Source organism: Mycobacterium sp. MOTT36Y, from assembly GCF_000262165.1.
Lineage (GTDB): Bacteria > Actinomycetota > Actinomycetes > Mycobacteriales > Mycobacteriaceae > Mycobacterium > Mycobacterium intracellulare.
In genome coordinates, this window is sequence record NC_017904.1 from 905,343 (window position 1) to 963,013 (window position 57,671).

Annotated in this window: 48 protein-coding genes and 3 pseudogenes (2 of these 51 cut by a window edge); 29 read left to right on the top strand and 22 right to left on the bottom strand. The window is 67.3% G+C overall.

What is annotated here, in order from left to right:
• The 3 genes from pstS to pstA form a co-directional block, all read left to right on the top strand.
• Window positions 1-1,045, top strand: partial view of a phosphate ABC transporter substrate-binding protein PstS gene (gene pstS, locus W7S_RS04560; protein WP_008253946.1) — the 3' portion only. The gene continues 68 nt to the left of window position 1, outside the view; the window shows 1,045 of its 1,113 coding nt (coding positions 69-1,113); the start codon falls outside the window, past its left edge; its stop codon occupies window positions 1,043-1,045.
• A 6-nt stretch (window positions 1,046-1,051) separates the two neighbouring features.
• A complete protein-coding gene (pstC, locus tag W7S_RS04565; RefSeq protein WP_014379265.1) occupies window positions 1,052-2,050 on the top strand; it encodes a phosphate ABC transporter permease subunit PstC in 999 nt (332 codons plus the stop codon).
• Window positions 2,051-2,150: 100 nt separating this feature from the next.
• A complete protein-coding gene (gene pstA, locus W7S_RS04570; RefSeq protein WP_008253952.1) occupies window positions 2,151-3,053 on the top strand; it encodes a phosphate ABC transporter permease PstA in 903 nt (300 codons plus the stop codon).
• Window positions 3,054-3,068: 15 nt separating this feature from the next.
• Here pstA and W7S_RS04575 read toward each other — a convergent pair whose 3' ends face one another.
• Complete coding sequence (locus W7S_RS04575) at window positions 3,069-3,998, bottom strand: Ku protein (RefSeq protein WP_008253954.1); 930 nt, start codon at window positions 3,996-3,998, stop codon at window positions 3,069-3,071.
• Between the two features lie 143 nt (window positions 3,999-4,141).
• Between W7S_RS04575 and W7S_RS04580 the strand changes: the two genes are divergently transcribed.
• Window positions 4,142-5,335 (top strand): IS30 family transposase, encoded by a 1,194-nt coding sequence (locus W7S_RS04580; protein ID WP_369751691.1) that lies wholly within the window; start codon window positions 4,142-4,144, stop codon window positions 5,333-5,335.
• 86 nt (window positions 5,336-5,421) lie between these two features.
• Here the strand turns inward: W7S_RS04580 and W7S_RS04585 are convergent.
• The 3 genes and pseudogenes from W7S_RS04585 to W7S_RS04595 form a co-directional block, all read right to left on the bottom strand.
• Window positions 5,422-5,826: pseudogene (locus tag W7S_RS04585) on the bottom strand (PfkB family carbohydrate kinase); the annotation flags it as partial.
• Between the two features lie 15 nt (window positions 5,827-5,841).
• Window positions 5,842-7,074 carry a DDE-type integrase/transposase/recombinase gene (locus W7S_RS04590; protein ID WP_036429032.1) on the bottom strand — a complete coding sequence of 411 codons (1,233 nt, stop codon included), beginning with the start codon at window positions 7,072-7,074 and terminating at the stop codon, window positions 5,842-5,844.
• A gap of 108 nt (window positions 7,075-7,182) precedes the next feature.
• Window positions 7,183-7,711: pseudogene (locus W7S_RS04595) on the bottom strand (PfkB family carbohydrate kinase); the annotation flags it as partial.
• Between the two features lie 11 nt (window positions 7,712-7,722).
• Here W7S_RS04595 and W7S_RS04600 point away from each other — a divergent pair.
• Together W7S_RS04600 and W7S_RS04605 are read left to right on the top strand one after the other, a co-directional pair.
• A complete protein-coding gene (locus tag W7S_RS04600) occupies window positions 7,723-9,990 on the top strand; it encodes an ATP-dependent DNA ligase (RefSeq protein ID WP_008253977.1) in 2,268 nt (755 codons plus the stop codon).
• Entirely contained in the window at window positions 9,987-11,939 is a 1,953-nt protein-coding gene (locus W7S_RS04605) for a fumarylacetoacetate hydrolase family protein (protein ID WP_008253979.1), read from the top strand. Before W7S_RS04600 ends, W7S_RS04605 begins: the two co-directional genes overlap by 4 nt.
• A gap of 4 nt (window positions 11,940-11,943) precedes the next feature.
• On the opposite strand, the gene W7S_RS04610 is transcribed toward W7S_RS04605, so the two are convergent.
• A complete protein-coding gene (locus W7S_RS04610) occupies window positions 11,944-12,861 on the bottom strand; it encodes a class I SAM-dependent methyltransferase (RefSeq protein WP_008253980.1) in 918 nt (305 codons plus the stop codon).
• A gap of 62 nt (window positions 12,862-12,923) precedes the next feature.
• Between W7S_RS04610 and W7S_RS04615 the strand changes: the two genes are divergently transcribed.
• Window positions 12,924-13,730: an enoyl-CoA hydratase/isomerase family protein gene (locus tag W7S_RS04615; protein WP_036396658.1), complete on the top strand. Its 807-nt coding sequence runs from the start codon at window positions 12,924-12,926 to the stop codon at window positions 13,728-13,730.
• Between the two features lie 3 nt (window positions 13,731-13,733).
• On the opposite strand, the gene W7S_RS04620 is transcribed toward W7S_RS04615, so the two are convergent.
• The 4 genes from W7S_RS04620 to W7S_RS04635 all read right to left on the bottom strand — a co-directional run bounded on the left by W7S_RS04620 (window position 13,734) and on the right by W7S_RS04635 (window position 17,982).
• A complete protein-coding gene (locus W7S_RS04620; RefSeq protein ID WP_008253985.1) occupies window positions 13,734-14,600 on the bottom strand; it encodes an LLM class flavin-dependent oxidoreductase in 867 nt (288 codons plus the stop codon).
• Between the two features lie 99 nt (window positions 14,601-14,699).
• Window positions 14,700-15,464: an STAS domain-containing protein gene (locus tag W7S_RS04625; RefSeq protein WP_008253988.1), complete on the bottom strand. Its 765-nt coding sequence runs from the start codon at window positions 15,462-15,464 to the stop codon at window positions 14,700-14,702.
• Window positions 15,465-15,844: 380 nt separating this feature from the next.
• The gene (locus W7S_RS04630) at window positions 15,845-16,822 is read right to left on the bottom strand and encodes a DUF4873 domain-containing protein (protein ID WP_232525873.1); all 978 of its coding nucleotides are present in this window, start codon (window positions 16,820-16,822) and stop codon (window positions 15,845-15,847) included.
• Window positions 16,823-17,076: 254 nt separating this feature from the next.
• Window positions 17,077-17,982 (bottom strand): diiron oxygenase, encoded by a 906-nt coding sequence (locus tag W7S_RS04635; protein WP_008253992.1) that lies wholly within the window; start codon window positions 17,980-17,982, stop codon window positions 17,077-17,079.
• 126 nt (window positions 17,983-18,108) lie between these two features.
• Between W7S_RS04635 and cobF the strand changes: the two genes are divergently transcribed.
• The 4 genes and pseudogenes from cobF (at window position 18,109) to W7S_RS04650 (ending at window position 20,511) form a co-directional block, all read left to right on the top strand.
• Window positions 18,109-18,852, top strand: a complete 744-nt coding sequence (gene cobF / locus W7S_RS04640) for a precorrin-6A synthase (deacetylating) (RefSeq protein WP_008253994.1) — start codon at window positions 18,109-18,111, stop codon at window positions 18,850-18,852.
• 4 nt (window positions 18,853-18,856) lie between these two features.
• A pseudogene (locus W7S_RS27675) lies at window positions 18,857-19,099 on the top strand (DNA-formamidopyrimidine glycosylase family protein); the annotation flags it as partial.
• A 153-nt stretch (window positions 19,100-19,252) separates the two neighbouring features.
• Window positions 19,253-19,720, top strand: a complete 468-nt coding sequence (locus tag W7S_RS27400; RefSeq protein ID WP_232065649.1) for a zinc finger domain-containing protein — start codon at window positions 19,253-19,255, stop codon at window positions 19,718-19,720.
• 41 nt (window positions 19,721-19,761) lie between these two features.
• Window positions 19,762-20,511 (top strand): SDR family oxidoreductase, encoded by a 750-nt coding sequence (locus tag W7S_RS04650; RefSeq protein ID WP_008253997.1) that lies wholly within the window; start codon window positions 19,762-19,764, stop codon window positions 20,509-20,511.
• 7 nt (window positions 20,512-20,518) lie between these two features.
• On the opposite strand, the gene pgi is transcribed toward W7S_RS04650, so the two are convergent.
• Entirely contained in the window at window positions 20,519-22,183 is a 1,665-nt protein-coding gene (gene pgi, locus W7S_RS04655) for a glucose-6-phosphate isomerase (protein WP_008253999.1), read from the bottom strand.
• Between the two features lie 166 nt (window positions 22,184-22,349).
• Window positions 22,350-22,670, bottom strand: a complete 321-nt coding sequence (locus W7S_RS04660; protein ID WP_080587981.1) for a chorismate mutase — start codon at window positions 22,668-22,670, stop codon at window positions 22,350-22,352.
• A 391-nt stretch (window positions 22,671-23,061) separates the two neighbouring features.
• On the opposite strand from W7S_RS04660, the gene pcrA reads away from it, so the two are divergent.
• Window positions 23,062-25,404, top strand: a complete 2,343-nt coding sequence (gene pcrA / locus W7S_RS04665) for a DNA helicase PcrA (protein ID WP_008254003.1) — start codon at window positions 23,062-23,064, stop codon at window positions 25,402-25,404.
• An 84-nt stretch (window positions 25,405-25,488) separates the two neighbouring features.
• Here the strand turns inward: pcrA and W7S_RS27265 are convergent, their stop codons facing one another.
• Together W7S_RS27265 and W7S_RS04675 are read right to left on the bottom strand one after the other, a co-directional pair.
• Window positions 25,489-26,076 carry a hypothetical protein gene (locus W7S_RS27265; RefSeq protein ID WP_170320551.1) on the bottom strand — a complete coding sequence of 196 codons (588 nt, stop codon included), beginning with the start codon at window positions 26,074-26,076 and terminating at the stop codon, window positions 25,489-25,491.
• 1 nt (window position 26,077) lies between these two features.
• Window positions 26,078-27,130 (bottom strand): M23 family metallopeptidase, encoded by a 1,053-nt coding sequence (locus tag W7S_RS04675; RefSeq protein WP_014711034.1) that lies wholly within the window; start codon window positions 27,128-27,130, stop codon window positions 26,078-26,080.
• 329 nt (window positions 27,131-27,459) lie between these two features.
• Here W7S_RS04675 and sucC point away from each other — a divergent pair, with 329 nt between their 5' ends.
• From sucC to W7S_RS04690, 3 genes are all read left to right on the top strand, one after another.
• A complete protein-coding gene (gene sucC / locus W7S_RS04680) occupies window positions 27,460-28,623 on the top strand; it encodes an ADP-forming succinate--CoA ligase subunit beta (protein ID WP_008254009.1) in 1,164 nt (387 codons plus the stop codon).
• Window positions 28,624-28,635: 12 nt separating this feature from the next.
• On the top strand, window positions 28,636-29,538 hold the full coding sequence (gene sucD / locus W7S_RS04685) for a succinate--CoA ligase subunit alpha (RefSeq protein WP_008254012.1): 903 nt from the start codon (window positions 28,636-28,638) through the stop codon (window positions 29,536-29,538).
• Between the two features lie 75 nt (window positions 29,539-29,613).
• The gene (locus W7S_RS04690) at window positions 29,614-31,140 is read left to right on the top strand and encodes an acetyl-CoA acetyltransferase (protein WP_008254015.1); all 1,527 of its coding nucleotides are present in this window, start codon (window positions 29,614-29,616) and stop codon (window positions 31,138-31,140) included.
• A gap of 6 nt (window positions 31,141-31,146) precedes the next feature.
• Here the strand turns inward: W7S_RS04690 and W7S_RS04695 are convergent, their stop codons facing one another.
• On the bottom strand, window positions 31,147-31,995 hold the full coding sequence (locus W7S_RS04695; RefSeq protein ID WP_008254017.1) for an LLM class F420-dependent oxidoreductase: 849 nt from the start codon (window positions 31,993-31,995) through the stop codon (window positions 31,147-31,149).
• 242 nt (window positions 31,996-32,237) lie between these two features.
• Here W7S_RS04695 and W7S_RS04700 point away from each other — a divergent pair, with 242 nt between their 5' ends.
• The 8 genes from W7S_RS04700 (at window position 32,238) to W7S_RS04735 (ending at window position 42,184) form a co-directional block, all read left to right on the top strand.
• Window positions 32,238-33,134, top strand: a complete 897-nt coding sequence (locus W7S_RS04700; protein ID WP_008254020.1) for a DUF5336 domain-containing protein — start codon at window positions 32,238-32,240, stop codon at window positions 33,132-33,134.
• A 38-nt stretch (window positions 33,135-33,172) separates the two neighbouring features.
• The gene (locus W7S_RS04705; protein ID WP_232518746.1) at window positions 33,173-34,624 is read left to right on the top strand and encodes a DUF6350 family protein; all 1,452 of its coding nucleotides are present in this window, start codon (window positions 33,173-33,175) and stop codon (window positions 34,622-34,624) included.
• 289 nt (window positions 34,625-34,913) lie between these two features.
• The gene (gene purN, locus W7S_RS04710) at window positions 34,914-35,543 is read left to right on the top strand and encodes a phosphoribosylglycinamide formyltransferase (RefSeq protein ID WP_008254024.1); all 630 of its coding nucleotides are present in this window, start codon (window positions 34,914-34,916) and stop codon (window positions 35,541-35,543) included.
• Between the two features lie 13 nt (window positions 35,544-35,556).
• A complete protein-coding gene (gene purH / locus W7S_RS04715; protein WP_008254027.1) occupies window positions 35,557-37,140 on the top strand; it encodes a bifunctional phosphoribosylaminoimidazolecarboxamide formyltransferase/IMP cyclohydrolase in 1,584 nt (527 codons plus the stop codon).
• A 105-nt stretch (window positions 37,141-37,245) separates the two neighbouring features.
• A complete protein-coding gene (locus W7S_RS27270) occupies window positions 37,246-37,809 on the top strand; it encodes an LGFP repeat-containing protein (protein ID WP_026071410.1) in 564 nt (187 codons plus the stop codon).
• Between the two features lie 133 nt (window positions 37,810-37,942).
• A complete protein-coding gene (locus tag W7S_RS04725; RefSeq protein ID WP_008254031.1) occupies window positions 37,943-39,337 on the top strand; it encodes an ATP-binding protein in 1,395 nt (464 codons plus the stop codon).
• A complete protein-coding gene (locus W7S_RS04730) occupies window positions 39,330-41,315 on the top strand; it encodes a VWA domain-containing protein (protein ID WP_026071411.1) in 1,986 nt (661 codons plus the stop codon). The genes W7S_RS04725 and W7S_RS04730 overlap by 8 nt, the downstream gene beginning before the upstream one ends.
• 20 nt (window positions 41,316-41,335) lie before the next feature.
• Window positions 41,336-42,184, top strand: a complete 849-nt coding sequence (locus W7S_RS04735) for an aldo/keto reductase (protein ID WP_008254041.1) — start codon at window positions 41,336-41,338, stop codon at window positions 42,182-42,184.
• Window positions 42,185-42,205: 21 nt separating this feature from the next.
• Here W7S_RS04735 and W7S_RS04740 read toward each other — a convergent pair whose 3' ends face one another.
• The 7 genes from W7S_RS04740 to W7S_RS04770 all read right to left on the bottom strand — a co-directional run bounded on the left by W7S_RS04740 (window position 42,206) and on the right by W7S_RS04770 (window position 51,383).
• On the bottom strand, window positions 42,206-42,811 hold the full coding sequence (locus W7S_RS04740) for a DUF1707 domain-containing protein (protein WP_008254042.1): 606 nt from the start codon (window positions 42,809-42,811) through the stop codon (window positions 42,206-42,208).
• Window positions 42,812-42,943: 132 nt separating this feature from the next.
• Complete coding sequence (locus W7S_RS04745) at window positions 42,944-43,747, bottom strand: enoyl-CoA hydratase family protein (RefSeq protein WP_008254044.1); 804 nt, start codon at window positions 43,745-43,747, stop codon at window positions 42,944-42,946.
• Window positions 43,748-44,914 (bottom strand): acyl-CoA dehydrogenase family protein, encoded by a 1,167-nt coding sequence (locus W7S_RS04750; protein ID WP_008254047.1) that lies wholly within the window; start codon window positions 44,912-44,914, stop codon window positions 43,748-43,750. It abuts the gene before it with no gap.
• Entirely contained in the window at window positions 44,911-46,899 is a 1,989-nt protein-coding gene (locus tag W7S_RS04755) for a biotin carboxylase N-terminal domain-containing protein (protein ID WP_014711035.1), read from the bottom strand. The genes W7S_RS04750 and W7S_RS04755 overlap by 4 nt, the downstream gene beginning before the upstream one ends.
• A gap of 5 nt (window positions 46,900-46,904) precedes the next feature.
• The gene (locus W7S_RS04760; protein WP_014711036.1) at window positions 46,905-48,500 is read right to left on the bottom strand and encodes an acyl-CoA carboxylase subunit beta; all 1,596 of its coding nucleotides are present in this window, start codon (window positions 48,498-48,500) and stop codon (window positions 46,905-46,907) included.
• Between the two features lie 28 nt (window positions 48,501-48,528).
• The gene (locus W7S_RS04765) at window positions 48,529-49,677 is read right to left on the bottom strand and encodes an acyl-CoA dehydrogenase family protein (RefSeq protein WP_008254058.1); all 1,149 of its coding nucleotides are present in this window, start codon (window positions 49,675-49,677) and stop codon (window positions 48,529-48,531) included.
• On the bottom strand, window positions 49,674-51,383 hold the full coding sequence (locus W7S_RS04770; RefSeq protein ID WP_008254060.1) for an acyclic terpene utilization AtuA family protein: 1,710 nt from the start codon (window positions 51,381-51,383) through the stop codon (window positions 49,674-49,676). Before W7S_RS04770 ends, W7S_RS04765 begins: the two co-directional genes overlap by 4 nt.
• 271 nt (window positions 51,384-51,654) lie before the next feature.
• On the opposite strand from W7S_RS04770, the gene rpmF reads away from it, so the two are divergent.
• From rpmF to W7S_RS04800, 6 genes are all read left to right on the top strand, one after another.
• Window positions 51,655-51,828, top strand: a complete 174-nt coding sequence (gene rpmF / locus W7S_RS04775; RefSeq protein WP_008254062.1) for a 50S ribosomal protein L32 — start codon at window positions 51,655-51,657, stop codon at window positions 51,826-51,828.
• A gap of 137 nt (window positions 51,829-51,965) precedes the next feature.
• On the top strand, window positions 51,966-52,652 hold the full coding sequence (gene mprA, locus W7S_RS04780; protein ID WP_008254065.1) for a two-component system response regulator MprA: 687 nt from the start codon (window positions 51,966-51,968) through the stop codon (window positions 52,650-52,652).
• A 16-nt stretch (window positions 52,653-52,668) separates the two neighbouring features.
• Window positions 52,669-54,231, top strand: a complete 1,563-nt coding sequence (locus tag W7S_RS04785; RefSeq protein ID WP_008254067.1) for a HAMP domain-containing sensor histidine kinase — start codon at window positions 52,669-52,671, stop codon at window positions 54,229-54,231.
• Between the two features lie 72 nt (window positions 54,232-54,303).
• Window positions 54,304-55,758, top strand: coding sequence for a S1C family serine protease (locus W7S_RS04790; protein WP_008254070.1), 1,455 nt, complete (start codon window positions 54,304-54,306; stop codon window positions 55,756-55,758).
• Between the two features lie 59 nt (window positions 55,759-55,817).
• A complete protein-coding gene (locus W7S_RS04795; RefSeq protein ID WP_008254072.1) occupies window positions 55,818-56,315 on the top strand; it encodes a molybdenum cofactor biosynthesis protein B in 498 nt (165 codons plus the stop codon).
• Window positions 56,316-56,619: 304 nt separating this feature from the next.
• Window positions 56,620-57,039 (top strand): MscL family protein, encoded by a 420-nt coding sequence (locus W7S_RS04800; protein WP_008254074.1) that lies wholly within the window; start codon window positions 56,620-56,622, stop codon window positions 57,037-57,039.
• A 36-nt stretch (window positions 57,040-57,075) separates the two neighbouring features.
• Here W7S_RS04800 and W7S_RS04805 read toward each other — a convergent pair whose 3' ends face one another.
• Window positions 57,076-57,671, bottom strand: the 3' portion of a protein-coding gene (locus tag W7S_RS04805) for an SAF domain-containing protein (protein ID WP_008254088.1). 85 nt of this gene lie beyond the right edge of the window; 596 of the gene's 681 nt are visible here — the last part of the coding sequence; its start codon lies off the right edge, out of view — the gene reads right to left on this strand; the stop codon is at window positions 57,076-57,078.

The window sequence follows — 57,671 nt, forward strand, 5'->3', positions numbered from 1 at the left end:
CGGCAGCGACAACAACGGGTCCGGCGCCAGTGCGCCGACCGGCTCGTCGTCGGGCAAGGTGAATTGTGGCGGGAAGAAGGCCCTCAAGGCCAGCGGGTCGACGGCCCAGGCCAACGCGATGACCCGCTTTGTCAACGCGTTCGAGCAGGCCTGCCCCGGCCAGACGCTGAACTACACGGCCAACGGATCCGGTGCGGGAATCAGCGAATTTAACGGCAACCAAACGGATTTCGGTGGTTCTGACTCGCCGCTGGCGACCAACGAATACGCCGCCGCGCAGCAGCGGTGCGGTTCGCCGGCCTGGAATCTGCCGGTCGTTTTCGGCCCGATCGCCATCACCTACAACGTGACGGGCCTGAACTCGCTCAGCCTCGACGGCCCCACGGCCGCCAAAATCTTCAACGGCTCGATCACAACGTGGAACGACCCCGCGATTCAGGCCCTCAACCCCGGTGCCACATTGCCCGACGTGCCGATTCACGTCGTCTTCCGCAACGACGAGTCCGGCACCACCGACAATTTCCAGAAATATCTCGACGCCGCCGCGGACGGAGCATGGGGCAAGGGCGCCGGAAAGACCTTCAAGGGCGGCGTCGGTGAGGGAGCCAAGGGCAACGACGGCACGTCGGCGGCGATCAAGGCCACCGAAGGATCCATCACCTATAACGAATGGTCGTTTGCCCAGGCACAGAAACTGAACATGGCCAAGATCATCACCTCGGCCGGCCCGGACGCGGTGTCGATCAGCGCCGAATCGGTGGGCAAGACGATTGCTGGGGCCAAAATCTCCGGCCAGGGCAACGACCTGGTGCTCGACACGCTGTCGTTCTACAAACCCAAGCAGGCCGGTTCCTACCCGATCGTGCTGGCGACCTACGAGATCGTGTGCTCGAAGTACCCCGACTCCGGGGTCGGTGCGGCGGTGAAGGGATTCCTGCAAAGCACCATCGGCGCCGGGCAAAATGGCCTGGCCGACAATGGCTACATTCCGATCCCCGACGCGTTCAAGGCGAGGCTGTCTTCTTCGATCAACGCCATCACATAACCTGAGGTGGTCGTGACACGAGGAACAGCAACCAGCCCGTCGACCGCGGAAAAACCGGCATCAACGGCGCTGAATGCACGCGTGTCGCGGCGGGGCGACCGGATCTTCAAGCTGGTCGCCGCGGCCGCTGGTTCCACGATCGTGGTCGCCATCCTGTTGATCGCGGTGTTCCTGTTGCTGCGCGCCCTGCCGTCGTTGCGCGTCAATCACGCAAACTTCTTCACCAGCGCCGAGTTCAGCACCAGCAACCCCCACAACCTGGCCTTCGGCATCCGTGACCTGCTCATGGTCACGGTGCTCAGTTCGCTCACCGCGCTGGTGCTGTCCGTGCCCATCGCGGTCGGTATCGCCGTGTTCCTCACCCAATACGCGCCGAAGCGGCTGGGGCGCCCGTTCGGCGCGGTGGTGGACCTGCTGGCCGCGGTGCCGTCGATCATCTTCGGGCTCTGGGGAATCTTCGTCCTGGCCCCCCGGCTCGAGCCGGTCGCGGCGTTTCTCAATCGGCACCTCGGATGGTTTTTCCTGTTCAAACAGGGCAACGTGTCGTTGGCCGGCGGCGGCACCATCTTCACCGCCGGCGTCGTGCTCTCGGTGATGATCCTGCCGATCGTCACGTCGGTCTCGCGCGAGGTGTTTCGGCAGACCCCCCACATCCAGATGGAAGCGGCGCAGGCGCTGGGCGCCACCAAGTGGGAGGTGGTGCGGATGACCGTGCTGCCGTTCGGCCGCAGCGGCGTCATCGCCGCCTCGATGCTGGGGTTGGGACGCGCGCTGGGCGAGACCGTGGCTGTGCTGATCATTCTGCGTTCGGCCGCCCGCCCGGGGAATTGGTCGCTGTTCGACGGTGGCTACACGTTTGCCTCCAAGATCGCGTCGGCGGCCGCGGAGTTCAGCGCACCGCTGCCCACCGGGGCGTACATTTCGGCGGGATTCGCCCTGTTCGTGCTGACGTTTATCGTCAACGCGCTGGCCCGCGCGATCGCTGGCGGCAAGGTCAACGGATGACGCGCGCCGCGACGATGCAGAGCGAAGCGATGAGGAGAAGCGGCGCTCATGACTCGCGCCGCGACGATGCAGAGCGACGCGATGAGGAGGAGCGGCGCTCGTGACAGTTGACGCGCTCGACCGGCCGGTCAAGGCCGAGGTGTTCAGGCCGCTCAGCTTCCGGCGGCGGATCACCAACGGCGCCGCGACGATCTTCTTTCTCACCTCGTTCCTCATCGCGCTGGTGCCGCTGTTCTGGGTGCTGTCGATCGTGGTCGCACGGGGCTGGTACGCCGTGACCCGGTCGGGGTGGTGGACCCACTCGCTGCGCGGCGTGCTGCCCGAACAGTTCCTCGGCGGCGTCTATCACGCGCTGTACGGGACGCTGGTGCAGGCCGGGGTGGCCGCCGTGCTGGCCGTGCCGCTGGGCCTGATGACCGCGGTCTTCCTCGTCGAATACGGTTCTGGCCGCCTGGTGCGGCTGACCACCTTCATGGTCGACGTGCTGGCCGGGGTCCCCTCGATCGTCGCGGCCCTGTTCATCTTCAGCCTCTGGATCGCCACCCTGGGCTTCCAGCAGAGCTCTTTTGCGGTGTCGCTCGCGCTGGTCTTGCTGATGCTGCCGGTGGTGGTGCGCTCCGCCGAGGAAATGCTGCGGCTGGTGCCCGACGACCTGCGCGAGGCCAGCTACGCGCTGGGTGTGCCGAAATGGAAGACCATCGTTTCGATCGTCTTTCCGATCGCGATGCCCGGCATCGTCTCGGGCATCTTGTTGTCCATCGCGCGGGTGATCGGCGAAACCGCGCCGGTGCTGGTGCTGGTCGGCTACAGCAGGTCGATCAACTTCGACATCTTCCACGGCAACATGGCCTCGCTGCCGCTGCTGATCTACACCGAGCTCACCAACCCCGAACACGCCGGATTCCTGCGGATCTGGGGTGCGGCGCTGACGCTCATCATCATGGTCGCCGTGATCAACGTCGTCGCCGCGGCCACCCGATTTCTGGCGACCCGCAAACGCTGACCGAGGCGCGTCGGGTCAGGACTTCGAGGCCGCTTTCTTGGCCGGAGTCTTCTTGGCGGCGGTCTTTTTCGCGGGTGCCTTCTTGGCGGCGGTCTTCTTCGCTGCGCTCTTTTTCGCGAGCGCCTTTTTCTCCGCTGCCTTGCCGTTGCCTCCACCGGAGCGCGCCTTCACGCTGGCCTCCAGCTTGGCCAGCAGATCGGAGACGTCTTCGGTCTCATCCAGCTCCTTGGGCTGCTCCTCGGTGGTAAACGCCTCTCCGCCTTCGAGTTTGGCTTGGACCAGCTCGTGCAGCTGCTCCTGGTAGTCGTCGTGGTAGCGGTCGGGGTTGAACTCCTCGGCCATCGAATCAACCACCTGCCCCGCCATTTTGAGCTCGGCGGGTTTGACCTCAACCTTCTTGTCGAGGATCGGGAAGTCCGGATCACGAATCTCGTCGGGCCACAACAACGTATGGATGACCATCACGTCGCGCTTGCCGAAGTCCTTGACCCGCAACGCCGCCAGCCGGGTCTTGTTGCGCAGCGTGAAGTGCACGATCGCCATCCGGTCCGTCTCCGCAAGCGTCTTGGCCAGCAGCACATAGGATTTCGACGATTTGGAGTCGGGCTCCAAAAAATAGCTGCGGTCGAACAGCATCGGATCCACATCGCTGGCCGGCACGAACTCCAGCACTTCGATCTCGCGGCTGCGTTCCTCGGGCAGCGTGGCGATGTCGTCGTCGGTGATGATGACCATCTGGCCGTCATCGGATTCGTAGGCCCGGGCGATGTCACGGTATTCGACGACTTCGCCGTCCACCTCGCACACGCGCTGGTATCGGATGCGGCCGTTGTCCTTGGCGTGCACCTGGTGGAACTTGATGTCGTGGTCCTGGGTGGCGCTGTACACCTTGACCGGGACGTTCACCAGCCCGAACGCGATGGAACCCTTCCAGATGGAGCGCATGTAAGTCAGTATGCCCACACTGTTCGCTGCCTAACAGCACCCCCGCCGCCGCGCCGCTGTTCAAAAGCCCGCGCCCGTAACGCCACGGCGAGATTGTCCTCGGCAGATTCATACGGTCAATGCAATTTCCACGTTTGAGGAGGTTGCAGGTGTCAGTTGCTTATCCGCGTTCGATGCGGCGAGAGTTCTTTGATCGGGTGTGTGCAGGGGAATCATTGCGTGAAGCCGGCCGTCAGGTCGGTGTGTCGATCCAGACCGGATGGAGCTGGTGGCATGACGCTGGATCAATGCAATTACGAAGTGGTACGGGCTCTGATACCGGCCTTGCCGAACCAGGTGATCTGACCCGGCCGGGCGCGCGGGGACACCGGCTCAGTTTCGATGAACGCCTGGTGATTATGCGGGGTCTGGACAAGGGCCTCACCCAGGTCGAGATCGCCGACGAGCTCGACCGCGACGCCAGCGTCATCTCCCGTGAGCTCAAACGCAATCGCAATCCCGACGGGGATTACCACGCTGGTCTTGCCCATGCCCGCGCCGCCAAGAAAGCCAAGCGTCCCAAAGCATTCAAACTCCAAGACCGCGCGCTATGCGAGGCCATAGAGGACTGGATGGATCAGGGATGGAGTCCCAAACTGATCGCCGATGTCTTGGCGCGCGATCACCCCGATGACAGGCTGGCACGGGTGAGCCACGAAACCATCTACCAGTGCCTCTACGTCCAAACTCGTGGTCAACTGCGCGCCGACCTGAGTAAGCGTTTGTCGACGAAACGCGCGGCCCGCAAATCCCGGGACCACACCGAACGGCGGGGGAAATTCCACGATGTGTTCACCATCAGCGACCGGCCCGCCGAGGCCGCCGACCGCGCGGTGCCCGGCCACTGGGAAGGTGATCTGATCGTCGGCCCCAACAGCGCCATCGGCACCCTGGTCGAGCGGTCCACCCGCTTTACGATGCTGCTGCATTTGCCCGGCGATCACACCGCCGAGACGGTGGCCGGCGCGATGATCGAAGCGATGCGCCAGTTACCCGAACACCTTCGTCGATCAATCACCTGGGACCGTGGCAGCGAAATGGCCCGCTGGCGCGACATTCACCTGCAACTCAACACCCCGGTCTATTTCTGCAATCCGCACTCGCCCTGGCAACGCGGCACCAACGAAAACACCAACCGCCTCCTGCGCTTCTGGTTCGAAAAGGGCAGCGACCTCAGCGGTTACACCCCAGCAGACCTCAAACGCATCCAAGACACCCTCAACCGACGACCGCGCCCAACCCTTGACCTCGACACCCCCGCCCAACGCCTGGCCGCCCTCCTCGACCAAGCCGCCTAACAAAAATGCATTAGCCACTTGACTTTGAGCCTCGAATTTTCGCCGTGGCGTTACATCCGCGAGCGAAAGGGCCGCGCTCGAAGACACTAGCGGCGACGGTTTGCTTGGGCCCGCAGCGCGGCGCGATCGGGGAGGTCGGCGCCGGACCGCGAGACCGTCACCGCCGACGCCAGGCTGGCGGCTTGTAGTGCCGCCGTGAGCGCGTCGAGCCCGACCCGGCTCAGGGCGGCGCGGCGGTCGGCGCCCAACAGACCCAATTCCCACAGCGCATCGAGCAAACCGGCCATGAAGGCGTCGCCGGCACCGACGGTGTCGACCACCCGGACCGGCCTGGCCGCCACCCGGACATCGCCGGCCGCGCAGAACGCCACGGCGCCCCGGGCGCCCAGCGTCAGGACGACGATCGCGGGTCCCGACGCCAGCCACCCCCGGGCCGTGCGCTGCGGCTCGCGGTCGGGATCGATCCACTTCAAGTCCTCGTCACTGACCTTGCTTGTTGCCTCATGTCAAGATGCGCGCGAAGGGTGGTTCGTTGCCTCACGTGAGCGTGCGCGCTTGGTGATGGGAGCGGGGGTGCCGGCTGGGGCTTTGCTGGTGGCCAGGGTGAAGAGCTGGGCGGTCAACGCCTGAATCTGGCGTTGGGTGGCGGCCGGATTGATCAGCGAGTGGGTCCGCTTGAGCGCGACAATGCGTTCCACAGCCATGCTCGGGTGATTGATCGCGCGGTGAAACGGGGTCTGGGCCTTGTCGTGTTTGCGGGACACCTTGGCTCCTGTGCGGACTTTGGAGATCAGTTTCTGCTGGGGGTGGAAGTAGTTGGTCAGCTTCGTCTGCAGATGCCAGATTTCGTTGAGTAGCAACAGTTCTGATGCGGTGTCGTAGCGGTAGTAGCCGACCACTGTGCGTACCACTGCCCAGTTTTTCTGCTCGACGTGGCAGCCGTCGTTCTTGTTGCCCGGTCGTGACCGGGTGAAAGTGATGCAGCGGTTTTGACACCATGTCAGCAGGTCGTCGTTGATGAATTCCGAGCCGTTGTCGCAGTCCACGCCGACGATCGGGAACGGCATCGCGGCGGCGATGTGATTGAGGGCGGCCAGTACGTGTTTGGCCGCCCTGTCGGGCAGTGAGCGGCTCTCGGTCCAGCCGGTGGCGATGTCGGTGACCGTCAGTGTGAAGGCATGGCCTCCACCGCGGTTGCCGCCGTCGTGGAAGACCGTGTCGATCTCGACGAAGCCGGGCACAGCGTCGTCCCATTCGGCCCAGGTGCGCACCGGGATCTGGCTTTTGAGCAGCGATCCCGGCTTGGTGCCCACACGTCCTTTGATCGTGTATTTGGCTCGCTCATCGGCCAGGCGGCGATCGATGGTGGCCGCCGACATCGAGACCAACAACGCCGCGGTCTCATCACTGATGACCAGCTCCCGGAAGTGACGCAACACGGCCACCAGCTCTGCGAGCATGGGGGCGAGCCGTTTGCCGGCGGGCATTCCGAGTACGGTCCAGCAGACCGTCAATGCGGCGATGACCTCAGGTCCATACGTCACCGGCCGGACAGGACGCGCGGCGACGATCGTGGGCACCAGCGCGGCTTTAAGCGCCTTACGGGCATGGTTGCGATGCCAGCCGGTGTTGGCACACAACTCATCGAGAATCCGGCTCTTCCCGCGCTTACCGGCCTGCTGGTAACGGATCGCCGCTGCCTGCGTCACTGCTCTGCGCTCGCCCAATGTCAGCCCCATCACCTGGGCCTACCGAAGTCATTGCTGACCGATCAGGCAGGCGCGCCGTCCACGCGCGCATTTCTGATGAGTCAACGAAGCACCCATTCGCGCGCATTTCTGATGAGTCAACGCGCTTGACGATGTCGCTGCGCTCGACCAGGTGTGCGATGCGGGCCTGCGCGGCGTCACGGTCGGGAATCAGCGACGGTCGCACGTTGGGATCGAAGCTCACGGTGGCCGAGACGCGGTAAGCCTCGAGCAGCGCGGCGACCGCCAGGCACCCCGGTTCGCGCACGGCGGCGATCGACCCGGTGTGCACCAGCAGCGGCGGTGCCACCTCGGGCGTACCGGAAAGCCGCCATTGCAGATCGAATGTGTAAGCGGCCGAGCCGTCGTCGGCGATCGTCGCGACCGCGGCCGGCGTGCGTTCGGCCGAGACACTTCCCGGAACGAGTTGCACACCAGAGGATTTCAGGTCCGCGGCGATGCGCTGGCCGGATTCGTCGTCCGCGATATGGGTCAAGAAGTCGACGTGACGACCCAGCCGGGCCAGCCCGACCGCGACGTTGAGGGGGCTGCCGCCGACGTGCTCGACGGCGCCGCGCCGTTCGACCCTGTCGATCAGCGCTTCACCGATGACCAGCGCGCCGCCCATAGACTCAGAGTATGAGTCCGACGGCGGGGCCACGGGTCAAGCTGACCAACGCCGAAAAAGTGCTGTATCCCGCCACCGGAACCACCAAGAGCGACATCTTCGACTACTACACGCGGATCGCCGAGGTGATGATCCCGCACATCGCCGGGCGTCCGGCCACGCGCAAACGCTGGCCCAACGGCGTCGAACAGGAATCCTTCTTCGAGAAGCAACTCGCCGCGTCGGCACCCGACTGGCTGCCGCGCGCCAGCGTGACCCATCGATCCGGAACGACGACCTATCCGATCATCGACGACCCCACCGGCCTGGCCTGGATCGCCCAACAGGCGGCGTTGGAGGTTCACGTTCCGCAGTGGCGGTTCGTCGCCGAGTGGACCCGCAGCCGGGCCGAAGAACTCAAGCCCGGGCCGGCGACGCGATTGGTGTTCGACCTCGACCCCGGCGAAGGCGTGACGATGGCGCAGATGTCCAAGGTGGCGCGCGCCGTGCGCGACCTGATCGCCGGGATCGGGCTGAGAACCTTCCCGCTCACCAGCGGCAGCAAGGGACTGCATCTGTATGCGCCGCTCGACGAGCCGGTGAGCAGCAAAGGCGCCACGGTGTTAGCCAAACGCGTTGCGCAACAGCTGGAAAAGACGATGCCCAAGCTTGTCACGTCGACCATGACCAAGAGCCTGCGGGCGGGGAAGATCTTTTTGGACTGGAGCCAGAACAACGGCTCCAAGACGACCATCGCACCGTATTCCCTGCGCGGACGCGAACATCCCACCGTCGCGGCGCCGCGCACCTGGGACGAACTCGACGACCCGTCGCTGCGCCAGCTGCGGTATGACGAAGTGCTGTCCCGGGTCGCGCGCGACGGCGACCTGCTTGCAGAGCTGGACGAGGACGCTCCGGTGCCGGATCGGTTGACCAAGTACCGCAGCATGCGCGACGCGTCGAAAACCCCCGAGCCGGTTCCGGCGGCGAAACCCGCTGTCGGCCAAGGAAATACCTTCGTCATCCAGGAACACCACGCGCGACGCCTGCACTACGACTTCCGGCTGGAGCGCGACGGCGTGCTGGTGTCCTGGGCGGTGCCCAAAAACCTGCCCGAAACCACGTCGGTGAACCACCTGGCGGTCCACACCGAGGACCATCCGCTGGAATACGGCGGGTTCGAAGGCGTCATCCCCAAGGGCGAATACGGCGCGGGCAAGGTGATCATCTGGGACTCCGGAACCTACGACGCCGAAAAGTTCCTTGACGACGAGGTCATCGTCAACCTGCACGGCAGCAAGATCTCCGGACGCTACGCGCTGATTCAAACCAATGGCGACCAGTGGTTGGCACATCGGATGAAGGACCAGAAGGTCTTCGAGTTCGACACCATCGCACCCATGCTGGCCACCCACGGTTCGGTGACGGCCCTGAAGGCAGGTCAGTGGGCGTTCGAGGGCAAATGGGACGGTTACCGGCTTCTGATCGAGGCCGACCACGGTGCCTTTCGGGTGCGGTCGCGACGCGGTCGCGAAGTCACCCAGGAATACCGCGAACTGCGTTGGCTGGCAGACGATCTCGCCGACCATCACGTGGTGCTCGACGGGGAGGCCGTCGTCCTGGACTCCTCCGGGGTGCCCAACTTTCACGAGATGCAAAACCGTGGACGGGGCTCACGGGTCGAATTCTGGGCGTTCGACCTGCTCTACCTCGACGGCCGCTCGTTGCTGCGGGCCCGCTACCGGGATCGGCGAAAACTGCTGGAAATGTTGGCCGCCGGCAGCAGGCTCATCGTCCCCGACCTACTGCCCGGCGACGGCAGGGAGGCGCTGGAGCACTCCGCGGAGCGCGGTTGGGAGGGGGTGATCGCCAAGAAGCGCGACTCCACCTATCAGCCGGGCCGCCGCTCGTCGTCGTGGATCAAGGACAAGCACTGGAACACCCAGGAAGTCGTCATCGGCGGTTGGAAAGCCGGGGAAGGCGGACGCAGCAGCGGCATCGGCTCACTGCTGATGGGTATCCCAACCGCGGGCGGACTGCACTTCGCCGGGCGCGTCGGCACCGGGTTCACCGACCGCGACCTGGCAAACTTGAAGAAGACGCTGGCACCGCTGCACACCGACGAATCCCCCTTTGACCCACCGCTTCCCAGGAGCGAAGCGCGCGGCGTGACGTATGTGCGGCCGGAGCTGGTCGGGGAGGTGCGCTACAGCGAGTGGACCCCGGATGACCGGTTACGCCAATCGAGTTGGCGCGGACTACGACCGGACAAGGAGGCGAGTGAGGTGGTGCGCGAGTGAAATGGGTTACCTATCAAGATGTTTCGGGCGCAGAACACGTCGGCGTGGTCTCGGGCGACACGATCTATGCGATGCCACCGGGCGTGACGCTGCTCGATCTCGTCGCCCGCGGTTCCGAGGGATTGCGGCAGGCGGGGCAGGATGCGCAGCGATCCCCGGCGGCGGTGGCACCGCTGGCGGAGGTGCGATTGCTGGCGCCGATTCCACGCCCGCCGTCCATCCGTGATTCCCTGTGCTTCCTCGACCACATGCGCAACTGCCAGGCCGCGCTGGGCGCCGGGCGCACCCTCGGCGACTCCTGGTACCGCATACCGGCCTTCTACTTCGCCTGCCCGGCAACCGTTTTGGGTCCGTACGACGACGCCCCCACGGCGCCCGGAAGCGCGTGGCAGGACTTCGAATTGGAGATCGCTGCCGTGATCGGGACCGGGGGCAAAGATCTCACGGTCGAAGAGGCGGAGCAGGCGATCATCGGCTACACCATCTTCAACGACTGGTCCGCCCGCGATCTGCAGCAGATGGAGAGCCAACTGGGGATCGGGCAAGGCAAGGGCAAAGACAGCGGGGTCACGTTGGGCCCGTACCTGGTGACCCCCGACGAGCTCGAACCGTATCGCCACCCCTCCTATCCGGGCAGATTGGACCTGCGGGTCACCGCCCTGGTCAACGACGTCGTCATCGGTTCCGGGTCGACCGCCCAGATGGACTGGACCTTCGGCGAGGTCATCTCCTATGCCTCGCGCGGCGTCACCCTCTCGCCCGGCGACGTCATCGGCTCCGGGACCGTGCCGACCTGCACGCTGGTCGAGCACCTCAATCCGGCGGCCCTGGAATCGTTTCCGGGCTGGCTGCACGACGGCGACATCGTCACGCTCCAGGTCGAAGGGCTGGGAGAGACCCGGCAAACCGTGCGGGCCAGCGGTGCCCCGCACCCGCTGGCGGTGCGGCCGAATCCGGACGCCGCTCCCGCCCCGCCGCGAGTCAACCCGGCCCGCGCGCGGGTGCCCTACACCCGCGGGCTGCACGAGGTCGGCGGCCGGGTGTGGGCCTGGACCCTGCCCGACGGCGGCTACGGATGGAGCAACGCCGGGCTGATCGCCGGCGACGGGGCGTCGCTGCTGGTGGACACCTTGTTCGACCTGGCGTTGACCCGCGAAATGCTCACCGCGATGCGGCCGCTCACCGCGTCCGCGCCGATCACCGACGCGGTGATCACGCACTCCAACGGGGACCACACACACGGCAACCAACTGCTCGATCCCTCGGTGCGCATCATCGCCGCGCGCGGCACCGCCGAGGAAATCGAACATGGGATGGCCCCGGAGATGCTCGCCATGGCGCAGACCGCCAACCTCGGGCCGGTCGCCACGCCGTACACACGAGAACGCTTCGGGCACTTCGACTTCAGCAACATCAAGCTGCGCAATGCGGATCAGACGTTCGAGCGCAACCTTGCCGTCGAGGTAGGTGGGCGGCGCATCGATGTGCTGAATCTGGGTCCCGCGCACACCGCCGCCGACTCGGTGGTGCATGTACCGGACGCGGGGGTGTTGTTCGGCGGCGACCTGTTGTTCATCGGCTGCACGCCCATCGTGTGGGCCGGCCCGATCGCCAACTGGGTCGCCGCCTGTGACGCGATGATCGCGCTGGACGCGCCGACGGTGGTACCCGGCCACGGCCCGGTCACCGATCCGGATGGGATCCGTGCTGTGCGTGGCTATCTCATGCATGTCGCCGAACAGGCCGAGGCCGCCTACCACAAGGGGCTGTCGTGGGCGGAGGCCGCCGACACCATTGATCTCGGTGAGTACGCGTCCTGGCTGGACGCCGAGCGCGTCGTCGTCAACGTCTATCAGCGCTACCGCGAACTCGACCCGCAGACACCGCAATTGGAGGTCATGGGCCTGCTCGTGATGCAGGCTGAGTGGCTGGCCAAACGGGCTGTGTGACGCTTCAGGTCCGCACCGCGCGGACCAAGCTGATCGTGGCGGCGGGCGCCTGGTGCTCGGCTTCCCCCAAGTCCGGCAGGCCCGCCGCCGAAAACAGGTCGGAGAGCCGGAATTCGGTGGTCTCCCATCCGTTGGCCCGCAGATGCGCGGCCACGTCGGTGTGCTCCCCCGGATAGGTCAACGCGGTGATGTCCAGGTCGAGCCCCTGCCGTCGCCACCCCTCGGCCATGAGCCGGGATTTCTCCAGCGCCTCCGGCGACGTGCCGGCCACGGCCCCGAAATCGGCGGCGAACCGGCTGCCCTCGCTGGACAGCGGAATGATGGCATCCAGCAGCCGCACCTCGGCGTCGGGCGGAAGGAATCCGATCAGCACTCCCTCGGCCAGCCACGCCGTCGGCTTGCTCGGGTCAAAGCCCGACGCCTGCAGGGCCGCCGGCCAATCCTCGCGCAGATCGACACCCACGGTGCGCAGCTCGGCGGTTGGGGCCGCGCCGATCTCGGCCAGCGTGGCGGTCTTGAACGCGATCACCTCCGGCTGATCGATCTCGTACACCGTGGTCCCCGCGGGCCACGGCAGCCGGTAGGCGCGGGAATCCAGCCCCGACGCCACGATCACGACCTGGCGCAGGCCGGCCTGCCCGGCCGCGGCGAAATAGTCGTCGTAAAACAGCGCCCGGGCGGCGAAGGTGTCGACGAACCGCGAAAACCCGACCCCCTCTTCGATGTCGGAGGAATCGAGTTCGCCGGTCGCCAGCTTGGTGAACAGGTCCAGGCCGGCGGCGCGCACCAGCGGCTCGGCGAATTCATCGGTGATGACCGGTTGCGGCCGCCTGGTGGCGGCCGCCCGGGCCGCGGCCACCATGGTGGCGGTGGCGCCCACGCTGTTGGCCAGGTCCCAGGTGTCGCCCTCGCTTCGTGCCATGGCTGCTCCTTCGATGTGTGGCCCAACCACGGTATGCCCGATCGGTCGCCTACGGTCTCGGTATGCCTTCAGTGAACCTGGAAACCCTCGAGGACAACATCGCCTGCATCACCCTGAACCGGCCCGAACGCCTCAACGCGATCGATGGGTCGTTGATCGACGGCGTCGACGACGCGTTGGACGCGCTCAGCGCGGGCGAGTTCAGGGTGGCGATCCTGACGGGTGCCGGGCGGGGATTTTGCGCCGGTGCGGATTTGAGCGGCACCGGGCAGCCGTGGACGCAGAACAAGCCGACCACCCCGGCGTTCAAGGTCACCTACGACGCTCAGGTCCGGCTGGCCAACCTGTACACCCGGATCTACGAGCTGGACATCCCGGTGATCGCGGCGGTCAACGGTGTCGCCGTCGGGGGCGGCCTGGCGTTCACGTTGGTCAGCGACATCCGGGTCGCCTCGGATCAGGCCCGGTTCGGTTCGGTGTTCATCAAGGCCGGCTTCTCGTCGATGGACATGGGCACCAGCTACCTGCTGCCGAAGATCGTCGGCGCCGGCGTGGCACGCGAACTCATGCTCACCGGCCGCATCATCGACGCGGCCGAGGCCTATCGCATCAAGCTGGTGCATGAGGTGGTCGCGCCCGACGACCTGATGCCCGCCGCGCTGAGGCTAGCCCGCTCGATCGCCGAGAACAACGCTTATGGCGTGTGGCAGACCAAGATTGGGCTCAATGCCGCGCTGGACGCGCCCAGCCTCCGCCATGCCATCGAGATCGAGAACCGCACCCAGGTCCTCAGCGGTTTCACCAACAACCCGGTTGAGGCCGCTAAGGCTCACCAGGAGAAGCGCGCGCCCAGGTGGGATCCGCTGTGAGAGTCAGGTCTTCGCGATCACGTTCTCGGCGAACATCTCCAGGTTGCGGATCTTGTTCTCCAGCGGCTCGGTGTCCTTGCCCTTGATGTAGGGGATGCGGAAGCCGACGATGACGTCGGTGACGCCCTTGTCCTCAAGCCGCTTGATGCCGTCGGGGGTGTAGGCGTCGGCGGAGATGACGTGGATCTCGAAAGGCCCGGTCTTGCCGGCTTCTTCGCGGAAACGCTTGAGCTTGGCGAGCAGCTGGTCGAGTTCTTCGGGGTCACCGCCGCCGTGCATCCAGCCGTCCAGGCGGGCCGCGCGCCGCAGCGCCGCGTCGGCGTGACCGCCGATCAGGATCGGGACGGGCTTGGTGGGCGCGGGCGTCATCTTGGTCTTGGGAATGTCGTAGAACTCGCCGTGAAATTCGAAGTACTCACCGGAGGTGAGACCCTGGATGATCTCGATGCATTCGTCCATCCGCTTGCCGCGCTTGGCGAACGGGACTCCCAGCAGTTCGTAGTCCTCGGGCCACGGGCTGGTGCCCACACCGAAACCCACCCGATTGTCGGTCATCGCGGCGAGCGACCCAATTTGCTTGGCCACCAACGCCGGTGGCCGGATGGGCAGCTTGAGGACGAAGAAATTGAACCGCAGCTTCGAGGTGACCGCCCCCAATGCCGATGTCAGCACGAAGGTTTCGATGAACTCCTTACCGTCCAGGAACTCGCGGTTGCCGTCCGGGGTGTAGGGGTACTTCGAGTCGGATTCGAACGGGTAGGCGATGCTGTCGGCGATCGTCATGGCGTCGTAGCCGGCCGCCTCGGCCGCCTTGGCCAGCGGGACGTAGAACCGAAAGTCAGTCATCGCCTCTGCGTAGGTAAACCGCACGTCATCTGCCTTCCTGAAGGGGTCGTCCCACGACATTAGAACGTGTTCTAGTTTCAGCACAACCGCCAGATGGGTGTGGCTAGAACTGGTTGGAACGAGTCAGAGCTGGTTCTCGGGGCCGATGACCGCCCACACCGTCTTGCCGGACCCCGTCGGCGTGCTGCCCCACGTGCGGGACAACGCGTCGACGATCGCCAGGCCGGAGACGTCGATGCCCTTCGCCGGCGACGGAAGCCGCACGGCGGGCGTGTTGCTGGCATCGGAGACCGCGATGGTCGCCGTGGTGCCCTGCGCCTCGAGCCGCATCACCGGGACGCCGGCGGTGTGTTCCAGCACGTTCTCCACGAACACGTTGACGACCACCAACGCGACGGGGATGAGCTTGGCCTGCGACCACGTGGTGAGCCACTCGCGGACCAGCCGCCGCGACTCGCGCAGGCTGGTCAGGTCGGCGGGCAGCTGCGCGTCGGCGCGCCGCACGGCACGACGGCCGTTCTGCCCGAGTGACTTCATCGCCGCCTTCTGGCTCGAATACACCGGCATGAAGTGCGCGATCCCGCTGCGCGTAATCGCCTCGCGGGTCGCCCGATTGCTGCAGACGAAGACGATCGGAACGTGGGCCGCGCTGCCGATCTGCCAGTAGGCGCCCATAAAGGTCGACCATGCCGGTTCGGCGTTCAGCTTGAGGCCGGAGACGTCGAGGATGACGGCGGAAGCCGCGTCGGATGTCGCCTTGATGAGGCGGTCGCGCAGTGCGGTGGAATTGGCGGCGTCAAGCACGCCGTCGACGGTCAGAACGGCGATCGAATCATCCGTTCGCGTCGCGACGGCCAGTGAGCTGGCCGACTCAGCCACCGGGCTCATCCCAGCTCGATCGGGACGTCCGGTTTCATTTCCCGCTCCTTGTGTGTTCTGCCGGGCCGACTGCTTGAGTATCCGCCCTCAGCGGCAAAAGTCTAGTTCGCGGCGAGCTCGCTTCGTTGCACCGAAAAGCGGCAGGCCGCGATCCCGATCCCCCCGGACTCATGCCGCAGCCCCGCATCGAATGAATCATGCGCCCCCCTCCGTGCCCGTCGCGGCGTCGATCCGCACCGCCCCGCACGCACAATGGAGTTCATTGCCCAACACGCGCTGTTCCACGGGATTACCACATAGGGGGCGCGGCCAAACTTTCTGGTATGGCCTGAAAACAGGTCGTTTCCTGCAGAAATGCGCTGGCCTCCGTCAGCAGCCGCGGTGCCCGTTCACCCAATGCTCAGCGCGTAGGGGGGAGCGCCCACGCCCGCAACCGAGTGCGTGCCCCAGGGTGTCCGTTCGACGATGCGCGCCGGCGCACTGCGCTCACCCACCGTCAGCGTGGCCGTCCGCGCCTGCTTGAGGTCGTCGGACGGCGAACCGAACACGGTTCCCTGCCAGTGGTAGCGACCGTCGATCGGGTCCAGATGGCCGGTGAGCCGGACCCGTACCGGATGACGGCTTCCGGCGATCTCCAGCATGGCGGTGCCGTCGTAGGCGTCGTCGCCGGCAGGCGCGCTGGCCGATAGGTCGAAGGCGGACGCCGCCGGTGGCGGCTCGATCGGTCGCAGCTGGGCGCGTTCGTTGAAGACATGCTGGCTGCTGGCGCGCACCTCGATGCGGCGGCTGCCGGTGCGCTGCATGAGCTTCAGGCACTCCACGATGTAGCGGGCTTGCGCGTCCGGGTCGGGACCGGTGATGAAGAAGTAGTTGGGGAACCCGCGCACCGCCACCCCGCAAAACGGCTCCATGCCGTCGTGCCAGGCCTCTCGGATCCGCAGCCCTCCCGCGCCGGTCAGCGTCTCGTCGGCGACGTGATCGGCGATCGAGAATCCGGTGCCGTAGACGATGGCGTCGACGCTGTGGTGGACACCATCGCCGGTGCGCACCCCCAACGGGGTCACCGTCTCGACCGCCGACGAAGCGATCACCACCGACGGCCGCGACGCGCTCGGGCGGGTGTGGCGGCGCAGCCAGCGCGCGACGCGGGTAGACCACAGCGGTACCTCGGTGACCACACGGCGGGGTGCGCGGGCAAAGACGGTGACGGATGCCGCGGCTTCGACCAGCCGGCCGAGGTGGTAGCCGGCAGCGGCATCGGTGCCGATGACCGCGATGCGCTTGCCGGACGGGTCAAACGCCGGCTCCCACGCCGCCGCGTGAAACGACTCGCCGCGAAACTCGTCACGCCCGGCAAGGTGCGGCACCCAGGGAACGTAGACGTCTTCACCCGCGGCGACGACGACATCGGCCCGCACGATCTCGCCACGGGCCGTGGTCAACAGCCAAGTGTCGGAGGCGTCGTCGAACCGCGACCGGAGGACGCCCTGGCCGGGCCGGTCGAGCAGGACCAGGTCGGTGAAGCCGGCGCCCGACAACGCATCACAGGCGCTCTGACCGCCGACCCCCGCGCCGACAATGGCCGTGTGGCAACGTGATTCGCCGCCGGGACGCGAAGCCGTCACAGAAACCTGCTGCGCTTCCAGCCGCGGCGCGCGAAGCGGCCCATCAGGCCTACCTCGGTGAGAAACGCCGCCAGTGGAGCGAAGCCGGCGACCTGAACGTCACGGCGATGCGGGCTGGTGCGCGCGGTCTTTCGGGCCCGCTGCGGGTCGAGACCCGTTCGCGCATAAGGGACCGGGTTGCTGAACAGATAGTTGAAGAAGTAGCCGCCCAGCCCGTTGATGTTGGCCATGAACCAGCGGTTGAACCGGGGCATTTCGGCGACGCGTTTGCGCGCGCCATCGCGCGCGAATTGGATGTGACGCGCCTCTTCGGTCACGTGAATACGCATGAGCCGCTGAATGATTGGCTGCAGCTCGGGGTCGTCCATCATCTGTCGCTGCAGCGAGTCGAAGATCTCCTCGCCGATCAGGGCGGCCACCCACAGCATCGACCCGCGCTGAAACGCCAGCGGAAGCATGTTGATGATCATCCGGTGAAACATCCGGGGGCGCACCGGTTTTGCGCCGACGCGCTCGATGGCCTTGCCGAACATGACCATGTGACGTGTCTCGTCGCCCAGTTCGGTCAGCTTGTAATGCGTCGAGTTACTGGTCGGGTCTTCGTGCAGGATCGTGCGCAGCAACGACTGGTTGAGCATGTTCTCGAACCAGATCCCGGCCGAGAGGGTGTTGACCAGTTCCTGGCGGGACAACTCGATCTGCTGTTCGCGGGTCATCTCGTCCCACATCGGGGTGCCGTACAGCGACACCAACCGCGGCGGCAGATAGAACTTGTCCGGGTCGAGCGGAGCGTCCCAGTCGATGTCGACGACGGGCTCATAGGACTTTTTGACCGAGCCCTTCAGCAAGCGCTCGGAGAACTCTTCACGGCTCGGCCCACCTGGCTTCAGCGACGTGGTCATCCCTGGCGTCCCTCCATTGGGTGCTTAGACGGTACCCATGGTACTGGGTACTTCAGGTCCCGACTAGGCCTATTCGGTATCGATTCGGCAATGTGGTTGAGCAGCGACGCGAGTCAGGAGGGTTCATTGGGCCGGCACATCCACGTCATCGGCATTGGCGCCGGCGATCCCGACTATGTGACCGTGCAAGCGATCGAGGCGCTCAACGACACGCAGGTGTTTTTCGCGATGGACAAGGGCGACCAGAAAAGCGACCTGGTGGCGCTGCGACGCGAGATCTGCGCCCGGTTCATCCGCGAACCGGGCTACCGGTTCGTCGAGCTGGCCGACCCCAGGCGCGCAGATCACGCCGAGTACCGCGACGCCGTCGCGGAGTGGCATGCCGCGCGCGCGCAGATCTGGGCCGACGCCATCTCGGCCGAGCTGGGTCCGCACGGCGTCGGCGCATTCTTGGCCTGGGGCGACCCGTCGCTCTACGACAGCACCTTGCGCATCCTCGACGCTGTTGCCGCGCAGGTCGATTTCACGTTCGACGTGATCCCCGGCATCACCGCCATCCAGGCGCTGACCGCCCGGCATCGCATCCCGCTCAACGGGGTCGGCGAACCCGTCCTGATCACCACCGGCCGGCAGCTGCGCGCGCACGGATTGGCCGGCGATGCGGTCGTGATGCTCGACGCGGACTGCTCGTTCCAGACGTGCCCGCCTAACACCCGCATCTGGTGGGGCGCCTACCTGGGCACCGACGACGAACTGCTCATCGCCGGCACGGTCGGCGAAGTGGGACCCCGCATCGTTTCGCAGCGGGCCGAGGCGCGCGCCCGGCACGGCTGGATCATGGACACCTATTTGCTCCGACCGGCAGACTGAAACCGTGCCCGAACTGCCCGAGATCGAAGCGCTGGCCGATCATCTACGGCGCAACGCCGTGGGCCTGACGGTCGGCCGTGTCGACATCGCCGCCCTGTCCGTCCTGAAGACCTTCGACCCGCCGATCAACGCGCTGCACGGCCAGACCGTGGTCGGCGCCGACCGCTGGGGCAAATACCTGGGGCTGCGGACGGACGACCTCTACCTGGTCGCCCACTTGTCCCGGGCGGGCTGGTTGCGGTGGTCCGACAAGCTGGCCGCGGCGCCGCTGCGCCCCGGCAAGGGCCCGATCGCGCTGCGCGTGCACCTGGGCACGCCCGGTGAGGCGCCCGGCTTCGACCTCACCGAGGCCGGCACCCAGAAGCGGCTGGCGGTGTGGCTGGTAAGCGACCCGCAGCAGATCCCACAGATCGCCTCCCTCGGGCCGGACGCGCTGGACCTCGGCCCCGACGACCTGGCCCGCATTCTGGCGGGCAACACCGGGCGGATCAAGACCGTCATCACCGACCAGAAGGTGATCGCCGGTATCGGCAACGCCTACAGCGACGAGATCTTGCACGTCGCGAAGATCTCGCCGTTCGCCACCGCCGGCAAGCTGTCCGAGAAGCAGCTCGCCGCGCTGCACGACGCCATGATCACCGTGCTCACCGACGCGGTGAGCCGATCCGTCGGCCAGGGCGCGGCCACGCTCAAGGGCGAGAAGCGCTCCGGATTGCGCGTGCACGCCCGCACGGGCCTGCCCTGCCCGGTGTGCGGGGACACCGTGCGTGAAGTGTCGTTCGCGGACAAGTCTTTTCAATATTGTCCGACGTGTCAGACCGGAGGCAAGGTCCTGGCCGACCGGCGGATGTCGCGTTTGCTGAAGTAGTCGCCCGTCCGGGACTTGACACCTGTCGATATGCTGCCCCGATGACTCGCCAGAAGATCCTCATCACCGGCGCCAGCTCCGGGCTGGGCGCCGGCATGGCGCGCGCCTTCGCCGCCAAGGGCCGCGACCTCGCCCTGTGCGCGCGTCGCACCGACCGGCTCGAGGAGCTCAAAGCCGAGCTGACGCAGAAGTATCCGGGCGTGACGATCGCCGTCGCCGCGCTGGACGTCAACGACCACGAGGCCGTCCCCAAAGTGTTCGCCGAACTCAGCGACGAGCTGGGCGGCATCGACCGCATCATCGTCAACGCCGGCATCGGCAAGGGCGCCAAACTCGGCTCCGGCAAGCTGTGGGCCAACAAGGCGACCCTCGAGACCAACCTGGTGGCCGCGCTGGTGCAGATCGAGACCGCGCTGGAGATGTTCAACAAGAACGGTTCGGGCCACCTGGTGCTGATTTCGTCGGTGCTCGGCAACAAGGGCGTGCCGGGCGTCAAGGCCGCGTACGCGGCCAGCAAGGCCGGCCTGAGCTCGCTGGGCGAATCGTTGCGCGCCGAATACGCCAAGGGGCCCGTCAAGGTGTCGGTCATCGAACCCGGCTACATCGAGTCGGAGATGACGGCCAAGTCGAACAGCACAATGTTGATGGTGGACAACGAAACTGGCGTCAACGCGCTCGTCGCCGCCATGGAGCGGGAGCCCGGGCGGGCGGCGGTGCCGTGGTGGCCGTGGGCGCCGCTGGTGCAGCTGATGCGGGTGCTGCCGCCTCAGCTGACCAAGATGTTCGCCTGAGGACCGATCAGCTGGTCCGGCCTCGTTCGCTGCGGTAGCGGCGGACCAGGGCATCGGTCGAGCTGTCCGATTGCGGCGCCGGGGAGGCGTCCGCGGTGAGCACCGGCAGCAGGGCTTTGGCCTGAGTTTTGCCCAGCTCCACGCCCCACTGGTCGAACGAGTCGATTCCCCAGATGACGCCCTCGGTGAAAACCTGATGCTCGTAGAGCGCGATCAGCTGGCCCAGCACCGACGGGGTGAGCCGGTCGGCCAGGATCGAGGTCGACGGCCGGTTCCCCGGCATCACCTTGTGCGGCACGATATCGGCGGGCGTGCCTTCGGCGGCGATCTCCTCGGCGGTCTTGCCGAAGGCCAGCACCTGGGTCTGCGCGAAGAAGTTGCTCATCAACAGGTCGTGCATGCTGCCGTCGCCCTCGGCGGTGGGCAGGTCGTCGATGGGTTGGCTGAAACCGATGAAGTCGGCCGGCACCAACCGGGTGCCCTGATGCAGCAACTGATAGAAAGCGTGCTGGCCGTTGGTTCCCGGTTCGCCCCAAAAGATTTCACCGGTGTCGGTGGTGACCGGGCTGCCGTCCGCGCGGGTCGACTTGCCGTTGGACTCCATGGTCAGCTGCTGCAGGTAGGCCGCGAACCGCGCCAAGTCGTTGGAGTACGGCAGCACCGCGCGCGACTGCGCGCCCATGAAGTTGGAATACCACAGGCCGATAAGGCCAAGTAGCACAGGAGCATTGGACTCCAGCGGGGCGGTCTTGAAATGCCGGTCGACGATGTGGAATCCGGACAGGAAGTCCGCGAACGCTTCCCGGCCGATGGCGGCCATCACCGACAGGCCGATCGCCGAATCCACCGAGTAGCGGCCGCCGACCCAATCCCAGAACCCGAACATGTTGTCGGTGTTGATCCCGAAGTCGTCGACGAGGCGCTTGTTGGTGGAGACGGCCACAAAGTGCTGGGCCACCGCGGCGTCGCCGAGGGCGTCGGTGACCCAGCGGCGCGCTGCGGTGGCGTTGGTCAGGGTTTCCAGAGTCGAGAACGTCTTCGATGCCACAATGAAAAGCGTTGTGGCGGGGTCCAAGTCGGCCAGGGTGGCGATCAGGTCGGCGGGGTCGACGTTGGAGACGAAGCGCGCCGAGATGCCCGCATCCGCGTAGTGGCGCAGGGCCTGGTAGACCATCACCGGGCCGAGGTCCGATCCGCCGATGCCGATGTTGACCACGGTGCTGATCCGTTTGCCGGTCGCTCCGGTCCATTCACCGCTGCGCAACCGGTCGGTGAAGTCGCCCATCCGGTCCAGCACGGCATGCACGTCCTCGACGACGTTTTGACCGTCGACGGTCAGTTCGGCGTCCCGGGGTAGCCGCAGCGCGGTGTGCAGCACCGCCCGATCCTCCGAGGTGTTGATGTGGACACCGGCGAACATCTGGTCGCGGCGCTGTTCGAGGTTGGCGGTGCGGGCCAGATCGACCAAGAGCCGCAGCGTTTCTCGCGTGATCCGATGCTTGCTGTAGTCGATGTAGAGGTCGCCGACCGAGACGGTCAGCTCGCGGCCGCGGTCGGGGTCCTCGTCGAAGAACTGGCGCAGATGGGTGGCGCCGATGCGTTCATGGTGCCTGCGGAGGGCGTCCCACACGGGGGTGGCGGTGATGTCGGGGAGGGTGTGCAGGGAAGTCATTGGCGTCGCTCCTCTTCATCGCTTCGCTCTGCATCGTCGCCGACGCGGGTCAATGGCGTCGCTCCTCTTCATCGCTTCGCTCTGCATCGTCGCCGACGCGGGCCGTCATGCTTCGACCCTATGGGCTCTGACGTGAAGGAGCCAGATGTGGGGGCGAGCGCCGGGCTCAGTGACCGAGCCGGCCCCTGCCCAGCCGCAGCAACAGTATCGCCAGGTCCTTGCCGTCGGGGCCGAGCTCGCTGTAGCGCTCGATGACCTTCATCTCGCGGCTGTGGACAAGTCGCGTCCCGCCGGAGGCCATCCGGGCCTTGCCGATCGCTTGTGATACCTCGGTGCGCCGTTTGACCGCGGCGAGGATCTCGGCGTCCAGCCGATCGATCTCGAGACGTAGGTCGTCGATGTCGGTGGCCCCTTGGGTCTCCACCGTCTCGATGTTCATCCCTGTTGCCTCCGCGCCTTCGTCGTGATGTGTGGGTTCTGGACTCATGCAGCATCGGGCCTCACTGAAGACGAGCCCCGGGCGCCGAAGGCGGGTCCGGGGCTCTGCGGAAGCAGTTAGACCACGGGCACCGCGGACCGGCACCCGTAGGGAAATCGGCGGCGCCACTCCGGGGTCGAGGAGCGTCGTCGACACTGCACATTGAGCACGAAATGAGTGTGCCATTAAAAACGGTGGGCGCGCAAAAAAACATGTTTAAGCTGCGCTTTTTGGACTTGGGTGCAATTACGGCACCGGCACGAGAACGGGGTCGAAGAATGCGTTCCGACACGCCCATTCTCCGGTGGCCCGCGGGGCGCGATCCAGGCCGGCCGAGCCACTAGCCTGGTTTGATGCCTGGGCGCTTTGTGTCACTGGGCGGCGGTAAGTTTGGACTGACATGAGTGTGCACGCAACAGATACCAAGCCGGCCTCGGAAGCCGATCAACTGCTCGAGGGGCTCAACCCGCAACAGCGCCAGGCGGTGGTGCACGAGGGCTCCCCGCTGCTGATCGTCGCCGGGGCGGGTTCGGGCAAGACCGCGGTGTTGACGCGTCGCATCGCCTACCTGATCGCGGCCCGCGGCGTGGGGGTCGGCCAGGTGCTGGCGATCACCTTCACCAACAAGGCCGCGGCCGAGATGCGGGAGCGGGTGGTGCGGCTGGTCGGTAACCGGGCCCGCGCCATGTGGGTGTCCACCTTTCACTCGACCTGCGTGCGCATCCTGCGCAACCAGGCGTCCCTGATCGAAGGCCTCAACTCCAACTTTTCGATCTACGACGCCGACGATTCGCGGCGGCTGTTGCAGATGATCGGGCGCGACATGGGCCTCGACATCAAGCGCTACTCGCCGCGGCTGTTGGCCAACGCCATCTCCAACCTGAAGAACGAGCTGATCGACCCCGCCGACGCGGTCTCCAAGCTGACCGACGATTCCGACGAGTTGTCGCGCACGGTGGCGAGCGTCTACGGCGAGTATCAGCGCCGGCTGCGGGCGGCGAACGCGCTGGACTTCGACGACCTGATCGGGGAAACCGTGGCGGTGTTGCGGGCTTTCCCGCAGATCGCCCAGCATTACCGGCGGCGGTTCCGGCATGTGCTCGTCGACGAGTACCAGGACACCAACCACGCCCAGTACGTGCTGGTGCGGGAACTGGTGGGCCGCGGCGGCACAGAAGCACCGGCATCGTCCGACGATGTGCCGCCCGCCGAGTTGTGCGTGGTCGGCGACGCCGACCAGTCGATCTATGCGTTCCGCGGCGCCACCATCCGCAACATCGAGGACTTCGAACGCGACTACCCCGACGCGACAACCATTCTGCTGGAACAGAATTACCGGTCGACGCAGAACATTTTGTCGGCGGCCAACTCCGTGATCGCCCGCAATTCCGGGCGCCGGGACAAACGCCTGTGGACCGCCGAAGGCGCCGGCGAATTGATCGTCGGCTACGTCGCCGACAACGAGCACGACGAGGCCAGATTCGTCGCCGAGGAGATCGACGCACTCGCCGACAAGGGCGAGATCACCTACAACGACGTCGCCGTCTTCTATCGCACCAACAACTCGTCGCGGTCGTTGGAAGAGGTCTTCATCCGCGCCGGGATTCCGTACAAAGTCGTTGGGGGAGTGCGGTTTTACGAGCGCAAGGAGATTCGCGACATTGTCGCCTATCTGCGGGTGCTGGACAACCCCGGGGATGCGGTCAGCATGCGGCGCATCCTCAATACCCCGCGACGGGGCATCGGAGATCGCGCCGAGGCTTGCGTGGCGGTGTACGCCGAGAACACCGGGGCCAGCTTCGCCGACGCACTCGTCGCCGCGGCCGAAGGCAAAGTGCCGATGCTGAATTCCCGCGCGGAGAAGGCGATCGCGGGTTTCGTCGAGCTTCTCGACGAGCTGCGCGGCCGCCTGGATGACGATCTCGGGGATCTCGTCGAGTCTGTGCTCGAACGCACCGGGTACCGCAGGGAGCTGGAATCCTCCAGCGATCCCCAGGAACTGGCGCGGTTGGACAACCTCAACGAACTCGTCAGTGTCGCACACGAATTCAGTACCGACCGGGCGAACGCCGACGCGCTGGACGAGTCGCTGCACACGCCCGAAGACGAGGACGTGCCGGATACCGGTGTGCTGGCGGAGTTCTTGGAAAGGGTGTCGCTGGTTTCCGACAGCGACGAAATCCCCGAGGACGGCGCCGGCATGGTCACGCTGATGACCCTGCACACCGCGAAAGGCCTCGAGTTTCCGGTGGTGTTCGTCACCGGGTGGGAGGACGGGATGTTCCCCCACATGCGGTCATTGGACGACCCGACCGAACTGTCCGAGGAGCGGCGGCTGGCCTACGTGGGCATCACCCGGGCCCGCCGGCGGCTGTACCTGAGCAGGGCCATCGTCCGCTCCTCCTGGGGGCAGCCCATGCTCAACCCGGAATCCCGTTTCTTGCGGGAGATTCCGCAAGAACTGATCGATTGGCGCCGCACCGCGCCGGCGCCGTCGTTCAGCGCGCCGGTGAGCGGCGCCGGACGATTCGGCCCGCCGCGCGCGGCGCCCACTCGTTCCGGGATGAGCAAACGACCGCTGCTGGTGCTCGAACCCGGCGACCGGGTGACCCACGACAAGTATGGCCTCGGGCGGGTCGAAGAAGTTTCCGGCGTCGGCGAATCGGCGATGTCGCTGATCGACTTCGGCAGCTCGGGACGGGTCAAGCTGATGCACAACCACGCCCCGATCAGCAAGCTCTAACCGGGCGAGACTACGGCGCGTCGAACGTGCACCCAGGGCGAGAAATCAGCGAAATCTTCGCCGCCAGAACACGTTCGGCGAAGGTCAGGCGTCCAGCCAGCGTTTGGTTTGCGGCAGCATCACCAGCACCGCCGTGGAGATCGGCAACAGCGGCAGCAGGTGCACGACCCACGCCACACGGGCGCCGGCGATGAACACGCCGATATAGGTGAGGAACGCGACGAGCGCGCCGGCCAACAGGAGGTAGCGGCTGACCGGTCGGCGCTGCAGCAGCGCGATCACACCCGTCACCGTGGTGGCGCCGAACACCAGGGCGAGAAACGCCACCGCGATGCAGAACAGGCGATCGGTGCGCCACCAGCCGGCGATCAGATCGGTGGCCACCACCGACGTGGCCCATCCGCTGAGAATGCTGACCGCGCAGGCGGCGACAGCCGTGCGATCGCTGGGTTCCAGGGCCGGCACTCCCGCATAACCCGTCCGTCCCGCACGCGGGCCGCGGTACGTCGGGGGCGGCGGAACGAACTGACTGGTCGGGGAGTCCGGCGTGGTGGGGATCGGTCCGGTCGGCGCGCGGCGGATGATCCGCGTCCGTGAATCGGAGGGAGATGAGGGCTCCGCAGTGGGCTCGGACGGAGGCGGACCGGAAGGTTGTTCGTTCGGCGCGGTCACCTCAACCAGCGTAGTTGCCGACCATAAGACCACGCTTAGCCAGCCACGGCACCGGATCGATCCGCTCGGTGCCGCCCTGCAGGACCTCGAAATGCAGGTGCGGGCCGGTCGAATTGCCCCGGTTGCCCATGGTGGCGATCTGATCGCCGGCCATCACGCGTTCGCCGACGCTGACGAGGGCGGTGTTGATGTGACCGTAGAGCGTGACCGTGCCGTCGGCGTGCCGCAGCTTGACCAGCATCCCGTAACCGCCGGCCGGGCCGGCTTCGATGACGACGCCGTCGGACACGGCCAGGATCGGCGTACCGATCGAGTTGGCCAGGTCGATGCCGGCGTGCAGCACGCCCCAGCGGTAACCGAAGTTGGAGGTGAAGATGCCCTTGGTCGGCATCACGTAGAGCGGTTGCTGCAAGCGCGCCTCGCGCTGAGCGCGGTCGTTGGCGAAGGCCACACCCCGGGCGAGTTCCTGGTTGTGCAGTGCCGCGGTGGCCGCGGGCTCCACCGCGATCACCTGGGGGCCGCGGACGGTGTTGCTGCCCGACCCGCCGGTGAGCGCGGACGCGTTGGCGGTCAGCACCGCCTCGGTCTTGGGGGTGTCGGCGTGGCTGGTGGCCGTGTGGGCGGCCGCGGCGGCGGCGCCGGCGGCCATCGCCGAGATCAGCAGGCGACCGCGGGCCGCGCTGGTGGGTTGCTTGCGGTGCTGCCCCCCGCGGCGGGCGGCGCCGACGACGTCGGTGGCGCGCGCGTGATCGATGCGGCGCTCGGTGTGGGGCTCGACGGGGACCCGCGGCAACACCTCGGTGGCGGGCGCGGCCAGCCACCGAGGCCTCAGGTCGTCGACCTCGTGAAGGTCGTCGAGCTCCGGCGCCAGCAGGACCTGCGCTTCGTTGTCGAACGTCGAGTCGTTGCTGAAGTCCAGTCCGGCGTGATCGCCGACGTCGTCATAGGAATCGCTGAAATCAAGGTCATCGAAGTCGAAGCCGTCGAGCGGAAGGATCTCCGTGACTTCGGTGCGATGGGGCTCCGCCGACCGGGCGCCTGCCGCGCGACTCACCCTCAAGATGCCTGTTGTTACGGCAGCGGGCGTGGCAAAACGGTGCTGGGGCAACCTGAAATGTCCTCGTATCGTGACCATAACGTTATCTGGACCCTAGGAAGGTATCCGCTGACGCGCGGGACTGGCAACCTCGTCGCACAATCCGGCCGGAATTGTGATTTGGATCACGCGGACCGTCTATCCATGTCCCGTGAGCTGTGCCACATCGGCGGACGCGGCGGTCAAAGCCATTTCGAGGGTGGATACAGTTCGTCCGTGCGAGTTGCCGGCTGCGGCACCGCCCACCAAGAGGCCTAGCAGTTGAGTCGAGCGAAGACAGAGAGTCCATGGACCTTTTCGAGTATCAAGCAAAAGAATTGTTCGCCAAGCACAACGTACCGACTACGCCGGGACGCGTGACCGACACCGCCGAGGGCGCCCGCGAGATCGCCACCGAGATCGGCCGTCCGGTGATGGTCAAGGCGCAGGTGAAGGTCGGCGGGCGCGGCAAGGCCGGCGGCGTCAAGTACGCGGCGACGCCCGACGACGCCTACGAGCACGCGAAGAACATCCTCGGTCTCGACATCAAGGGACACGTCGTCAAGAAGCTGCTGGTCGCCGAGGCCAGCGACATCGCCGAGGAGTACTACATCTCCTTCCTGCTCGACCGCGCCAACCGCACCTACCTGGCCATGTGCTCGGTCGAGGGCGGCATGGAAATCGAGGAGGTCGCCGCGACCAAGCCCGAGCGGCTGGCCAAGGTTCCGGTGGACGCCGTCAAGGGCGTCGACCTGGCGACCGCGCGCTCCATCGCCGAGCAGGGCCACCTGCCCGCCGAGGTGCTGGACGCCGCCGCCGTCACCATCAACAAGCTGTGGGAGGTCTTCGTCGCCGAGGACGCCACCCTGGTCGAGGTCAACCCGCTGGTGCGCGACCCCAAAGACCAGATCCTGGCGCTGGACGGCAAGGTCACCCTCGACGCCAACGCCGACTTCCGTCAGCCCGGCCACGCCGAGTTCGAGGACCGCGACGCCACGGACCCGCTGGAGCTCAAGGCCAAGGAGCACGACCTCAACTACGTCAAGCTGGACGGCTCGGTCGGCATCATCGGAAACGGCGCGGGCCTGGTGATGTCCACGCTGGACGTCGTCGCCTACGCGGGCGAGAAGCACGGCGGGGTCAAGCCGGCCAACTTCCTGGACATCGGTGGTGGCGCGTCGGCAGAGGTGATGGCCGCCGGCCTGGACGTCATCCTGAACGACAAGCAGGTCAAGAGCGTCTTCGTGAACGTGTTCGGTGGCATCACCTCCTGCGACGCCGTTGCCAACGGGATCGTGACCGCGCTGAATATGCTCGGCGACGAGGCGAACAAGCCGCTCGTGGTCCGGCTCGACGGCAACAACGTCGACGAAGGCCGGCGCATCCTGGCCCAAGCCAACCACCCGCTGGTGATCCAGGCCGAGACCATGGACGCCGGTGCCGACAAAGCCGCCGAGCTGGCGCACAAGTAAGGGACCCAAGCCATGTCGATCTTTTTGAACAAAGACTCCAAGGTCATCGTCCAGGGCATCACCGGTGGCGAGGGCACCAAGCACACCGCGCTGATGATGAAGGCCGGCACCCAGGTGGTGGGCGGCGTGAACGCCCGCAAGGCCGGCACCACCGTCTCGCACGTGGACCCCGTCGGCAGGGACGTCGAGCTGCCGGTGTTCGGCACCGTCGCCGAAGCGATGAAGGAGACCGGCGCCAACGTGTCGGTCGTCTTCGTCCCGCCGAAATTCGCCAAGGACGCGATCATCGAGGCCATCGACGCCGAGATCCCGCTGCTGGTCGTCATCACCGAGGGAATTCCGGTGCAGGACAGCGCCTATGCGTGGGCCTACAACGTCGACAAGGGGCAGAAGACCCGCATCATCGGGCCGAACTGCCCCGGCATCATCACCCCGGGCGAGGCGCTGGCCGGCATCACCCCCGCCAACATCAGCGGCCCCGGTCCGGTCGGCCTGGTGTCCAAGTCGGGCACCCTGACCTACCAGATGATGTACGAGCTGCGCGATTTCGGCTTTTCCACCTCGATCGGCATCGGTGGTGACCCGGTGATCGGCACCACCCACATCGACGCCATCGAGGCGTTCGAGAAGGACCCCGACACCAAGGTCATCGTGATGATCGGCGAGATCGGCGGCGATGCCGAGGAGCGCGCCGCCGACTACATCAAGGCGAACGTGTCCAAGCCGGTCGTCGGCTACGTCGCGGGATTCACTGCGCCGGAAGGCAAGACGATGGGCCACGCGGGCGCCATTGTGTCCGGCTCGTCGGGCACCGCGGCCGCCAAGAAGGAAGCGCTGGAGGCCGCCGGCGTCAAGGTCGGCAAGACCCCGTCGGAGACCGCGGCGCTCGCCCGGGAGATCCTGCAGAACCTGTAGGGGGCCGTGCCTGGCCGATGCCGCGAGGGGGCCCCGGATTTGGCCGGGGCCCGGCACACGGTAGATAGTGGGTCTATGAATCTCGACCCGAACACGCCCGTCATCGTCGGCGTGGGGCAGTTCACCGAGCGCATCGAGGACTCCGGCTACCGCGGAATGTCGTCGGTGGAGTTGGCGACGGCAGCGGCGCAGGCCGCACTACATGACACCGGGGCCGACGTCACCGCCGTCGCCGCGGCCATCGACACCGTCGCCGCCCTCCGGCAGTTCGAGATCTCCGGGCGCACCCCCGCGCCGATGGGCAAGTCCAACAACTACCCGCGGTCGGTGGCCCAGCGCATCGGCGCCGCGCCGGCACGCGCGATCCTCGAGCCCATCGGCGGCCAGGGCCCCCAGCATCTGGTCACCGAGTTCGCCGGTGTCATCGCCTCGGGGGAGGCGCAGGTCGTGATGATCTTCGGCTCCGAAAACACGTCCAGCATCCGGTATTTCGCCGACCGGGATAAGCCGGATCATTCCGACACGGTCGAGGGTTCCCTCGAGGACCGCGGGTTCGGATACGACGGCCTGTTCGACGACTACACCGTCGCGCATGGGCTGATCGGAGCGCCGGCCCAGTACGGACTGCTGGAGAACGCGCGCCGCGCCCGGCTGGGATTGAGCGTCGCCGACTACCGGCGCGAAATGGGCGAGCTGTTCGCCCCGTTCACCAAGGTGGCGGCAAAGAACCCGTTCGCGTCTTCCCCGGTGGAGCGCAGCGTCGACGAGCTCATCACCGTCACCGAGTCCAACCGGATGATCTGCGATCCGTACCCGCGGCTGCTGGTGGCCCGCGATCAGGTCAATCAGGGCGCCGCCGCGCTGCTGATGTCGGTGGCCGCCGCCCGCCGGCTCGGCGTGCCCGAGGAGCGCTGGGTGTTCCTGCACGGCCACGCCGACATGGTGGACCAGCCACTGCTCGACCGCCTCGATCTGACCTACAACTCGGCCTCGGTGCTGGCGGTCCAGGAAGCGCTCGCCGTGGCCGGTGTCGGCATCGACGACGTCTCGACCTTCGACCTCTACAGCTGCTTCCCGGTGCCGGTGTTCAACTTCTGCGACGGGACTCAGCTGGCCACCGACGATCCGCGGGGGCTCACACTCACCGGCGGCCTGCCGTACTTCGGCGGACCGGGCAACAACTACTCACTGCACGGCATCGCCGAAACGGTCAGCGAAATGCGGGATCTGCCAGGGCAATTCGGCCTGGTCGCCGCCAACGGCGGGATCATGAGCAAGTACTCCGTCGGGGTGTACTCGACCACGCCGGTGAATTGGAAGCCCGACAACAGCGCCGCACCGCGCGCCGAGGTCGCGGCCCGCCCCAAGATGGCGGTGACCATCAAGGCCGACGGTCGCGCGACCATCGAGACCTACACCGTGCGCTACGACTGGCCGGTGCGCACCGGCCTCATCATCGGCCGCCTCGACGACGACGGCAGCCGCTTCCTGGCCCTGAGCGAGGACCCCGATCTGGTCGGGTTACTCAGCGACGGCGAGCCGCTGGGGGCTTCGATCGTGGTGCGGTCGACGGACAAGGACAACCGGGCCACGCTGGCCTGACCGCAGCTACACGAGAGCCGCTAGTTTGCCGGCGAGCCGTTCGACGTAGGCGGCGACCTCGGCCTCGGGCTTGTCCGGCAGCCCGAACAGCACCTCGGTCACGCCCAGCTCGCTCCACTTGGCGAGCTTTTCGGGGACGGGCTTGAAGTCCAGTGCCACGATCTGCGGGGCGCCGTCGCGGCCCGCGGCCGCCCAGGTGTCCTGTAGCAGCTTGACCGGTTCGTCGATGTCGAAGTCGCGTGGGGTGGTGATCCAGCCGTCGGCGCTGCGCGCGATCCACTTGAAGTTCTTTTCGGTGCCCGCGGCGCCCACCAGCACGGGGATGTGCGACTGCACCGGCTTGGGCCAGGCCCAGCTGGGCCCGAACTTGACGAATTCGCCGTCGTAGGAGGCTTCCTCCTCGGTCCACAGCGCCCGCATCGCTTCGAGGTACTCGCGCAGCATGGTGCGCCGGCGCCCGGGCGGCACGTTGTGGTCGGCGAGTTCGTCGGTGTTCCAACCGAATCCGACGCCTAGGCTGACCCGTCCGCCGGAGAGATGGTCAAGGGTGGCAATGCTTTTCGCCAGCGTGATCGGGTCGTGTTCGACCGGCAGCGCCACCGCGGTCGACAGTCGCACCCGCGACGTGACGGCACAGGCGGCGCCCAGGCTCACCCATGGGTCCAGCGTGCGCATGTAGCGGTCGTCGGGCAGCGACGCGTCGCCGGTCGTCGGGTGCGCGGCCTCTCGCTTGATCGGGATATGAGTGTGTTCTGGCACGTAGAAGGTTTGAAAGCCGTGGTCATCGGCAAGCTTCGCGGCCGTCGCCGGAGAGATGCCGCGGTCGCTGGTAAAAAGCACAAGCCCGTAATCCATGCAGAGAATTAGAACGTGTTCTACCTGTGCTGAGCAAGCTCCGGTGATACCGACCGTCTCGCCGGAGGGCCGCCGGGGGCCTCGCCGCCCAAGACAGTGGCGGCGCCACCGGTTCCCGCACGTGCGCTAGCGTGGGTGATCGACCGCGTCGCAATGCGGTGACGCGCCTGCAAGCACAGCGTCGCATCGCCACCGCGGCGCCCGCTCGGCACTTAAAGGCACTGGTAGCAACAGGAGGAGCAATGACCTACTCTCCCGGTAGCCCCGGATACCCACCGCCGCAGTCCGGCGGCACGTATGCAGGCGCCACACCCTCGTTCGCCAAAGAAGACGACGGCAAGAGCAAGCTGCCGCTGTATCTGAACATTGCGGTGGTGGTGCTCGGCTTGGTGGCTTACCTCCTGAACTTCGGGCCCACGTTCACCATCAGCGCCGACCTCGGGCCGGGCATCGGTGGCCGGGCCGGCGATGCCGGTACCGCGGTCGTGGTTGCCCTGCTGGCCGCGCTGCTCGCCGGCCTGAGCCTGCTCCCGAAAGCCAAGAGCTACGTGGGCGTTGTCGCGGTCATCGCGGTGCTGGGAGCGCTGCTGGCCATCACCGAGACGATCAACCTGCCCGCCGGTTTCGCCATCGGCTGGGCGATGTGGCCCCTGGTGGCGGCCATCGTGCTGCAGGCGATCGCCGCAGTCGTCGTCGTGTTGCTGGACTCCGGCGTGATCACGGCGCCGACGCCGCGCCCCAAGTACGACCCCTACTCGCAGTACGGCCAGTACGGGCAATACGGGCAGTACGGCCAGCAGCCCTACTACGGTCAGCCGGGCGGCCAGCAGCACGGCGGCCAGCAGGGATACGGATCGCAATACGGCGGTTATGGGGCCAGCGGTGCGCCGACCCAGGGCGGCGCACCGACCGGCGGTTTCGGCGCCCAGCCTTCGCCGCAGTCGGGCTCGCAGCCGTCCGCGCAGCACCAGGGCTCGTCGACGCCCCCCACCGGCTTCCCCAGCTTCAGCCCGCCGCCGAACGTCGGCGGCGGATCGGACGCCGGTTCACCCACCAACTACTCCGAGCAATCCGGCGGTCAATCCTTCGGCCAGGAGCAGCAGTCGCCGTCCTCACCGTCTGGCCCAGCGCCCGCTTAACCGTGCGCTGTCGCGCCTAGTCGGGGACGTGCCCAAGAGTGACACGGCTAGAGGACAACCGGGCAGCGGGCGCTCGCCAGGCGCGTGACCTCGTCAGGGTCGCGTTCGCCCCGGCCGTGGTGGCGTTGGTCATCATCGCCGCGGTCACGCTCATCCAACTGCTGATCGCCAACAGCGACATGACCGGCGCCCTGGGTGCCATCGCCAGCATGTGGCTCGGCGTGCACCAGGTGCCGATCTCCATCGGTGGCCGCGAACTCGGTGTGATGCCGCTGCTGCCGGTGCTGCTCATGGTCTGGGCCACCGCGCGCAGCACGGCGCGGGCCACCTCGCCGCACTCGTCGTGGCTGGTCGTTCGCTGGGTGGTGGGGTCGGCGCTGGGCGGACCCTTGCTGATGACGGCCATCGCCCTCGCCGTCATCCACGACGCGTCGTCGGTGATCACCGAGCTGCAAACCCCGAGCGCGCTGCGGGCGTTCCTCAGCGTGCTCGTGGTCCACGCAGCCGGCGCGGGAATCGGGGTGTGGTCCCGGGTCGGGCCACGCGTGCTGGCGGTGTCGTCGTTGCCCTATTGGCTGGGCGATTCGCTGCGCGCCGCGTCCGCCGGCCTGCTGGCGTTGCTCGGGCTCTCCGGGTTCGTGACGGCCGGGTCGCTCGTCGTGCACTGGGCGACCATGCAGGAGCTCTACGGCATCACCGATTCGATCTTCGGCGAGTTCAGCCTCACCCTGCTGTCAATGCTGTACGCGCCCAACGTGATTGTGGGCACCGCGGCGGTCGCCGTCGGCTCCAGCGCCCACATCGGTTTCGCGACGTTCAGCTCGTTCACCGTGTTCGGTGGCGATATTCCGGCCTTGCCGGTGTTGGCGGCGGTGCCCAGGCCGCCGCTGGGGCCGGTATGGGTTGCGCTGCTCATCATCGGTGCGTCGTCGGGCGTGGCGGTGGGACAGCAGTGCGCCCGGCGTGCGCTGCCGCCGGCCGCGGCGATGGTCAAGCTGTTGGTCGCCTCGGCCGCCGGGGCTTTGGTGATGTCGCTGCTCGCGTACGCCGGGAGCGGCCAGCTGGGTAACTTCGGCCATGTCGGCGTCGACCAGGGCGCGTTGCTGCTCGGTGTCTTCTTCTGGTTCACGGTGATCGGCGGGATCACCGTGGTGCTGAGTGGGGGGATCAGGCCCCGACCCAGGCGGTTGCGGGCCAAACCCGCGTCCGCCGCACCGGCCGAAGAGCCGGCCGATTTCACCGATGTTTTCGACGATCGGGTGGCGGAGGAGGACGTCTTCGAGGGTCCCGCGGGTGATCCGGGGGAGGGTGAGCCGGGGACTCCGGCGGTGGAGGGCGATGCCGGGGAAGGCGAGCCGGGGTCTCCCGCGGTGGAGGGCGATGCCGCGGAGGGCGAGCCGGGGTCTCCCGCCGCGGAGGGCGAGGCGGGGTCTCCCGCGGCGGAGGGCGAGCCGGGACCTACCGCTGCCGAACGCGATCCGGAGCAATAGGCAAATTGCCCACCTCCGAGCGACAACGGCCGTGGGAAATCGCGGGCGTCGGACGGTTGTCGCTCGGAGGTGGGCAATTGCCCTATTGGCCAGCTTGATCGTCAAACGCATGCCGCCGCCATCGGGCTCCTGAGCGCGCCCGTGAGGGCGCGCATCGTCGCCCGCTGTGCCGATCGTCGGGCTCCTCAGCGCGCCCGTAAGGGCGCGCATCGTCGCCCGCTGTGCCGATCGTCGGGCTCCTCAGCGCGCCCGTAAGGGCGCGCATCGTCGCCCGACTAGGCTCGCCGATGTGGTCGAAGCCCTCCATGTGCCCCCCAACGCGTCGGCGCGGGTAGTGGTACTGGCCTCGGGCACCGGATCGCTGCTGAACTCCCTGATCGCCGCCGCGGTCGCGGACTATCCTGCCCGGATCGTCGCCGTCGGCGCCGACCGCGACTGCCTGGCCACCGAGATCGCCGCGGCCGCGTCCCTGCCCACCTTCACCGTCCGGCTCGGCGACCACCCCGACCGCGACGCCTGGGACACCGCTATCACCGAGGCCACCGCCGCTCACTCGCCCGACCTAGTGGTGTCCGCGGGATTCATGAAAATCCTTGGACCACAATTCCTTTCACGGTTCTACGGACGCGTCATCAACACGCATCCGGCGCTGCTGCCGGCGTTCCCGGGCGCGCATGGGGTGGCCGACGCGTTGGCCTACGGCGTGAAAATCACAGGCTGTACGGTGCACCTGGTGGACGCCGGGACGGACACCGGGCCGATCCTGGCGCAGCAATCCGTTCCCGTGCTCGACGGCGACAACGAAGAGACTTTGCATGAACGCATCAAGGTCACCGAACGCAAGCTGCTCGCGGACGTGGTGGCCGCGATCGCAACCGGCGGGCTGACCCTGGTCGGGAGAAAAGCGACGATCGGATGAAAGGCGACAACGGATGAGCACCGACGACTGGCGGGAGAACGCCAAAAGGCCGATCCGCCGCGCCTTGATCAGCGTGTACGACAAGACCGGGCTCATCGACCTGGCCCGGGGGCTGGCCGCGGCGGGCGTCGAGATCGTCTCCACGGGATCCACCGCGAAGAACATTGCCGAAAAAGGCATTCCGGTGACCCGGGTCGAGGAACTGACCGGGTTCCCCGAAGTGCTCGACGGCCGCGTCAAGACCCTGCACCCGCGCGTGCACGCGGGCCTGCTGGCGGATCTGCGCAAACCCGAGCACGCCGAGGCGCTCGAACAGCTCGGCATCGCGGCCTTCGAACTCGTCGTCGTCAACCTGTACCCGTTCAGCGAGACGGTGGACTCCGGCGCGAGCATCGACGATTGCGTCGAACAGATCGACATCGGGGGACCGTCGATGGTGCGGGCCGCCGCGAAGAACCATCCCAGCGTGGCGGTGATCACCGACCCGCAGGGCTATGACGGCGTGCTGGCCGCGGTCCGGCAGGGCGGGTTTACGCTCGCCGAGCGCAAAAGACTGGCGGCGCTGGCGTTTCAGCACACCGCCGAATACGACATCGCGGTGGCGAGTTGGATGGAGTCGACGCTGGCCCCCGAACATCCAGCGACCGCCTTCCCGAAGTGGCTGGGCCGCAGCTGGCGCCGCTCGGCGATGCTGCGCTACGGCGAGAACCCGCACCAGCAGGCCGCGCTCTACAACGACCCGAGCGCGTGGCCCGGGCTGGCCCAGGCCGAGCAGCTGCACGGAAAAGAGATGTCCTACAACAACTTCACCGACGCGGACGCGGCATGGCGGGCCGCCTTCGACCACGAAGAGACATGCGTGGCAATCATCAAGCACGCCAACCCATGTGGAATCGCGATTTCGTCGGCCTCGGTGGCGGACGCCCATCGCAAGGCCCACGAATGCGATCCGCTGAGCGCATTCGGCGGGGTCATCGCGGCCAACACCGAAGTCAGCGTCGAGATGGCCGAATACGTCAGCACGATTTTCACCGAAGTCATCATCGCGCCCGCCTACGATCCGGCCGCCCTGGACATCCTGACCCGCAAGAAGAACATCCGGGTGCTGGTCGCCTCCGAGCCGCTCACCGGCGGCACCGAACTGCGGCCCGTCAGTGGCGGGCTGTTGGTGCAGCAGCGCGACGAACTCGACGCCCACGGGGACAACCCGGCGAATTGGACCCTTGCGACGGGGGACCCCGCCGACCCGGAAACGCTGGCGGACCTGGCTTTTGCCTGGCGGGTATGCCGCGCCGTCAAATCGAATGCGATCGTGATCGCCGCCGGTGGCGCCACCATCGGCGTCGGCATGGGTCAGGTGAACCGCGTCGACGCCGCGCGGCTGGCCGTCGAACGCGGCGGGGATCGGGTGCGCGGCGCGGTCGCGGCCTCGGACGCGTTCTTCCCCTTCCCCGACGGACTCGAGACGCTGACCGCTGCCGGGGTGAAGGCCATCGTGCATCCGGGCGGATCGGTGCGCGACGACGAGGTGACCGCGGCCGCGGCCAACGCCGGCATCACGCTGTATCTCACTGGGGCGCGCCACTTCGCCCACTGAAGATCGGCAATTGTCGATCCCAGTCCTTGCTCTATGGTCGCGAATGGAAATAGCATCACTTTGGGTCGGCAATAGCGGGGCGAACACAATTCGAGAGGAATTGATATGCGCGCGAACGCAATACGAACGGCCACAATTTCCGTCGCGATTGCGAGTGTCGCACTCGTCGGCGCAGGATGCTCGGCAAATAAATCGGGTGAAGCCGGCAGTTCAACAACTACACCCGCTTCGTCGGCCGCAACCTCGAGCTCAGCCGCCGCGGGAACATCAGCAGCAACGACTCCGAGTGCGCCAGGCAGCACGACGCAGATTCCGGGCGCAAACGGCACGCCGTACACCGTTCAGGGACCAATTTTGGCGAAGTACCAGTCCCTCGACGACAAGGCGCGCAAGGACTTAGGGGCCCCGAAGGATAATCAGCAAACGAATCCCGACGGTGGCACCTACCAGCAATTCGATGGCGGCGTCATCGTCAACAAGACGCAGGCCTACGTGGTGTGGGGCTTGATCCGCGACAAGTGGAATGAGCTCGGCGGTTCGCAGGGCAAGCTCGGGTATCCGACCAGTGACGAGGTCGACACCCCCGATGGCATGAAGAAGTCGACTTTCGAGCACGGCACGATCACGTGGAAGCCGGGTGACGCGCAGGCCGTCGTCAGCTACAGCTGAGCGGTGTTCGGGTGCAGCATCGCGCTGCGCTCGGGATCTCCGACCGGGTGCCGGGCAGTCGATCAGCCTGCCCGGCACCCGCGTACTTGGGGGAGGGCATAGTGTCCCATCGGCGGCATCGTCGTAGCGTGGAGTGGTGACGTCACCGAGCAACCTGCCCCGCACCGTCGGCGAACTGCGCGCCGCCGGTCACCGTGAACGGGGAGTCAAGCAGGAAATCCGCGAAAATCTGCTGACCGCACTGGCCGACGGGCCGGACAGCGCAGCCATCTGGCCTGGCATTCTGGGATTCGACGACACCGTCTTGCCCCAGCTCGAGCGGGCTTTGATCGCGGGTCACGACTTCGTGCTGCTCGGCGAGCGCGGCCAGGGCAAAACCCGGCTGCTGCGTGCGCTGGTCGGGTTGCTCGATGAGTGGACGCCGGTGATCGCCGGGGCCGAACTGGGGGAGCATCCGTTCTCGCCGATCACGCCGGAGTCGATCCGCAAGGCCGCCACCCTGGGCGACGACCTGCCGGTGGAGTGGAAGCACCGCAGCGAGCGCTACACCGAAAAGCTCGCCACGCCCGACACCAGCGTCGCCGACCTGGTTGGCGACATCGACCCGATCAAGGTCGCCGAGGGCCGCAGCCTGGGGGACCCCGAGACCATCGCCTACGGGCTGATTCCGCGCGCGCACCGCGGCATCGTCGCGGTCAACGAACTTCCCGACCTCGCCGAGCGCATCCAGGTGTCGATGCTCAACGTGATGGAGGAGCGCGACATCCAGGTCCGCGGCTACACGCTGCGCCTGCCGCTGGACGTGTTGGTGGTCGCCAGCGCCAACCCCGAGGACTACACCAACCGCGGGCGCATCATCACCCCGCTCAAGGACCGCTTCGGCGCGGAGATCCGGACCCACTATCCGCTCGAGCTCGACGCGGAAGTCGGGGTGATCGCGCAGGAGGCGCACCTGTCGGCGCAGGTGCCCGACTACCTCATGCAGATCATCGCCCGGTTCGCCCGCTACCTGCGGGAGTCGAATTCCGTCGACCAACGCTCGGGGGTGTCGGCGCGGTTCGCCATCGCCGCCGCCGAGACCGTCGCGGCCGCCGCCCGCCATCGCGGCGCGATCCTGGGGGAGACGGACCCGGTGGCACGGGTGGTCGATCTGGGCACCGTGATCGACGTCCTGCGCGGCAAGCTGGAATTCGAGTCCGGCGAGGAAGGCCGCGAACAGGCGGTGCTCGAACACCTGCTGCGCCGCGCGACCGCGGACACCGCGTCGCGGGTGCTGGGCGGCATCGACGTCGGATCGCTGGTGTCGGCGGTCGAGGGCGGGTCCGCGGTGACGACGGGCGAGCGGGTGTCGGCAAAGGACGTGCTGGCCGCCGTCCCGCGCCTGCCGGTGGTGGACAAGATCGCGGACAAGCTGGGCGCGCGGTCGGAGGGCGAACGCGCCGCCGCGCTCGAGCTGGCGCTCGAGGCTTTGTATCTGGCCAAGCGCATCGACAAGGTGTCCGAGGAGGGGCAAACCGTCTATGGCTAATAGAGGGCACTCATCGCGGTACTCGGCGTACACCGGCGGGCCCGACCCGCTGGCTCCGCCGGTGGATCTGCGCGAGGCGCTCGAACAGATCGGCCAGGACGTCATGGCCGGTACCTCGCCGCGACGCGCGCTCTCCGAGCTGCTGCGCCGCGGCACCAAGAACATGCCGGGCGCGGACCGGCTGGCGGCCGAGGCCAACCGACGGCGACGGGAGTTGTTGCGGCGCAACAACTTGGACGGCACGCTGCAGGAGATCAAGAAACTGCTGGACGAGGCGGTGCTGGCCGAACGCAAGGAGCTGGCCCGCGCGCTCGACGACGACGCCCGCTTCGGCGAACTCCAACTGGACGCGCTACCGGCGTCGCCGGCCAAGGCCGTCCAGGAGCTTTCCGAGTACAACTGGCGCAGCGGCGAGGCGCGCGAAAAGTACGACCAGATCAAGGATCTGCTCGGCCGCGAGATGCTCGACCAGCGCTTCGCGGGCATGAAGCAGGCGCTTCAGGGGGCCACCGACGAGGACCGCCAGCGCGTCAACGACATGCTGAACGACCTCAACGACCTGCTGGACAAGCACGCGCGCGGCGAGGACACCCAGGAAGACTTCGAAAACTTCATGGACTCCCACGGCGAGTTCTTCCCGGAGAACCCGCGCAACGTCGACGAGCTGCTGGACTCGCTGGCCAAGCGGGCCGCCGCCGCGCAGCGCTTCCGCAACAGCCTCAGCGCCGAGCAGCGCGCGGAGCTGGATGCCTTGGCGCAGCAGGCATTCGGCTCACCGGCCCTGATGGAGTCGCTGAGTCGGCTCGATGCGCACCTGCAGGCGGCGCGGCCCGGGGAGGACTGGACCGGATCCGAACAGTTCTCCGGTGACAACCCGTTCGGGATGGGTGAGGGCACCCAGGCGCTGTCCGACATCGCCGAGCTCGAGCAACTGGCCGAGCAGCTCTCGCAAAGCTATCCCGGCGCCACCATGGATGACGTCGACCTCGACGCGCTGGCACGCCAGCTCGGCGACGAGGCGGCCGTCGATGCCCGCACGCTCGCCGAATTGGAACGTGCGCTGGTGAATCAGGGCTTCCTGGACCGCGGTTCCGACGGCCAGTGGCGGCTGTCGCCGAAGGCGATGCGCAGGCTCGGCGAGACGGCGCTACGCGATGTGGCGCAACAACTTTCCGGGCGGCGCGGTGAGCGTGATCATCGGCGGGCGGGTGCGGCCGGCGAGCTCACGGGCGCCACCCGGCCCTGGCAGTTCGGTGACACCGAACCGTGGAACATTTCGCGCACGCTGACCAATGCCGTGCTGCGGCAGGCGGGAACGGCCACCCTCGATGGGCCGGACGCGCGGTTGAAGATCTCCGTCGACGACGTCGAGGTCTCCGAGACCGAGACCCGCACGCAGGCCGCGGTCGCGCTGCTGGTCGACACGTCGTTTTCCATGGTGATGGAGAACCGCTGGCTGCCGATGAAGCAGACAGCGCTGGCGCTCAACCACTTGGTGTGCACGCGTTTTCGCTCGGATGCCTTGCAGATCATCGCCTTTGGCCGCTACGCCCGGACGGTGACCGCCGCCGAACTCACCGGCCTGGAAGGTGTCTACGAGCAGGGGACCAACCTGCATCACGCGTTGGCGCTGGCGGGGCGTCATCTGCGCCGCCACCCCAATGCCCAGCCCGTCGTGCTGGTGGTGACCGACGGCGAGCCGACCGCCCACCTGGAGGACTTCGACGGTGATGGCACGACGGTCTTCTTCGACTACCCGCCGCACCCGCGGACCATCGCCCACACCGTGCGCGGCTTCGATGAAATGGCGCGCCTCGGTGCGCAAATCACGATCTTCCGGCTGGGCAGCGATCCCGGCCTGGCGCGCTTCATTGACCAGGTCGCCCGGCGCGTCGAGGGACGCGTCGTGGTGCCCGATCTCGACGGGCTGGGAGCGGCGGTGGTCGGCGACTACCTACGTTCCCGCCGCCGTCGATAGACCATAAAAGGAGAAATCCCGTGAGCAAGGTTCCCACGATCGAACTCAACGACGGTGTCGAGATCCCGCAGCTCGGTTTCGGGGTGTTCCAGATCAAGCCCGACGAGACGGCCGCGGCGGTCAAGACGGCGCTCGACATCGGATACCGGCACATCGACACCGCCGAAATGTACGGAAATGAAAAGGAAGTCCGCCAAGGCATCCGCGACGCCGGCCTTGAGCGCGGCGAGGTCTTCATCACCAGCAAGCTCAACAACGGCTTTCACAAGCCCGATGACGCGCGCCGCGCCTTCGACCAAACGCTGAAGGCGCTCGATTCGGACTACGTCGACCTGTTTCTCATCCACTGGCCGCTGCCCACGCTCTACGACGGCGACTTCGTCTCGACGTGGAAGGTCTTCGAAGAGTTCGCGCGGGACGGACGCGCGCGCAGCATCGGCGTGTCGAATTTCCAAGTCGCACATTTGAATCGGCTCGCCGACGAAACCGACACCGTGCCGTCGGTCAACCAGATCGAGGTTCATCCATACTTCGGCAACGACGAGGTGAGGGCGTACGGACGCGAGCACGGCATCGCCACGGAGGCGTGGGCACCCATCGCCCAGGGCAAGGTGCTCGACGATCCGGTGATCAACCGCATCGCCGGGTCCCGCGACAAAACGCCCGCACAGGTCGTGTTGCGCTGGCACATTCAGCGCGGCGACATCGTCTTCCCCAAATCGGTGACACCGGCACGGGTCAAATCCAACTTCGAGCTGTTCGACTTCGAACTGGACGATTCCGACATGGACGCGATCTCAGCGCTGAACAAGGGTGAGTCGGGACGCAACGGACCCAACCCTGACACCTTCGACTACGTGCCCCGCTGAGGCTCCGTCGCTGGGAAGCGGCTACCCGCCGCGGGGCCTGCGGGCCTTACGCGCGATCCCGACGGCTCCCCACAGCGAGAAGCCGCGAATGTGGACCGTCGGTGCCCCGGGAGTGCCCTGGCCGTGGACGCCGCGGTCGAAGTTTCCCATCACCCCGCGGCCGTGCACCTCCACGTTGACTTCGGGCGGCAGCAAAATGTTCTGCACGCCCATAATCGACATCGCGTGGATGTCAACCTCGGTCGAGGTGAAGTCGGCGTAGCGCAGATCGACCACCCCGCTGCCCCACAGGGTGAAGGTGGTCAGCTTCTTCGGCACGTTCCATCGGCCGCGCCGCTCGAAGCCACTCATCAACGCCAGCAGTAGCGTCGACGGCGCCGGATTGGGTTTGCCGCCGCGGCGCGGGCTGATCGGGGCGCCGGGCAGATCGGCCCTCAACCGGTCCAGTTCCTCATACGTCGTCGCGGCATAGGCCCTGGTCAAACGGTCTTCGTAGTCGTTGAGCTGCAGGCGGCCCTGCTCGGCCGCGTACGCCAGCAACTGCGCAGTCTGTATGCGATCGGTATCGGCCGCGCGCGACGGCTGGTCGCGCGTGTCCTCCGCATCCCGTTGCGTTGAGTTGCTCATCACCCACGAGCCTACGACGTCCAGGTTTTGCTGCAAGAGGATTGGCTAAACTGCAACCTTGCATCGGCTCGGGCCGGACCGCCGGCCGATTTGGCCGGACCACTCTTAGACATCTGGCTAACTTGTCGTTGGCTAACTCGTCCAGCGGGGTGGCCGCTTCTCCAGGAACGCCAACATGCCTTCGCGGGCCTCGTCGGACACGAAGAGCCGCGCCGATTCCTCGGCGAGCCGTTCGGCGTCACGGTCGAACCCTTCCAACACAGCGGCCGTCGTCAGCGCCTTGGAAGCCGCGAGCCCCTGCGGTGACCCACGGCCCACATCGGCGACCAGTTTCTCGGCCGCGGCGTCGACGTCCTCGGCGGCCATGGTGATCAGCCCGATTTCCGCCGCCGCGTCGGCGTCGAATGTTTCGCCGGTCAGGTAGTAGCGCGCCGCGGCGCGCGGCGACAATTTCGGCAGCAGAGTCAACGAGATGATCGCCGGGGCGACGCCGATGCGCGCCTCGGTCAGCGCGAACGTGCTGCGCGGCCCGGCGACCGCGATATCGCAGGCACCCACGAGGCCGAAGCCGCCGGCCCGGACATGGCCGTTGATGGCGGCGATCACCGGCAGTGGCGAGGCGACGATGGCCCGCATCAAAGCGGTCATCTCCCGGGCCCGGGCGACGGCCATGTCATAGGCAGGGGGTGGCGACCCGCTTCGCCCGGCTGCGCCGCCGCCCTCGCTCAGGTCCGCGCCGGCGCAGAAGGTGCCCCCGGCGTGGCCCAGCACCACCGCGCGCACGGCCGGATCCGACGAGGCGTCGCGCAGCCCCTGGTGCAACTGGGCGACCAGCGTGGTCGACAGCGCGTTGCGGTTGTGCGGTGAGTTCAGCGTCAGCCGCGCGTACGGCCCGCCCGTGTCGGCGGGTCCGGCGTATTCGACGAGGGTGTCCATTTAGTAGCTTCGCGGCAGGCCCAGTGACGTCTGCGCGACGAAGTTCAGCACCATCTCGCGGCTGACCGGGGCGATGCGGCCAAGCCGGGCCGAAGTCAGCATGGCGCCCACACCGTATTCCTTGGTGAGCCCGTTGCCGCCCATCGACTGCACGGCCTGGTCCACCGACCGGGTAGCAGCTTCGGCCGCAGCGTATTTGGCCATGTTCGCGGCCTCGGCCGCAGCCATGTCGTTGCCGGAGTCATACAGGGTCGCGGCCTTCTGCATCATCAGCTTGGCGAGTTCGACCTCGATGTGGCACTGCGCCAACGGATGTGACAGCCCTTGGTGCGAGCCGATCGGGGTTCCCCACACCTGGCGGGTCTTGACGTACTCGGCGGCCCGGTCCAGCGCGAACCGCCCCATCCCGACCGAGCTGGCCGCGCCCATGATGCGTTCGGGGTTCAGGCCGGCGAAAAGCTGTGCGATGGCGGCATCTTCGGCGCCGACGAGTGCGTCGCTGGGCAACCGGACATCGTCGAGGAAGACCTGGAATTGGCGTTCGGGGCTGATCAATTCCATTTCGATGGGCGTGTAGGTGAAGCCGGGCGCATCGGTGGGCACCACGAACAGCGCGGGGCGCAGCTTGCCCGTTTTGGCCTCCTCGGTGCGGGCCACCACGAGCACGGCCTGCGCCTGGTCGATGCCGGAGATGAACACCTTCTGGCCCTTGAGGACCCAGTCGCTGCCGTCGCGGCGGGCCGTGGTGGTGATCTTGTGCGAGTTGGATCCGGCGTCGGGCTCGGTGATGGCGAACGCCATGGTCAGTGTCCCGTCGGCGATACCGGGGAGCCAGCGCTTCTTCTGCTCCTCGGTGCCGAACTTGCTGATGATGGTGCCGTTGATGGCGGGCGAGACCACCATGAGCAGCAACGCGCTACCGGCGGCGGCCATCTCCTCCATCACCAGCGACAGCTCGTACATTCCGGCGCCGCCACCGCCGTACTCCTCGGGCAGATTCACGCCCAGGAAGCCGAGTTTTCCTGCCTCCGACCATAATTCGTCGGTGTGCTCGTGGGCGCGCGCCTTCTTCAGGTAGTACTCGCTGCCGTAGTTGGACGCCCATTCAGCCACCGCCTTGCGCAGGGCCTGACGCTCCTCGTTCTCGATGAAGCTGCTGTCGGTCACTGGGGATCTCCTTCTGATTGCGGCGCTTCGACTCTTGCCAGTACGGCGCCCACTTCGACTTGCTGACCGGTCTTGACGTCGAGTTCGGCGAGAACGCCGTCGACCGGTGCTGTGATGGTGTGTTCCATCTTCATGGCTTCCAACCAGATCAGTGGTTGACCGGCGGTGACGGTGTCGCCGATCGCAGCGCCGAGTCGGATGACGTTGCCGGGCATGGGGGCGACCAGCGATCCCTTTTCGACGGTCGAACCGGGCTCGGGGAAGCGCGGCAGCGCGATCAGGTGCACCGGTCCGCGCGCGGAGTCGACGTAGACGTCGGAATCGCTGGGGTCGTAGCGCCGCACCGAGAAGTGGTGGTCGACGCCGTCCGTCCTCAATACCACAGCTTTCGCCGTGGCCGACACCAATTGCACCGAAGGATCGTCGGGCAGGACCAACCGGGTTCTGTCGAACCGGTATTGAATGCGGTGTTCGTTGCCGTCATCGTCACCGTAGGTCTTGACCTGATAACCCGACCGCAGGTTTCGCCAGCCGCTGGGGATGGCACCCAACACCGGGGCGAGCGCTCGGTTGCGCGCGGCGTCGGCGAGGGCGGCGGCGATCGCCGACAGACGAACCGCTGCGGCGTCACCCAGCGGCGCCGATAGTTCGGCCAGGCCGTGCGTGTCGAAAAACGCTGTGTCGGTGGCGCCGTCGAGGAACGCTGGATGCCGTAACACATTCACCAGCAGGTCGCGGTTGGTGCGCAGCCCGTGCACCCGGGCGCGCGTCAGCGCGTCGGCGAGAACCAGCGCCGCCTGGCGGCGTGTCGGGGCGTAGGAGATGACCTTGGCCAGCATCGGGTCGTAGTGGATCGACACCGTGAATCCGTCGGCGATCCCCGAATCCAGCCGGATGCCGGTCCGTTGTCCCAGCGAGCCGAACTCGGCTCGCACGGAGGGCACCTCGAACGCGCGCACCACACCGGCCTGGGGCTGCCACTCGCGTGCGGGATCCTCCGCGTAGAGCCTGGCCTCGATCGAATGACCCTGGGCGGCAGGAGGTTCGGCGTCGAGGCGGGCTCCGTCGGCCACCGCGAGCTGCAGCTCCACCAGGTCGAGCCCGGTCGTCTCTTCGGTGACCGGGTGCTCGACCTGCAGCCGGGTGTTCATCTCCAGGAAGTAGAACTCGCCATCGTCGTCGGCCAGGAACTCCACCGTCCCAGCCCCGGTGTAGCCGATCGCGCCGGCGGCCAGTCGCGCCGCGTCGAACAGCTTGGCGCGCATGCCCGGGGTGCGCTCCACCAGCGGGGAGGGGGCCTCCTCGATGATCTTCTGGTGGCGGCGCTGAATCGAGCACTCGCGTTCCCCGACGGCCCACACCGTGCCGTGGGTGTCGGCCATGACCTGAACCTCGATGTGGTGGCCGGTGGGCAGGTAGCGCTCGCAGAACACCGTCGGATCGCCGAACGCGGACTGCGCTTCGCGGCGCGCCGCCTCGACTTCTGCTGGCAGGGCGGACAATTCGCGTACCACCCGCATGCCCCGCCCGCCCCCGCCCGCGGAGGCCTTGACCAGCACCGGCAGCTGCGCCTGGGTGACTGTGTCGGGATCGAGCTCGTCGAGAACGGGCACGCCGGCGGAGGCCATCAGCTTCTTGGCCTCGATCTTGGAGCCCATTGCCCGCACCGCGTCCACCGGCGGGCCGATCCAGGTCAGTCCGGCGTGCTGGACGGCGGCCGCGAAATCGGTGTTCTCCGAGAGGAACCCGTAGCCGGGGTGGATCGCGTCGGCGCCGGCGGCGCGGGCCGCGGCGATGATGGCCTCGGCGTTGAGATAGTCGTTGGTCTTGGGCAGCCGCACCCGGGCGTCGGCCTCGGCGACGTGCGGCGCGCCGGCGTCCGGGTCGGTGTAGACGGCGACGGTGCTCAGGCCCAGCCGGCGGCACGTGGCGAACACCCGGCGCGCGATCTCGCCGCGGTTGGCAACCAGAACTCGAGTAATCATGGGGCTCACATCCGGAAGACGCCGAAGTTCGACGTCCCCTTGATCGGGCCATTGGCGATGGCGGACAAACAGATTCCCAGCACGGTCCGGGTGTCCCGTGGGTCGATCACCCCGTCGTCGTAGAGCATCCCGGACAGCACCAGCGGCAGCGACTCCGCCTCGATCTGGCCCTCGACCGCGGCCCGCATCGCCGCGTCGGCCTTCTCGTCGACCTGCTGGCCGCGGGCTTCCGCGGCCGCGCGGGCCACGATCGACAGCACCCCCGAGAGCTGGGCGCCGCCCATCACCGCGGACTTCGACGTCGGCCAGGCGAACAGGAACCGCGGATCGTACGCGCGGCCGCACATACCGTAGTGGCCCGCGCCGTAGGACGCGCCGATCAGCAACGAGATGTGCGGGACGGTCGAATTGGACACGGCGTTGATCATCATCGAGCCGTGCTTGATCATCCCGCCCTCCTCGTAGTCCTTGCCCACCATGTAGCCGGTGGTGTTGTGCAGGAACAGCAGTGGCGTGTTGGAGCGGTTGGCCAGCTGGATGAACTGCGTGGCCTTTTGCGACTCCTCACTGAACAGCACGCCGCGCGCGTTGGCCAGGATCCCGATCGGGTAGCCGTGCAACTGGGCCCAGCCCGTCACCAGTGAGGAGCCGTACAGCGGTTTGAATTCGTCGAATTCGGATCCGTCGACGATCCGGGCGATCACTTCGCGGGGATCGAATGGGATGCGCAGATCCGCGGGGACGATGCCGATGAGCTCCTCGGTGTCGAACAACGGCTCGGTGATCGGCTTGGGTTTCGGGCCCTGCTTGGTCCAATTCAGCCGGGCGACGATGCGGCGGCCGATGCGGATGGCGTCGAGTTCGTCGACCGCGAAGTAGTCGGCCAAACCCGAGATCCGGGCGTGCATTTCGGCGCCGCCCAGCGATTCGTCGTCGGACTCCTCGCCGGTGGCCATCTTCACCAGTGGGGGACCGGCGAGGAACACCTTGGAGCGTTCCTTGATCATCACCACGTGATCGGACATCCCCGGGACGTAGGCGCCGCCCGCGGTGGAGTTACCGAATACCAAAGCGATGGTGGGGATCCCGGCCGCCGAAAGCCTGGTCAGGTCGCGGAACATCCGCCCGCCGGGGATGAAGATCTCCTTCTGGGTGGGCAGGTCCGCGCCGCCGGATTCCACCAGCGAAATCACCGGAAGTCGGTTCTCGAAGGCGATCTGGTTGGCCCGCAGGATCTTCTTCAGGGTCCATGGGTTGCTGATGCCGCCTTTGACCGTCGGGTCGTTGGCGACGATCATGCATTCGACGCCCTCGACCACACCGATGCCGGTGACGGTACTGGCGCCGACCTTGAAGGCGCTGCCCCAGGCGGCCAGTGGGCTGAGCTCCAGGAACGGCGAATCCGCGTCGACGAGCAACTCGATGCGCTCACGCGCAGTCAGTTTGCCACGTTCGTGGTGCCGCTCAACGTATTTGGGTCCGCCGCCCGCCAGCGCATTGGCCAGCTCGGCGTCGATCTCGTCGAGTTTCGCGATCGCCGCCGACGCGGCCTCGGTGAACACGGCGTCGTCGTGGTTGAGTGTGGATTGCAGCGTGCTCATCTGGCGCCACTCCTCCTCATCGCTGCGATCATGACTGGAACCCCAGGAGTTTGGCGGACAGTGCGGTCAGGATTTCGGTGGTGCCGCCGCCGATCCCCAGGATCCTCATGTCCCGGTATTGGCGCTCGACCTCGGATTCGGCCATATAGCCCATGCCGCCGAACAGCTGGACGGCCTGGTTTGCCACCCATTCGCCGGCCTCGACGGCGGTGTTTTTGGCGAAACACACCTGCGGGATCAGATTCGTCTCGCCGGCGAGCTGGCGTTCCACCACGTGGCGCGAGTAGACGCGGGCCACGTCGATGCGGCGGGCCATCTCGGCCAGCGTGTTCTGCACCGACTGCCGCGAGATCAGCGGGCGGCCGAACGTCTCGCGGTCGCGGCACCATTGCACGGTCAGGTCCAGGCACCGCTGGGCGCTCGAATATGCTTGTGCGGCAAGGCCGATTCGCTCGGCGACGAAGGCCTGCGCGATCTGGGCGAACCCGCTGTTCTCGGCGCCGACCAGGTTGGCCGCCGGCACCCGGACGTCGGTGTAGGACAGCTCGGCGGTGTCCGAGGATCGCCAGCCCATCTTGTCAAGCTTGCGGCTCACCTCGAAGCCGGGCGTGCCTTTTTCGACCACCAGCAACGAAACCCCCGCCGCGCCAGGGCCTCCGGTGCGCACCGCGGTGACGACGTAGTCGGCGCGCACGCCGGAGGTGATGTAGGTCTTGGCGCCGTTGACGATGTAGTGATCACCGTCGCGCTCGGCGGAGGTCCGCAGGTGGCCGACGTCGGAACCGCCGCCCGGTTCGGTGATGGCCAGCGAACCGATCTTCTCGCCCGCCAGCGTCGGCCGGACGAACTCCTCGATGAGCCGCTCGTCGCCGGAGGCGATCATGTGCGGCACCGCGATGCCACAGGTGAACAGCGACGCGAACACGCCCCCCGGGGCTCCGGCCTGATGCATCTCTTCGCAGATGACGACCGCGTCGGCGCCGTCGCCTCCCCCGCCGCCGACCGATTCGGGGAAGCCCGCGCCCAGCAGCCCGGCGGCCCCGGCGCTGCGGTGCAATTCGCGCGGCAGCTCGCCGCTGCGTTCCCACTCGTCGACGTGGGGCAGGATCTCGCGTTCCGCGAAGGAGCGCACCGTCTTTCGTAGCTGCTCACGCTCGGGTGTGGTCCAAAGATTCATGACAACAGACTCTCCGGGATGTCGAGGTGGCGGCCGCGCAGCCATTCGCCCAACCCCTTGGCTTGAGGATCGAATCGGGCTTGGTAGGCGACGCCCTGGCCGAGGATGCCGTCGATGACGAAGTTGACCGCCCGCAGATTCGGCAACACGTGGCGGGTGACATCGAAGTCCGCCGCCTCGGGGAGTAGCTCCTTGAGCCGTTCGACGGTCAACGTGTGGGCCAGCCACCGCCATTGCTCGTCGGTGCGGACCCACACACCGACGTTGGCGGAGCCGCCCTTGTCGCCGCTGCGGGCACCGGCGATGCGGCCGAGTGGCGCCCTGCGCAGCAGGCCATCCGGAAGCGGCTCGGGCAGCGGCGGGGGATCGGCCGGAGCCAACACCAAAGTATCGGTGGCGCAGGGGATATCGATGCGCGTCCCGTCGGCGTGCACCGCGACGTGCGGCACCTGGTCGGCGTCGACGTAGCCGGGGGTGAACACGCCGTAGACCTGGCCGTCGCCCGGCGGTGCGGTCACGTGGAAGCCCGGATAGCTGGCTAGCGCCAACTCCACTGCGGCCGAAGAGAATTGGCGTCCGACATTAACGGGATCGGGGTCGCGCACGACGCAGTGCAGCAGCGCGCTGGCGGCCTCCTCGGTGTCGGCGTCGGCGTGGTCGGTGCGGGCCAGGGTCCACTGCAGTTCGGCGGGCTTGACGGTGAGCGCGGCGTCGAGTTGCCGGCGCACCAGCTCCGCCTTGGCCTCGATGTCCAGGCCGGTGAGCACGAAGGTCATCGAGTTGCGAAACCCGCCGATGCTGTTCAGCGACACCTTGTAGGTGGGCGGCGGGGCTTCGCCGCGCACGCCGCTGATGCGCACCCGGTCCGGACCGTCGGGCGCGAGCTCAACGGTGTCCATCCGGGCGGTGACGTCGGGGTTGGCGTAGCGCGCCCCGGTGATCTCGTACAGCAGCTGGGCGGTGACGGTGTCGACGCTGACCAAACCGCCGCTGCCGGGGTGCTTGGTGATCACCGAGGATCCGTCGGCATAGACCTCGGCCAGGGGAAAACCGGCGTGGGTGAGGTCGGCGATTTCGGTGAAGAACGCGTAGTTGCCGCCGGTGGCCTGGACCCCGCATTCGATGACGTGGCCGGCGACCATGGCGCCGGCGAGCTGGTCGTAGTCGGTGCGATGCCAGCCGAAATGCGCGGCGGCCGCCCCGACGATCACCGACGCGTCGGTGACCCGGCCGGTGACGACGACGTCGGCGCCGCCGGCCAGGCAGTCGACGATGCCCCAGGCGCCCAGGTAGGCGTTCGCGGTCAGCGGGCTGCCCAGGCCCAGTTCGGCGGCGCGGGGCAACAGGTCGTCGCCTTCCACGTGCGCGATCCGGGCGTCGATACCCAGGCGCTCGGCCAGCGCGCGGATCGCGTCGGCAAGCCCGGCCGGGTTGAGGCCGCCTGCGTTGGCCACGATGCGGACCCCGCGGTCGCGGGCCTCGCCCAGGCAGTCCTCGAGTTGCGTCAGGAAGGTCTTGGCGTAGCCGCGCTCGGGGTGCTTCATCCGGTCCCGGCCCAGGATGAGCATGGTGAGTTCGGCCAGGTAGTCGCCGGTGAGGTAGTCGACCTCGCCACCGGTGAGCATTTCGCGCATGGCCGACAGCCGGTCGCCGTAGAACCCGGAGCAGTTCGCGATCCGGACGCAAGCGCCGGAAGCAGAGGCCATGCCCGTCCTCCATTCAGGGATTCACCGGTGAGACCCAACCAACCAACCGGTAGGTTATCGGGTACCGCGGGTGTCACGTCAAGGATCCCACTTCGGGGCGGGTGCGCCAGGGCCGTGCTAGCGCAGGGTGCGATCCGGGGCGGCGGGCGTCGGTTTTGGCGACGAGCGGACCAGCGACTATCCTGATACCCGATCGTCGCCCGTTCGGCCTCCCGGCCCACGCCGCGCGACATGCCGAACCGCAAGCCACATTGAGGAGTCAGGCCCGACCATGGCCGTACCCAAGCGCAGAATGTCGCGCGCGAACACCCGTAGCCGGCGCGCGCAGTGGAAGGCCGAGAAGACCGAACTCGTCGGTGTCACGGTCGCAGGTCAGCGGCACAGAGTGCCGCGCAGGCTGCTCAAGGCCGCCCGCCTCGGCCTGATCGACCTCGACCGCCGCTGACCCGATGGCGGCGGCCCGCCGCTGACCTGATGGCGGCGGCCCGCTGCGCCCGGCTTCGCCGCACTTGCGACCGCCGCTAGAACCTCACCGGCGCGCCTCTCAGGTCAGTCTCAGGCGGTGGGACGAAACTAGGGGCCGTGCGAATACTGGTCGTCGACGACGATCGCGCCGTGCGCGAGTCGCTGCGTAGGTCGTTGTCCTTCAACGGCTACTCGGTCGAGTTGGCCCATGACGGGGTCGAAGCTCTCGAACTGATCGCAAGCGATCGCCCCGATGCGCTCGTCCTGGATGTGATGATGCCGAGGCTGGATGGCCTCGAGGTGTGCCGACAGCTCCGCAGCACCGGGGATGACCTGCCGATCCTGGTGCTCACGGCGCGCGATTCGGTCTCCGAGCGGGTCGCCGGCCTGGACGCCGGCGCCGACGACTACCTGCCCAAGCCGTTCGCCCTGGAAGAACTGTTGGCCCGGATGCGTGCGCTGCTGCGCCGGACCAAGCCGGAGGACGAGGCCGAATCGGTGGCGATGAAGTTCTCCGACCTCACCCTGGACCCGGTGACCCGCGAGGTCACCCGCGGGGAGCGCCGGATCAGCCTGACGCGCACCGAATTCGCGTTGCTCGAAATGCTGATCGCCAATCCCCGCCGCGTGCTCACCCGCAGCCGCATCCTCGAGGAGGTATGGGGGTTCGACTTCCCCACCTCGGGCAATGCGCTGGAGGTCTACGTGGGCTATCTGCGCCGCAAAACCGAAGCCGACGGTGAGTCCCGGCTGATCCACACCGTGCGCGGGGTGGGTTACGTCCTGCGGGAGACACCGCCGTGACGATGCAATCCCCACGATGATCAAGTTCCCCCGGCCTCCGCGCCCACCCATGCGCCCACCGCTGCGCGCGACCCCGTCGCTGTCGTTGCGGTGGCGGGTCATGCTGCTGGCGATGTCGATGGTCGCCATGGTCGTGGTGCTGATGGCGTTCGCCGTCTACGCCGTGATTTCGGCCGCGCTCTACAGCGACATCGACAACCAACTGCAAAGCCGGGCCCAGCTGCTGATCGCCAGCGGTTCCCTGGCCGCCGACCCCGGCAAGGCGATCGAAGGCACCGCCTATTCGGACGTCAACGCGATTTTGGTGAACCCGGGCCACGCCATCTACACCGCCCAGCAGCCCGGTCAGACCCTGCCGGTTGGTCCGGCGGAGAAGGCGGTCATCCACGGCGATCTGTTCATGTCGCGGCGCACCGCCGGCGATCAGCGGATCCTCGCCGTCCATCTGCAGAACGGCACCTCGCTGCTGATCTCCAAGAGCCTCAAGCCGACCGAGGCGGTGATGAACAAACTGCGCTGGGTGCTGCTGATCGTCGGCGGGGTCGGGGTGGCCGTCGCCGCGGTCGCGGGCGGCATGGTCACCCGGGCCGGCCTGCGCCCGGTGGGCCGCCTGACCGAAGCGGCCGAACGCGTCGCGCGCACCGACGACCTGCGACCCATCCCCGTGTTCGGCAGCGACGAATTGGCCCGGCTCACCGAGTCGTTCAACCTGATGCTGCGGGCGTTGGCCGAATCGCGGGAACGGCAGGCGCGGCTGGTCACCGACGCCGGGCATGAACTGCGCACCCCGCTGACGTCGCTGCGGACCAACGTCGAGCTGCTGATGGCGTCGATGGAACCCGGAGCGCCGCGGCTACCCGAACAGGAGATGGTCGACCTGCGCGCCGACGTGGTCGCTCAGATCGAGGAATTGTCCACGCTGGTAGGCGATTTGGTGGACCTCACCCGCGACGACGCCGGCCAGGTGGTGCACGAGCCGGTCGACATGTCCGACGTGGTCGACCGCAGCCTGGAGCGAGTCAGGCGGCGCCGCAACGACATTCACTTCGACGTCGACGTGACGCCGTGGCAGATGTACGGCGACGCCGCCGGCCTGTCGCGCGCGGTCCTGAACCTGTTGGACAACGCGGCCAAGTGGAGCCCGCCGGGCGGTCACGTCGGCGTCACCATGCGGCAACTCGACCCGTCGCACGCCGAGCTGGTGGTCGCCGACCACGGACCCGGGATTCCACCGCAAGAGCGCCGGCTGGTGTTCGAGCGGTTCTATCGTTCGACGACGGCACGGGCCATGCCCGGCTCCGGCCTCGGTCTGGCGATCGTCAAGAAGGTCGTGCTCAACCACGGCGGCTTGCTGCGCGTCGAGGACACCGTCCCGGGCGGCCAGCCCCCGGGTACCTCCTTCTATGTGCTGCTGCCCGGACGGCCACTGCTGCCGGCGACATACTCCGCGACCGAGCCGGAGGCCGGCCAGGTAGACGCCGCGACCGAGGCGGGCGGGCCGGCGGCCGGCGACGAGGCGAACTCTGGGGAATCGGCGAACGTTATCTCAGTGGACTCTCAGTCCGCGCGGGCAAGGTAGGTCTGCGGCTACTGTTGAACCCAGCCGTCGACTTGCCGAAACACTGAGATAGAGGAAGAGCGACTTAGCGACATGACGAATGACCCGAGGTATTCGCCACCGCCGCAGCAGCCGGGATACCCTCCCGCGCCGAATCAGACTGCGTCCGTCCCGAGCCACGCGGGGTCCTCGGGCTATGCCCAGGGACAGCAGCAGCCGTACAACCAGCAGTTCGACTGGCGCTATCGGTCGCAGCCGTCGCAGACGAGCCAGTTCCGTCCGCCCTACGAACCGTTCGGCAACACCGGCCCTGGCCGGATCCCCGGCACGGGTCCGATGCCCGGCATGCTGCCCGGTATGCCGGCCGCACCGGAACCGCGAAAGCGTTCTCGCGCAGGGCTTTTGACCGCCGGGGCGTTGGCCATCGCGGTGGTGTCGGCCGGTATCGGCGGCGCGGCGGCGACGGCGATCGAGCTCGGCGACCACGCCTCGGGCAACGGCGGCGGGCGGGTCGTGGGGGCGGCGCCCAGCGTCCCGGCCGCGAACATGCCACCGGGCAGCGTCGAACAGGTGGCCTCCAAGGTCGTGCCCAGCGTCGTGATGCTCGAGACCGATATCGGAAGGCAGTCCGAAGAAGGCTCCGGGATCGTCCTGTCGACCGACGGGCTGATCCTCACCAACAACCACGTCGTCGCGGCCGCGGCGGGATCGCCCAAGCCTCCTGCGGGTCTCCCCGGGGCCCCGGTGCCTCCCGTCGCGCCGGGCGGACCCGGCGGACCCACACCGAAAACCACGGTGACCTTCTCCGACGGTCGTACCGCCCCGTTCACCGTCGTCGGCACCGATCCCACCAGCGACATCGCCGTGATTCGCGTGCAGGGCATGTCCGGACTCACGCCCATCTCCCTGGGCTCCTCGTCGGATCTGCACGTCGGTCAGCCGGTGGTGGCGATCGGGTCGCCGTTGGGTCTGTCGGGCACGGTGACCACCGGGATCGTCAGCGCGCTCAACCGGCCGGTGTCCACGACGGGTGAGTCGGGCAACCAAAACACCGTGCTGGACGCCATTCAGACCGATGCCGCGATCAACCCCGGTAACTCCGGCGGCGCGTTGGTCAACATGAGCGGCCAGCTGGTGGGCGTCAACTCCGCGATCGCCACCCTCGGCGGCGAATCGCCGGACGCCCAGAGCGGCTCGATCGGGCTGGGCTTCGCGATCCCCGTCGACCAGGCCAAACGCATCGCCGACGAGTTGATCGCCACGGGCAAGGCGTCGCACGCCTCGCTCGGCGTCCAGGTGACCAGCGACAAGGGCACCCCGGGCGCCAAGGTCGTCGACGTCGTCGCGGGCGGCGCCGCCGCCGCCGCGGGCGTGCCGAAGAACGTGGTCGTCACCAAGGTCGACGACCGCCCGATCAACAGCGCAGACGCGTTGGTGGCCGCGGTGCGCTCCAAGGCGCCCGGCGACAAGATTTCGCTGACGTTCTCCGACCCCGCCGGCGGCGGGAGCCGGACTTTGCCGGTGACTCTCGGGAAGGCGGACCAGTAGTGAGAGTGGACGAACCCTCGACGACGGGGTTGTCGGAGCTCGGATATACGGTTGCACCCATGGAAACGGGGGCGGAATTGGTAGTTGGCCGGGCTCTGGTCGTGGTGGTCGACGACCGCACCGCGCACGGAGACGAGGACCACAGCGGCCCGTTGGTCACCGAGCTGCTGACCGAGGCGGGATTCGTCGTCGACGGTGTGGTGGCGGTCGCCGCCGACGAGGTCGAGATCCGCAATGCGCTGAACACCGCCGTGATCGGCGGGGTGGATCTGGTCGTCTCGGTCGGCGGCACGGGTGTCACCCCACGCGACGTCACCCCGGAGGCCACCCGCGAGATCCTCGATCGCGAGATCCTCGGTATCGCGGAGGCGATCCGCGGCTCGGGGCTGTCGGCGGGCATCATCGACGCCGGTTTGTCCCGCGGTCTGGCCGGGGTCTCCGGCAGTACGTTGGTGGTCAACCTGGCCGGCTCCCGCTATGCGGTGCGCGACGGAATGGCGACTCTTAATCCGTTGGCGGCCCAGATCATTGGGCAGCTGTCGAGCCTCGAGATCTGATTCGCGGTCCTGGGGTCGGTCCGGCGGTGACAAGACCTTCCGGTTTCGAGGCCGAATTCGTTTCACGAACCCAGGAGTCAACGGACGGGCTCGATTCCAACGCGTACGAGCACGAGCAGTGGTTGCGGGAGAACGTGCCCCCGCACCACCGTTGAGCAGCGGCTCGCGTGTAAAGACATCACGACGCGGTCAACCTTTGGTGACTAATCGTTCGGGAAATGTGTGATAGCGCACAACCTGGCATAGCGTTTTCTCCGGGCGGCAGCGCGCTGCCCCGATAGTCGGCGCTACGGGAGGTGTGCGCATGATAAAGGGATTCAAGAGTTTCGTGATGCGCGGTGACGTGATCACCGTGGCCATCGGTCTGGTCGTAGCCCTGGCCTTCTCCAACCTCGTCAAGGCCTTCACCGACAGCGTGATCAACCCGCTGGTCGCCGCCGTGCAGCCCGGTACGAAATTCGGATTGGGTTGGCAGCTCGGCGATGCGGGGAACAAGGCGACCTTCCTCGACATCGGATCGTTCATCTCGGCGATCATCTACTTCGTCGTCTTCATGACGGCCGTGTACTTCATGATCGTGGTGCCGTACAAGCACATCCAGGCCCGCCGCGGCGTCACCGTGTTCGTGGAGGAGCCGGCCACCAAGGCATGCGCGGAGTGCAAGTCCGACATCCCGGAGGCCGCGCGCAAGTGCAAGTACTGTGCCAGCCTCCAGACGGCCTGATCCAGCGAATACGGATGCGAGGCTGGGGCGACCCGCTCAGTGCAAGGTAAGCGTCACCGTCTGGCCCAACGCCGAGCCCGCCACCGTGTTCGCCACACGAGCCGGCAGCGCAACCAACACTACGCGGTCGGCATCGGCGGACTGGAGCTTTTCCTTGGCCGACACGAGGACCACGACGGCGTCGGTCGCCACCACCCTGGGGGCGGCATGGGCGGTTTCCGGCGCGCCGGTCGCCGGCGCCGCCAACACGTCGACCACATCCCCGGCGCGGACGAGGTCGATCAACGCGCCGTCCGCCAGATGCAGCGGCACGATGCGGGCCCCCGGTCCCGCCTTCGACCCGATCGCCGCCTCGGCCAGCCGGTTGCCCAGTAACCGGACGTCGGTGAGCACCTCGCCACGCCTGGCCGGGCCGGCCAGCGTCGAACCCACCACCGCGCCCACGTCGGCGCGAGCCCCGTCGGGAACTGTTGAGGCCAAACGCTTTTCGATTCGGACGTCGGCGGCGGTCAACGCGTTGCCGGGGCGCAGGTCGTGGTCGGCGACCACCACCTGCGTGTAGTCACCGGCGGGATTGGAGCGCAGCGTCGCGATGCCGGCCAGCACGACCAGCCCGCCCGCCGCGACGCGGC

Excerpts from the sequence above, each read along its gene's own strand:
- W7S_RS04695 (WP_008254017.1), bottom strand. The coding sequence starts at position 31,995 with ATGGATTACGGGCTTGTGCTTTTTACCAGCGACCGCGGCATCTCTCCG.
- rpmF (WP_008254062.1), top strand. The coding sequence starts at position 51,655 with ATGGCCGTACCCAAGCGCAGAATGTCGCGCGCGAACACCCGTAGCCGG.
- W7S_RS04760 (WP_014711036.1), bottom strand. The coding sequence starts at position 48,500 with ATGAGCACGCTGCAATCCACACTCAACCACGACGACGCCGTGTTCACC.
- W7S_RS04575 (WP_008253954.1), bottom strand. The coding sequence starts at position 3,998 with ATGCGCTCCATCTGGAAGGGTTCCATCGCGTTCGGGCTGGTGAACGTC.
- W7S_RS04765 (WP_008254058.1), bottom strand. The coding sequence starts at position 49,677 with ATGAATCTTTGGACCACACCCGAGCGTGAGCAGCTACGAAAGACGGTG.
- W7S_RS04745 (WP_008254044.1), bottom strand. The coding sequence starts at position 43,747 with ATGGACACCCTCGTCGAATACGCCGGACCCGCCGACACGGGCGGGCCG.
- W7S_RS04730 (WP_026071411.1), top strand. The coding sequence starts at position 39,330 with ATGGCTAATAGAGGGCACTCATCGCGGTACTCGGCGTACACCGGCGGG.
- W7S_RS04690 (WP_008254015.1), top strand. The coding sequence starts at position 29,614 with ATGAATCTCGACCCGAACACGCCCGTCATCGTCGGCGTGGGGCAGTTC.
- W7S_RS04625 (WP_008253988.1), bottom strand. The coding sequence starts at position 15,464 with ATGAGCCCGGTGGCTGAGTCGGCCAGCTCACTGGCCGTCGCGACGCGA.
- W7S_RS04590 (WP_036429032.1), bottom strand. The coding sequence starts at position 7,074 with ATGGGGCTGACATTGGGCGAGCGCAGAGCAGTGACGCAGGCAGCGGCG.
- W7S_RS04795 (WP_008254072.1), top strand. The coding sequence starts at position 55,818 with ATGGAAACGGGGGCGGAATTGGTAGTTGGCCGGGCTCTGGTCGTGGTG.
- W7S_RS04770 (WP_008254060.1), bottom strand. The coding sequence starts at position 51,383 with ATGGCCTCTGCTTCCGGCGCTTGCGTCCGGATCGCGAACTGCTCCGGG.
- W7S_RS04740 (WP_008254042.1), bottom strand. The coding sequence starts at position 42,811 with ATGAGCAACTCAACGCAACGGGATGCGGAGGACACGCGCGACCAGCCG.
- sucD (WP_008254012.1), top strand. The coding sequence starts at position 28,636 with ATGTCGATCTTTTTGAACAAAGACTCCAAGGTCATCGTCCAGGGCATC.
- sucC (WP_008254009.1), top strand. The coding sequence starts at position 27,460 with ATGGACCTTTTCGAGTATCAAGCAAAAGAATTGTTCGCCAAGCACAAC.
- W7S_RS04800 (WP_008254074.1), top strand. The coding sequence starts at position 56,620 with ATGATAAAGGGATTCAAGAGTTTCGTGATGCGCGGTGACGTGATCACC.
- pcrA (WP_008254003.1), top strand. The coding sequence starts at position 23,062 with ATGAGTGTGCACGCAACAGATACCAAGCCGGCCTCGGAAGCCGATCAA.
- W7S_RS04755 (WP_014711035.1), bottom strand. The coding sequence starts at position 46,899 with ATGATTACTCGAGTTCTGGTTGCCAACCGCGGCGAGATCGCGCGCCGG.
- purH (WP_008254027.1), top strand. The coding sequence starts at position 35,557 with ATGAGCACCGACGACTGGCGGGAGAACGCCAAAAGGCCGATCCGCCGC.
- W7S_RS04790 (WP_008254070.1), top strand. The coding sequence starts at position 54,304 with ATGACGAATGACCCGAGGTATTCGCCACCGCCGCAGCAGCCGGGATAC.
- W7S_RS04635 (WP_008253992.1), bottom strand. The coding sequence starts at position 17,982 with ATGACCACGTCGCTGAAGCCAGGTGGGCCGAGCCGTGAAGAGTTCTCC.
- W7S_RS04700 (WP_008254020.1), top strand. The coding sequence starts at position 32,238 with ATGACCTACTCTCCCGGTAGCCCCGGATACCCACCGCCGCAGTCCGGC.
- W7S_RS04650 (WP_008253997.1), top strand. The coding sequence starts at position 19,762 with ATGACTCGCCAGAAGATCCTCATCACCGGCGCCAGCTCCGGGCTGGGC.
- W7S_RS04615 (WP_036396658.1), top strand. The coding sequence starts at position 12,924 with ATGCCTTCAGTGAACCTGGAAACCCTCGAGGACAACATCGCCTGCATC.
- pgi (WP_008253999.1), bottom strand. The coding sequence starts at position 22,183 with ATGACTTCCCTGCACACCCTCCCCGACATCACCGCCACCCCCGTGTGG.
- W7S_RS04660 (WP_080587981.1), bottom strand. The coding sequence starts at position 22,670 with ATGAGTCCAGAACCCACACATCACGACGAAGGCGCGGAGGCAACAGGG.
- W7S_RS04600 (WP_008253977.1), top strand. The coding sequence starts at position 7,723 with ATGAGTCCGACGGCGGGGCCACGGGTCAAGCTGACCAACGCCGAAAAA.
- W7S_RS04610 (WP_008253980.1), bottom strand. The coding sequence starts at position 12,861 with ATGGCACGAAGCGAGGGCGACACCTGGGACCTGGCCAACAGCGTGGGC.
- W7S_RS27270 (WP_026071410.1), top strand. The coding sequence starts at position 37,246 with ATGCGCGCGAACGCAATACGAACGGCCACAATTTCCGTCGCGATTGCG.
- W7S_RS04785 (WP_008254067.1), top strand. The coding sequence starts at position 52,669 with ATGATCAAGTTCCCCCGGCCTCCGCGCCCACCCATGCGCCCACCGCTG.